This is a genomic window from Salinigranum halophilum (assembly GCF_007004735.1).
GTDB classification, from domain to species: Archaea; Halobacteriota; Halobacteria; order Halobacteriales; family Haloferacaceae; genus Salinigranum; species Salinigranum halophilum.
In genome coordinates, this window is sequence record NZ_SSNL01000003.1 from 327,589 (window position 1) to 383,502 (window position 55,914).

56 protein-coding genes and 3 tRNA genes (2 of these 59 cut by a window edge) are annotated in these 55,914 nt (G+C 66.9%); 25 read left to right on the forward strand and 34 right to left on the reverse strand.

What is annotated here, in order from left to right; genetic code table 11:
• Positions 1–206: the end of a dihydroorotase gene (locus E6N53_RS06230; protein WP_142857774.1), read on the forward strand. 1,159 nt of this gene lie to the left of the window's left edge; 206 of the gene's 1,365 nt are visible here — the last part of the coding sequence; the start codon falls outside the window, past its left edge; its stop codon occupies positions 204–206.
• An 18-nt stretch (positions 207–224) separates the two neighbouring features.
• On the opposite strand, the gene E6N53_RS06235 is transcribed toward E6N53_RS06230, so the two are convergent.
• From E6N53_RS06235 to E6N53_RS06255, 5 genes are all read right to left on the reverse strand, one after another.
• On the reverse strand, positions 225–620 hold the full coding sequence (locus E6N53_RS06235; RefSeq protein ID WP_236642312.1) for a DUF7268 family protein: 396 nt from the start codon (positions 618–620) through the stop codon (positions 225–227).
• A gap of 12 nt (positions 621–632) precedes the next feature.
• Positions 633–1,571, reverse strand: a complete 939-nt coding sequence (locus E6N53_RS06240) for an ABC transporter permease (protein ID WP_136589646.1) — start codon at positions 1,569–1,571, stop codon at positions 633–635.
• 1 nt (position 1,572) lies between these two features.
• Entirely contained in the window at positions 1,573–2,616 is a 1,044-nt protein-coding gene (locus tag E6N53_RS06245) for an ABC transporter permease (RefSeq protein ID WP_136589645.1), read from the reverse strand.
• Between the two features lie 41 nt (positions 2,617–2,657).
• Positions 2,658–4,409 carry an ABC transporter substrate-binding protein gene (locus E6N53_RS06250; protein WP_201741087.1) on the reverse strand — a complete coding sequence of 584 codons (1,752 nt, stop codon included), beginning with the start codon at positions 4,407–4,409 and terminating at the stop codon, positions 2,658–2,660.
• A gap of 156 nt (positions 4,410–4,565) precedes the next feature.
• Positions 4,566–6,977: an ABC transporter ATP-binding protein gene (locus tag E6N53_RS06255; protein WP_142857778.1), complete on the reverse strand. Its 2,412-nt coding sequence runs from the start codon at positions 6,975–6,977 to the stop codon at positions 4,566–4,568.
• A 97-nt stretch (positions 6,978–7,074) separates the two neighbouring features.
• Between E6N53_RS06255 and E6N53_RS06260 the strand changes: the two genes are divergently transcribed.
• Positions 7,075–7,599 (forward strand): DUF7529 family protein, encoded by a 525-nt coding sequence (locus tag E6N53_RS06260; protein WP_142857780.1) that lies wholly within the window; start codon positions 7,075–7,077, stop codon positions 7,597–7,599.
• Between the two features lie 42 nt (positions 7,600–7,641).
• Here E6N53_RS06260 and E6N53_RS06265 read toward each other — a convergent pair whose 3' ends face one another.
• The gene (locus E6N53_RS06265) at positions 7,642–9,456 is read right to left on the reverse strand and encodes a formate/nitrite transporter family protein (protein WP_142857782.1); all 1,815 of its coding nucleotides are present in this window, start codon (positions 9,454–9,456) and stop codon (positions 7,642–7,644) included.
• Positions 9,457–9,571: 115 nt separating this feature from the next.
• Here E6N53_RS06265 and E6N53_RS06270 point away from each other — a divergent pair, with 115 nt between their 5' ends.
• Positions 9,572–9,937, forward strand: a complete 366-nt coding sequence (locus tag E6N53_RS06270; RefSeq protein ID WP_142857784.1) for a hypothetical protein — start codon at positions 9,572–9,574, stop codon at positions 9,935–9,937.
• Between the two features lie 55 nt (positions 9,938–9,992).
• On the opposite strand, the gene E6N53_RS06275 is transcribed toward E6N53_RS06270, so the two are convergent.
• Positions 9,993–10,769, reverse strand: coding sequence for a DUF5806 family protein (locus tag E6N53_RS06275; RefSeq protein WP_142857786.1), 777 nt, complete (start codon positions 10,767–10,769; stop codon positions 9,993–9,995).
• 158 nt (positions 10,770–10,927) lie between these two features.
• On the opposite strand from E6N53_RS06275, the gene E6N53_RS06280 reads away from it, so the two are divergent.
• Positions 10,928–12,247, forward strand: coding sequence for a M28 family metallopeptidase (locus E6N53_RS06280; RefSeq protein WP_142857788.1), 1,320 nt, complete (start codon positions 10,928–10,930; stop codon positions 12,245–12,247).
• Here E6N53_RS06280 and truA read toward each other — a convergent pair.
• The gene (gene truA, locus E6N53_RS06285; RefSeq protein WP_142857790.1) at positions 12,244–13,080 is read right to left on the reverse strand and encodes a tRNA pseudouridine(38-40) synthase TruA; all 837 of its coding nucleotides are present in this window, start codon (positions 13,078–13,080) and stop codon (positions 12,244–12,246) included. The two genes, E6N53_RS06280 and truA, sit on opposite strands and share 4 nt — an antisense overlap.
• Positions 13,081–13,346: 266 nt before the next feature.
• Between truA and E6N53_RS06290 the strand changes: the two genes are divergently transcribed.
• Positions 13,347–14,444, forward strand: coding sequence for an AI-2E family transporter (locus E6N53_RS06290; protein ID WP_142857792.1), 1,098 nt, complete (start codon positions 13,347–13,349; stop codon positions 14,442–14,444).
• 35 nt (positions 14,445–14,479) lie between these two features.
• Here E6N53_RS06290 and E6N53_RS06295 read toward each other — a convergent pair whose 3' ends face one another.
• The 8 genes from E6N53_RS06295 to E6N53_RS06330 form a co-directional block, all read right to left on the reverse strand.
• Positions 14,480–14,959, reverse strand: a complete 480-nt coding sequence (locus E6N53_RS06295; RefSeq protein WP_142857794.1) for a universal stress protein — start codon at positions 14,957–14,959, stop codon at positions 14,480–14,482.
• Positions 14,960–15,044: 85 nt separating this feature from the next.
• On the reverse strand, positions 15,045–16,343 hold the full coding sequence (gene hisS / locus E6N53_RS06300) for a histidine--tRNA ligase (protein WP_142857796.1): 1,299 nt from the start codon (positions 16,341–16,343) through the stop codon (positions 15,045–15,047).
• 61 nt (positions 16,344–16,404) lie between these two features.
• A complete protein-coding gene (locus tag E6N53_RS06305) occupies positions 16,405–17,607 on the reverse strand; it encodes a PQQ-binding-like beta-propeller repeat protein (protein ID WP_142857798.1) in 1,203 nt (400 codons plus the stop codon).
• 56 nt (positions 17,608–17,663) lie between these two features.
• Positions 17,664–18,563: a DMT family transporter gene (locus E6N53_RS06310; protein ID WP_142857800.1), complete on the reverse strand. Its 900-nt coding sequence runs from the start codon at positions 18,561–18,563 to the stop codon at positions 17,664–17,666.
• A gap of 61 nt (positions 18,564–18,624) precedes the next feature.
• Complete coding sequence (locus tag E6N53_RS06315) at positions 18,625–19,218, reverse strand: DUF7411 family protein (RefSeq protein WP_136589632.1); 594 nt, start codon at positions 19,216–19,218, stop codon at positions 18,625–18,627.
• Positions 19,218–19,586, reverse strand: a complete 369-nt coding sequence (locus tag E6N53_RS06320; RefSeq protein WP_136589631.1) for a DNA-binding protein — start codon at positions 19,584–19,586, stop codon at positions 19,218–19,220. Before E6N53_RS06320 ends, E6N53_RS06315 begins: the two co-directional genes overlap by 1 nt.
• An 86-nt stretch (positions 19,587–19,672) precedes the next feature.
• Complete coding sequence (locus tag E6N53_RS06325; RefSeq protein WP_136589630.1) at positions 19,673–20,128, reverse strand: 30S ribosomal protein S19e; 456 nt, start codon at positions 20,126–20,128, stop codon at positions 19,673–19,675.
• Between the two features lie 80 nt (positions 20,129–20,208).
• The gene (locus E6N53_RS06330; RefSeq protein WP_136589629.1) at positions 20,209–21,234 is read right to left on the reverse strand and encodes a lysylphosphatidylglycerol synthase transmembrane domain-containing protein; all 1,026 of its coding nucleotides are present in this window, start codon (positions 21,232–21,234) and stop codon (positions 20,209–20,211) included.
• Positions 21,235–21,353: 119 nt separating this feature from the next.
• Between E6N53_RS06330 and thiL the strand changes: the two genes are divergently transcribed.
• Positions 21,354–22,250, forward strand: a complete 897-nt coding sequence (gene thiL / locus E6N53_RS06335) for a thiamine-phosphate kinase (RefSeq protein WP_142857802.1) — start codon at positions 21,354–21,356, stop codon at positions 22,248–22,250.
• Between the two features lie 98 nt (positions 22,251–22,348).
• On the opposite strand, the gene E6N53_RS06340 is transcribed toward thiL, so the two are convergent.
• The 3 genes from E6N53_RS06340 to E6N53_RS06350 all read right to left on the reverse strand — a co-directional run bounded on the left by E6N53_RS06340 (position 22,349) and on the right by E6N53_RS06350 (position 24,978).
• Positions 22,349–23,482: a site-2 protease family protein gene (locus tag E6N53_RS06340; RefSeq protein WP_142857804.1), complete on the reverse strand. Its 1,134-nt coding sequence runs from the start codon at positions 23,480–23,482 to the stop codon at positions 22,349–22,351.
• Between the two features lie 131 nt (positions 23,483–23,613).
• A complete protein-coding gene (locus E6N53_RS06345) occupies positions 23,614–23,874 on the reverse strand; it encodes a DUF7123 family protein (protein ID WP_142857806.1) in 261 nt (86 codons plus the stop codon).
• Positions 23,875–24,189: 315 nt separating this feature from the next.
• Positions 24,190–24,978, reverse strand: a complete 789-nt coding sequence (locus tag E6N53_RS06350; RefSeq protein WP_142857808.1) for a molybdopterin synthase — start codon at positions 24,976–24,978, stop codon at positions 24,190–24,192.
• A gap of 136 nt (positions 24,979–25,114) precedes the next feature.
• Between E6N53_RS06350 and pyrH the strand changes: the two genes are divergently transcribed.
• Positions 25,115–25,834, forward strand: coding sequence for a UMP kinase (gene pyrH / locus E6N53_RS06355; protein ID WP_142857810.1), 720 nt, complete (start codon positions 25,115–25,117; stop codon positions 25,832–25,834).
• Complete coding sequence (lysS, locus tag E6N53_RS06360) at positions 25,831–27,486, forward strand: lysine--tRNA ligase (RefSeq protein ID WP_142857812.1); 1,656 nt, start codon at positions 25,831–25,833, stop codon at positions 27,484–27,486. The genes pyrH and lysS overlap by 4 nt, the downstream gene beginning before the upstream one ends.
• An 18-nt stretch (positions 27,487–27,504) precedes the next feature.
• Here lysS and E6N53_RS06365 read toward each other — a convergent pair whose 3' ends face one another.
• Positions 27,505–28,044, reverse strand: a complete 540-nt coding sequence (locus E6N53_RS06365; protein WP_136589622.1) for an LURP-one-related family protein — start codon at positions 28,042–28,044, stop codon at positions 27,505–27,507.
• Positions 28,045–28,246: 202 nt separating this feature from the next.
• Between E6N53_RS06365 and E6N53_RS06370 the strand changes: the two genes are divergently transcribed.
• Both E6N53_RS06370 and E6N53_RS06375 read left to right on the forward strand, forming a co-directional pair.
• On the forward strand, positions 28,247–28,507 hold the full coding sequence (locus tag E6N53_RS06370; RefSeq protein WP_136589621.1) for a hypothetical protein: 261 nt from the start codon (positions 28,247–28,249) through the stop codon (positions 28,505–28,507).
• Positions 28,508–28,623: 116 nt separating this feature from the next.
• The gene (locus tag E6N53_RS06375; protein WP_142857814.1) at positions 28,624–30,411 is read left to right on the forward strand and encodes a site-2 protease family protein; all 1,788 of its coding nucleotides are present in this window, start codon (positions 28,624–28,626) and stop codon (positions 30,409–30,411) included.
• Between the two features lie 6 nt (positions 30,412–30,417).
• On the opposite strand, the gene E6N53_RS06380 is transcribed toward E6N53_RS06375, so the two are convergent.
• Positions 30,418–30,798 (reverse strand): cupin domain-containing protein, encoded by a 381-nt coding sequence (locus E6N53_RS06380; RefSeq protein WP_236642313.1) that lies wholly within the window; start codon positions 30,796–30,798, stop codon positions 30,418–30,420.
• Between the two features lie 180 nt (positions 30,799–30,978).
• On the opposite strand from E6N53_RS06380, the gene E6N53_RS06385 reads away from it, so the two are divergent.
• Entirely contained in the window at positions 30,979–32,529 is a 1,551-nt protein-coding gene (locus E6N53_RS06385) for a heme-binding protein (protein ID WP_142857816.1), read from the forward strand.
• Between the two features lie 94 nt (positions 32,530–32,623).
• Complete coding sequence (locus E6N53_RS06390; protein WP_142857818.1) at positions 32,624–34,546, forward strand: GAF domain-containing sensor histidine kinase; 1,923 nt, start codon at positions 32,624–32,626, stop codon at positions 34,544–34,546.
• On the opposite strand, the gene E6N53_RS06395 is transcribed toward E6N53_RS06390, so the two are convergent.
• Genes E6N53_RS06395 through E6N53_RS06405 form a run of 3 tightly spaced genes read right to left on the reverse strand, consistent with a single transcriptional unit; the run spans position 34,538 to position 36,117 of the window.
• Positions 34,538–34,753: a hypothetical protein gene (locus E6N53_RS06395; protein ID WP_136589617.1), complete on the reverse strand. Its 216-nt coding sequence runs from the start codon at positions 34,751–34,753 to the stop codon at positions 34,538–34,540. The two genes, E6N53_RS06390 and E6N53_RS06395, sit on opposite strands and share 9 nt — an antisense overlap.
• Positions 34,754–34,755: 2 nt before the next feature.
• Entirely contained in the window at positions 34,756–35,808 is a 1,053-nt protein-coding gene (locus E6N53_RS06400; protein WP_142857820.1) for an aldo/keto reductase, read from the reverse strand.
• Positions 35,809–35,868: 60 nt separating this feature from the next.
• Positions 35,869–36,117 carry a hypothetical protein gene (locus tag E6N53_RS06405; protein ID WP_142857823.1) on the reverse strand — a complete coding sequence of 83 codons (249 nt, stop codon included), beginning with the start codon at positions 36,115–36,117 and terminating at the stop codon, positions 35,869–35,871.
• Between the two features lie 134 nt (positions 36,118–36,251).
• Between E6N53_RS06405 and E6N53_RS06410 the strand changes: the two genes are divergently transcribed.
• A complete protein-coding gene (locus E6N53_RS06410) occupies positions 36,252–38,450 on the forward strand; it encodes a glycoside hydrolase family 32 protein (RefSeq protein WP_142857825.1) in 2,199 nt (732 codons plus the stop codon).
• 93 nt (positions 38,451–38,543) lie between these two features.
• Here E6N53_RS06410 and E6N53_RS06415 read toward each other — a convergent pair whose 3' ends face one another.
• Positions 38,544–39,854 (reverse strand): glycoside hydrolase family 68 protein, encoded by a 1,311-nt coding sequence (locus tag E6N53_RS06415; protein WP_142857827.1) that lies wholly within the window; start codon positions 39,852–39,854, stop codon positions 38,544–38,546.
• 122 nt (positions 39,855–39,976) lie between these two features.
• On the opposite strand from E6N53_RS06415, the gene E6N53_RS06420 reads away from it, so the two are divergent.
• The 8 genes from E6N53_RS06420 (at position 39,977) to E6N53_RS06455 (ending at position 44,296) form a co-directional block, all read left to right on the forward strand.
• Positions 39,977–40,909, forward strand: coding sequence for an acyltransferase (locus E6N53_RS06420; protein WP_136589612.1), 933 nt, complete (start codon positions 39,977–39,979; stop codon positions 40,907–40,909).
• Between the two features lie 152 nt (positions 40,910–41,061).
• Positions 41,062–41,484 (forward strand): DUF7577 domain-containing protein, encoded by a 423-nt coding sequence (locus E6N53_RS06425; protein WP_136589611.1) that lies wholly within the window; start codon positions 41,062–41,064, stop codon positions 41,482–41,484.
• 2 nt (positions 41,485–41,486) lie between these two features.
• Positions 41,487–42,221: an Nmad3 family putative nucleotide modification protein gene (locus E6N53_RS06430; protein ID WP_142857829.1), complete on the forward strand. Its 735-nt coding sequence runs from the start codon at positions 41,487–41,489 to the stop codon at positions 42,219–42,221.
• Between the two features lie 69 nt (positions 42,222–42,290).
• Positions 42,291–42,938, forward strand: coding sequence for a hypothetical protein (locus E6N53_RS06435; protein ID WP_142857831.1), 648 nt, complete (start codon positions 42,291–42,293; stop codon positions 42,936–42,938).
• A 140-nt stretch (positions 42,939–43,078) separates the two neighbouring features.
• Entirely contained in the window at positions 43,079–43,528 is a 450-nt protein-coding gene (locus tag E6N53_RS06440; protein ID WP_136589608.1) for a hypothetical protein, read from the forward strand.
• 70 nt (positions 43,529–43,598) lie between these two features.
• Positions 43,599–43,949 (forward strand): DUF8152 family protein, encoded by a 351-nt coding sequence (locus tag E6N53_RS06445; protein ID WP_201741088.1) that lies wholly within the window; start codon positions 43,599–43,601, stop codon positions 43,947–43,949.
• Entirely contained in the window at positions 43,946–44,161 is a 216-nt protein-coding gene (locus E6N53_RS06450) for a hypothetical protein (RefSeq protein ID WP_142857833.1), read from the forward strand. The genes E6N53_RS06445 and E6N53_RS06450 overlap by 4 nt, the downstream gene beginning before the upstream one ends.
• Positions 44,162–44,212: 51 nt before the next feature.
• Positions 44,213–44,296, forward strand: a tRNA-Ser gene (locus tag E6N53_RS06455).
• A 380-nt stretch (positions 44,297–44,676) separates the two neighbouring features.
• Here E6N53_RS06455 and E6N53_RS06460 read toward each other — a convergent pair.
• Both E6N53_RS06460 and E6N53_RS06465 read right to left on the reverse strand, forming a co-directional pair.
• Positions 44,677–44,748 (reverse strand) — tRNA-Thr (locus tag E6N53_RS06460).
• A gap of 70 nt (positions 44,749–44,818) precedes the next feature.
• Positions 44,819–45,511, reverse strand: a complete 693-nt coding sequence (locus E6N53_RS06465; protein WP_142857835.1) for a DUF7114 family protein — start codon at positions 45,509–45,511, stop codon at positions 44,819–44,821.
• Between the two features lie 60 nt (positions 45,512–45,571).
• On the opposite strand from E6N53_RS06465, the gene E6N53_RS06470 reads away from it, so the two are divergent.
• Entirely contained in the window at positions 45,572–46,267 is a 696-nt protein-coding gene (locus E6N53_RS06470) for an enoyl-CoA hydratase/isomerase family protein (RefSeq protein WP_142857837.1), read from the forward strand.
• A gap of 390 nt (positions 46,268–46,657) precedes the next feature.
• On the opposite strand, the gene E6N53_RS06475 is transcribed toward E6N53_RS06470, so the two are convergent.
• Entirely contained in the window at positions 46,658–47,488 is an 831-nt protein-coding gene (locus E6N53_RS06475) for an NAD+ synthase (RefSeq protein WP_142857839.1), read from the reverse strand.
• 226 nt (positions 47,489–47,714) lie between these two features.
• On the opposite strand from E6N53_RS06475, the gene E6N53_RS06480 reads away from it, so the two are divergent.
• A tRNA-Gly gene (locus E6N53_RS06480) sits at positions 47,715–47,785 on the forward strand.
• Positions 47,786–48,352: 567 nt separating this feature from the next.
• On the opposite strand, the gene E6N53_RS20650 is transcribed toward E6N53_RS06480, so the two are convergent.
• The 6 genes from E6N53_RS20650 to E6N53_RS06505 form a co-directional block, all read right to left on the reverse strand.
• Positions 48,353–48,517: a hypothetical protein gene (locus E6N53_RS20650; protein WP_161596516.1), complete on the reverse strand. Its 165-nt coding sequence runs from the start codon at positions 48,515–48,517 to the stop codon at positions 48,353–48,355.
• Positions 48,504–48,710 carry a hypothetical protein gene (locus E6N53_RS06485; RefSeq protein WP_142857841.1) on the reverse strand — a complete coding sequence of 69 codons (207 nt, stop codon included), beginning with the start codon at positions 48,708–48,710 and terminating at the stop codon, positions 48,504–48,506. Before E6N53_RS06485 ends, E6N53_RS20650 begins: the two co-directional genes overlap by 14 nt.
• Positions 48,711–49,472: 762 nt before the next feature.
• The gene (locus E6N53_RS06490) at positions 49,473–49,880 is read right to left on the reverse strand and encodes a hypothetical protein (protein ID WP_142857844.1); all 408 of its coding nucleotides are present in this window, start codon (positions 49,878–49,880) and stop codon (positions 49,473–49,475) included.
• A 647-nt stretch (positions 49,881–50,527) separates the two neighbouring features.
• Positions 50,528–51,193: a recombinase family protein gene (locus E6N53_RS06495; RefSeq protein ID WP_142857846.1), complete on the reverse strand. Its 666-nt coding sequence runs from the start codon at positions 51,191–51,193 to the stop codon at positions 50,528–50,530.
• On the reverse strand, positions 51,186–51,467 hold the full coding sequence (locus E6N53_RS06500) for a hypothetical protein (protein ID WP_142857848.1): 282 nt from the start codon (positions 51,465–51,467) through the stop codon (positions 51,186–51,188). The genes E6N53_RS06495 and E6N53_RS06500 overlap by 8 nt, the downstream gene beginning before the upstream one ends.
• Positions 51,467–51,670, reverse strand: coding sequence for a hypothetical protein (locus E6N53_RS06505; protein WP_142857850.1), 204 nt, complete (start codon positions 51,668–51,670; stop codon positions 51,467–51,469). The genes E6N53_RS06500 and E6N53_RS06505 overlap by 1 nt, the downstream gene beginning before the upstream one ends.
• A gap of 631 nt (positions 51,671–52,301) precedes the next feature.
• Between E6N53_RS06505 and E6N53_RS06510 the strand changes: the two genes are divergently transcribed.
• Both E6N53_RS06510 and E6N53_RS06515 read left to right on the forward strand, forming a co-directional pair.
• The gene (locus tag E6N53_RS06510; protein ID WP_142857852.1) at positions 52,302–52,829 is read left to right on the forward strand and encodes a hypothetical protein; all 528 of its coding nucleotides are present in this window, start codon (positions 52,302–52,304) and stop codon (positions 52,827–52,829) included.
• A gap of 99 nt (positions 52,830–52,928) precedes the next feature.
• Positions 52,929–55,914 carry the 5' portion of an Eco57I restriction-modification methylase domain-containing protein gene (locus tag E6N53_RS06515; RefSeq protein ID WP_142857853.1) on the forward strand. Its footprint extends 1,148 nt past the window's final position, so only the first 2,986 of its 4,134 coding nucleotides appear in the window; its start codon is at positions 52,929–52,931; its stop codon lies off the right edge, out of view.

A 55,914-nucleotide genomic window follows, 5' to 3' on the forward strand; every position in this document is an offset into this window, starting at 1 on the left:
CCGACGCCGACCTCGTCCTCGTCGACCCCGACCGTCCGCGTGAGATACGCGGCGACGACCTCCACTCGAAGTGTGGGTGGACGCCGTTCGAGGGGTGGCAGGGCGTCTTCCCCGACCTGACGCTCGTCCGGGGGCACGTCGTCTACGAACGCGAGGACGGTGCCGACCGGTTCGGTGCCGCGGTGGGCGAGAACGTCCGCCGGTAAGAGGGACGACCCGCGCGCTCAGGCGTATCCGAGCGCCGTTCCGACGACCACCGCCGCGAGCATCACGCCCGCGCCGAACGCGCCGATTCGCGCCATCGCTCTCCGTGAATCGGTCTCGGTCCAGCCGCTGGCAGCGTCGAGGTGTGCCTGCATCGCTTCGAGGCTGGGGCCGGCGACCACGGACCCGGCCCAGCCGAGGAGGCCGAAGCCGAACGCGACGGTGCCGAGGAGAAAGCCCGTGTCCGCGGCGACGGCGACGCCCTCGACGAACGCGCCGCCCCCGACGCCGACAGCGCCGACGCCCCCACCGGCGAGCAGTGCGCTTCCGACGAGACGAACCCGCGCCCCGAGTGATGGCGTCGGCTCCCGGTGTGAGTCGTCACCGACCGACGACGCGGAGGGGGACGAAGCCATCGGGACGCTCCGTCAGTCGACCGCTTCGCGCATCCGTGGGTCGAGCGCGTCGCGCATTCCGTCGCCGAGCAGGTTGAATCCGAGCACCGTGATGGCGAGGAACAGCCCCGGGAAGAACGACATCCACCACTTCCCGGTGAGGAGGCCGTTCTCCACCCCGCGCGAGAGCATCAGCCCCCACGAGGGCGCGCCGGCCTGTGCGCCGAAGCCCAGGAACGAGAGCGCCGCGAGGTCGATGATGGCGAGACCGAAGTTCAGCGTCGACTGGACGGTGATGGGCGCGATGCAGTTCGGCAGCACGTGTCGGACCAGCACCCGGGGGTCCTTCGCGCCGAGTGCGACCGTCGCGTCGATGTACTCGTCCTCCATGACCTTGAGCGCGGCCCCCCGGACGACGCGGGCGAACCGGGGCGTGTAGACGAGTGTCAGCGCGAGCACGGCCTTCCACAGTCCCGCCCCGAAGATGGCCACGAGCGCCAGTGCGAGGAGGAGCGAGGGGAACGCGAGCAGCATGTCCATCGTCCGCATGATGACGTTGTCCGTCACGTCGCCGTAGTACGCGGCGATGATGCCGAGGCCGACCCCGAGCGCCGTCGACGCGCCGACGGTGATGGTCCCGAACTTCATCGCGAGCCACGCGCCGTACATCGTCCGCTGGAAGATGTCGCGGGCGGCGACGTCGGTCCCGAAGAGGTACTGGTTCCACGCGGCGGGGCCAGCCCACCCCGGCGGGTGGCGGTCGGGGATGCCCGTGCCGAGTTGGGAGGTGCCGAGCGCGTTCACGTCGAGGGTCACCCGGGCGACCACGGCGACGAGCAGCATCCCGAAGATGAGGCTGAGGCCGACGACGGCCAGTCGGTTCGACAGCAGGTTCGAGACGAACGGCGACGCCAGCAACCGGTCGAGGAAGCCGCGCGTGTCGTCCGTGGGTTGTGAGGTTTCGGTTGCCATGCTATTGGTCGATTCGCGGGTCGAGGTAGCTGTACGTGAGGTCGACGCCGAAGTTCACGAGCGTGAACAACAGCGCGAACGTGAGGACCGTTCCCTGCACCAGGGGGTAGTCGGAGGCCCCGATGGCGCTGACGAGCATGGTCCCGATGCCGCCGATGCCGAAGATGGTCTCCGTGAGCACCGCGCCACCGAGGAGGGTGCCGAACTGGATGCCGATGACGGTCACGACCGGGATCAAGGCGTTCTGGAAGCCGTGTTTCATCACGGTAATCTTCGCGCCCTGGCCCTTCGCGCGGGCCGTCCGCATGTAGTCCTGTCTGACCACCTCCAGCATCGACGAGCGCATCATCCGCGAGATGAGCGCCATCGAGTAGACGCCGAGGACCGCCACCGGCAACAGGAGGTGTCTGACGGCGGAGACGAACGCGTCGACGTTCCCCAGCAGGATGGTGTCGATGGTGACCATCCCTGTGAGCGGGAGTTCGGTGCCGAACAGCGTCCACGAGTCGGCGAGGAAGATGGTCGAGCCGATGCGACCGCTCGTCGGCAGGATGCCCAGGTAGGTCGAAAACAGCAGGATGAGAAGCGGGCCCGACCAGAAGATGGGGACCGAGATGCCGGTCAGTGCGCCGATACGAGTGAGGTGGTCGGTCAGCGAGTCCTGCTTCACGGCGGAGAGCACACCCAGCGGGATGCCGAACAGTGCGCCGGCGATCTGCCCGTAAATCGCGAGTTCGATGGTGACCGGCAGGCGGTCTGTGAGCACGTCGCGGACGGGCGTCCCCTGTGAAATCTTGTACGACTGGCCGAAGTCGAACGTCGCGGCGTCGCCGAGGAACCGGACGTACTGAATCCACAGCGGGTCGTTGAGCCCGAGTTCGGCACGGACCTGCATCACCTGTTCCGCCGAGGCCCGCTGGCCGACGATGACCCGCGCGGGGTCGCCCGGTGCGAGCTGTAAGATGGCGAACACGAGAGACGCCACGCCGAACAGCACCGGCACCAAGAGCAGCAGGCGTTTGATGAGAAACCGTTTGGAGACCATACGACGAGTGGTGTGGAAGGGGCCCTGTTAAGCGTTCTTGTCTACTGGAGTCGGACCGTGTTCAGGAACGGGCCGCCGACGGAGCTGACCACGTAGCTGTCCTCGACGACGGCCTGGTTGACGCCGCGGAGCGTCTGTGCGTAGTCGATGAACACCCACGGGGCCTCGTCGTGTGCGATCTGGTTCGCCTCGACGTAGAGCTGTTCGCGGGTGGCCTCGTCGTAGCTGCGCTGGGCCTCTCGGACGCGGGACATGAACTCGGCGTTGGCCCACGCGGAGACGTTCAGCACGTTGTACCCCTCGGTGTCGAAGCTGACCCAGTCTTGCCCCTCGGGCACGGCGTCCATGGGGACCTGCGGGTCGAGCAGGACGTACAGGAAGTTGTCGGGGTCGGCGTTGTCGGTGTACCAGCCGAGGAAACACGCGTCGTGTCTGCCCTGGTCGGTGTAGCTGAGGTACGACGAGAACGTCGAGAACTGGTTGATGTTGACGCTGAGGCCGATCTCCTCGAGGTCGGATTTGACCTGGTTCGCCGTCTCGACCGGGCTGGGGTTGTAACCGCGGGGGTTCGAGAACGTCGCCAGTTCGAACTCGAAGCCGTCGCCGTAGCCGGCCTCCTCGAGGAGGCTCTGTGCCTCCTCCTTGTCGGTCGGGTACGGGTCGAGGTCTTCGTTGTAGCCGAGGACGTCCGGGGGGAGCGGCTGGTCGGCCTGCGTCGCGAAGCCCTGGTAGATGCTGTTGACGATGGCCTCCGTGTTGATCGCGTAGGAGATTGCCTGGCGGACCTGCCTGTTGCGGAACTCCTCTTTCCGCTCTTGGTTCATCGCCATGTAGCCGACGTTGATGCCGTTCTTCGACGCGAGCCGCGCCGAACCGGCGCTGTCGACCTGCTGAGAGGACTGCGAGTCGAGGTTGTCCGTGATGTGGGAGTTGCCGTTGATGACGTCCTGGACGCGCGTGGAGTTCTGACCGATGGTCTTGAACACGACCTGCTCGACGTTCGGGCCGTCGCCCCAGTAGTCGCCGTTACCCGAGAGGAGCACGCGCTGGTTCCCGTTGTCGAGTTGCTCGAAGGCGAACGCGCCGGTCCCCTGCGGGTTCGTCCCGAGCGCGACCTGGTCGTCGAGTGACTCGATCTGCTGTTGTGAGAGGATGGCCGCCGCGAACATCGCCAGGTTCCGCAGGAAGGGGGCGTACTGCTGGGTGAGTTCGATCTCCACCTCGTAATCGCCCGTCACGTTGACGCTGTCGACCCAGTTGCCGAAGGTGAAGGGGCCGTAGCCCGACCGGTTCGAGTCGCCGAGGTAGTACTCGTATTCGGAGTCGGTGAACCGCCGGATGGTCGCGCGGACGTCCTCGCCGGTGAACTCGGCACCGTTGTGGAACGTCACGCCCTCTCGGAGCGTCAGCGTCGCCGTCGTCTCCTCGAGGGAGTACTCCGTCGCCAGCCCCTGACGGAGCTGTCCGCCGCTGCCGGGCGTGAAGCCGACGAGCTGGTCGAACACCTGGTTCGTGACCTTCGCGACCTCACCGCTCGTGGTCTGCTGTGGGTCGTAGTTCTCGGGGTGGTCGCCGCGAGCGTACACGAGCGTCCCGCTCATGCTGCTGCCACTCCCGGACTCGGTGTCCTCGCTGCCGCCGTCGCCGCCGGAACCGCTGTCGGTTCCGGTGCTGTCGCCGCCGGTGCCGCCCTCGCCACCGTCGCCACCGCCGGAACAGCCCGCGAGCGTCGCGGCGAGCCCGGCACTGCCGGCAGTCTTGAGGAAAGTACGTCGATCTACATTGCGGGGCATAGACACAACTCCCGGGAGTCCACAGTAAAGTCTTGTGCTTACGGGTACAGCGTACTCCCGACTGATACGGAGCCGGACACGGGACCGCCGGCTCGACCCCGGCTCGACGTCGTCATCGCCGTCGTCGCCACGCCGCTTCCCGCCGCTTCCGCCCCGCTACAGGTGGCAGGCCGAGGGGTGTTTCTCGTCCGCCAGCGTCGGTGACTCCCGCTCGCAGACGCTCTCGAAGCGGTCGCGGAGCCGGTCCTCGGCGGTGTCGAAGTCGCCCGTGACGACTGCCTCGAGCGCGCTGTCGACGACCTCGCGGTTCGCGCCGGTGAGCCCGCCGTCCACGAACCGCTCGCGGAGGGTGTCGACGACGCGACCCTCCGCGCCGTTCGACGCTGCGACCTCTTCCCGCACGGCGTCGACGTCGATGGCCTCGTCGGCGACGCGCTCGCGGAGCGTCATGACGTCGCGATAGACCCCCTGGTCGATGTCGATATCCTCGGGCGGGATGACCTGTGGGCATCTGGTGCGGAAGTGACAGCCGGAGGGTGGGTCGATGGGCGAGGGGACGTCGCCCTCGAGGATGACCCGGTCCGTCTCGGCCGTGGGGTCCGGGACGGGAATCGCCGAGAGGAGCGCCTTCGTGTACGGGTGTCGCGGCTCAGCGAACAGTTCGTCCGTCGGTGCCGTCTCGACCACCTCGCCGAGGTACATCACGGCGATGCGGTCGCAGATGTGGCGGACGACGCTCAGGTCGTGGGCGATGAACAGGAACGTGAGGCCGAACTCCTCCTGGAGGTCCTCGAGGAGGTTGAGAATCTGTGCCTGCACGCTCACGTCCAGCGCCGAGACGGGTTCGTCACAGACGATGAAGTCGGGGTCGACCGCGAGCGCACGGGCGATGCCGACGCGCTGACGCTGTCCCCCTGACATCTCGTGGGGGTAGCGGTCGCGCTGGTCGGGGTCGAGACCGACCGCCTCCAGCAGTTCGGTCACCCGACGCTTCCGCTGGTTCCGCCGCGAGCCCTCCGCGGGCGCGTCCTCCGGAAGGTCGTGGATGGCGAGCGGTTCGGCGACGATCTGTTCGACGCTCATCCGGGGGTCGAGCGACGACATCGGGTCCTGGAATATCATCTGGAGGTCCCGCCGTCGCTCGCGGAGCTGCGCTTTCGAGAGCGTGGTCAGGTCCTCGCCCGCGAACAGCACTCGGCCCTCGGTGGCGTCCAGCAGTCGGAGGATGGTCCGGCCCGTCGTCGACTTGCCACAGCCGGACTCGCCCACCAGCCCCAGCGTCTCGCCCTCGTAGACGGTGAGGTCGACGCCGTCGACCGCCTTGACGCTCTCGCCGTCGAGACCGAGCCACTCGTCGAGGAGGCCCTCCGCCCGCGAGAAGTGCTTCTTCAGCCCTTCGACCTCGAGCATGGGCTCGCCCACCTGTCGGGTCCGCCCGGAGCTGAGGTCGCTCCCAGCGCCGTACTCGCTCTCGTCGAACGCGTCCAGCACGCACTTCGCCCGGTGGTCGACGTCGTCCCCGCCGTGTTGGAGATACGGGATGTCGCCCTCACGACACTCCGCCGTCGCCCACGGGCAGCGCGGCGCGAAGTGACATCCGGAAGGCATGTCGATGAGGTCTGGCACGTTCCCCTCGATGGGCGTGAGCCGGTCGCGGTCCTCGGTCGGGATGGACTCCAAAAGGGCGTAGGTGTACGGGTGTGACGGGTTGGCGAATATCTCCTCGACGGGGCCCTCCTCGACGATTTCGCCGGCGTACATCACGGCCACCCTGTCGCACGTCTCGGCGACGACGCCGAGGTCGTGGGTGATGAAGAGGACCGACATCCCCAGTTCGTCCTGGAGGTCGTTGATGAGGTCGAGGATCTGCGCCTGGATGGTGACGTCGAGCGCCGTCGTCGGCTCGTCGGCGACCAGGATGTTCGGGCGGCACGCGAGCGCGATGGCGATGAGGACCCGCTGGCGCATCCCACCGGAGAACTCGTGGGGGTACTCGTCGACCCGCGACGTCGGCTCCGGGATGCCGACCTCCGAGAGGACGTCGACGGTGCGGTCGACGACCTCCTGGTCGATGTCGGAGCCGAGTTTGGGGAGTATCTCGCGGACGGCATTGAGCCAGGTGTCCTTCTTGCGGCCGCCGTACTGGTGGAGTCGGAGGGACTCCGCGACCTGCTCGCCGACGGTGAGCGCCGGGTTCAGCGAGGTCATCGGGTCCTGGAAGATCATGCTCATCTCGCCACCCCGGACGGCACGGAGCGCCTCCTCGGGGGCGGCTGTGAGGTCGATGCGGTCGCCGTCGACGAAGCCGGGGTTCGTGTACCGCGTCCGGAACGTCTCGGCCAGCGACGACGACCGCAGCGTCACCTCACCCCCGACGACGCGACCGGGGTCGTCGACGAGGCCCATCGCGGACAGGGCGGTCACGCTCTTCCCGCTCCCGGACTCGCCGACGAGGCCGACGGTCTCGCCCTCGTCGATATCCAGGGAGACGCCGTCGACCGCTTTGACCTGGCCCCGCTCCGTCGAGAACTGCGTCCTGAGGTCGGACAGTGAGAGTACGGGGGACATACCTCTCATGTCCAGACCTCCACCCGAAATAGCTTTTGACTCTCGCTCACCGACAGAAACGAACGCCCTTTTGCCGCGGACGCTCGAACCGCCACGCATGGACGACCCTGGCCCGACAGACGTGGGCGGCGGCGAGGACCACCCGCTCGCCGGCGTCGTCGACCGCTGGGAGGCGGTCATCGACGACATGGAAGCGACGGCGACCGAGTACCGAGACGCGGGGTGGACTGTCGTCGAACTCCACCCCGGCGACGTCACGCCGCTGCCGCCCGTGCGGGGCGGCGACGCGCTCGACGACGACCGGGTCGGCCTCGACATCCTCGTCCCCGACGACGAGTTCGAGGCGGTCGAGGCGGAGGCCGAAGCGGTGTCGTTCGACAGCTACGAGGTCTACCGCGCACAGGCCGGGAGCATCGTCTTCGCCGTCACTGCCATCGAGGCCACCGCGGCGGAACTGGCGGTCCTCGTCCCCCTGTACTACCGCGCGGCGGACGCGGGAGAGATGGCCGCCCGCGCCACGGAACGCGGACGGCTCGACCTCTTCGTCCGGCCGCTCGCCGACGACCGGCGGGTCGTGTTCTCGCAGGAAGAGCCCGCGTTGTTGTTGCCGGCGACGGAGTGAGGTGACGGGGCGGCCGCTGCCGCCCGCAGCAGGCCGGACTCGCTACCCGAACAGGCGACGCAGAATACCGTAGCCGGTCGACCGCTCCGCGATGAGGACCGAACAGTCGACCTCCTCGACCACGCCGAGGTGGAGCGACCCGGTGACGAGCCGTGTGAACAGCCCGCGTTCCGTCGCCCCGATGACGAGCAGACTCTGGTCTCGCGCCTCGCGGGCGATGGCGGCCTCGACGTCCCCCGAGTCGTCGACGACCAGGTCGGCGTCGCCGAGTCCTCGCTCGGCCGCCCACTCGGCCAGGAACGTCTCGCCCGCTTCGCGCTCGTCGGCACCGTCGACGACGTGCAGGAGTGTCACCGCGGAGCCGACCGTCTGCTGGAGGCTCGCGACCACCTCGGCGCTCAGGTCGGCGTGTGGGCTTCGCGCGACGGGGAGCAGGACCCGTGACTCGTCGAGCGCCCGCTCCCGCAGGACGAGGAAGTCCGAGGGGAGCCGACTGGTCAGTTCGGTCAGGGGACGCTCCGTTCGGATGGCGCTCCACGGCTGGTTCTCGCCCCACCCGATGACCGTGAGGTCGGCGTCCTTCCGCCGGGCGATGTCGAACAGTTCGTCGAAGGAGCGGTGAGAGACGACAGTCGACGTCTCACAGCCCACGTCGTAGTCCCCGACGTGGTCGCGGACGCCCTGGAGGAGTTCGTTCGACTCGTCGACGATTCGACGCCGCTGGGTCCTGTCGTAGGCGCTCGCCCGTCGTTTGGGGACCTGAACGACGTGAACCACGTGGACGGTGGCGTCCTCGCGGGCGCTGGCAATCTGACAGGCCAGGTCGATGAGCGGCGACTCGGTCCGCGGGTTCGAGATGGGGACGAGCACTCGGTAGTCGCTCGACCGCTGGACCTCTGCCGAGGTGTCCACGAGCGGGACGTACGAGCGGCCGGCGAACCCGCCGAGCACCCACTCACGGAGCGACAGCTGCCGGGTCGACCCCTCGAACCGGGCCGATTCGAGCCGTGACTCCGTCGTCTGGAAGTAGTTGACGACGGTCACCAGTACGACCCCACCGACGGTGTTACCGAGAAGGACGGGGAGGACGAACTCCCTGAGCCCGACGAGAAGCGAGAGGTCGTTCTGGAAGACGAGATAGAGCATCTCGGTGAACGAGACGACGACGTGGAACAGCCCGCCGATAGGGATGGCGAGGAAGGCCAGGTAGACCACGACGATGCGCGACATGGTGTCTCTGGCGGCGTACCCAACCCAGACGACGCCGGCCACGATGAGCCCGGCGAAGGCGGCCTTCACGAAGAGGGTCCCCGGACTCGTCTCGATGCCTTTCTGGGCGAGGCTCAGCGCCGCTTCCGACCCCTCCGGTGAGAGGACGCCGCCGTAGGCGAGCGCCGCCGCGCCCAGCCCGCCGCCGGTGAAGTTCCCCGCGAGGACGACCAGCCAGTTTCGGAGCAGCGCGGGGATGCTCGCGAGCCGCTCCAGGGTCAGTGCCACCGGCGGGAGCGTGTTCTCGGTGTAGAGCTGGTAGCCGCCGATGATGATGTAGATGAAGCCGAGCGGATACAGCATCGCGCTCACGATCGTGTCCCCGCCGGTCGTCGCGGTCAGCGACGCGTACAGCAGGAAGGTGATGGTGATGGCGAAGCCGGCCGCGAGGGCGCTGAAGAACAGCTCGCGGCTGCCGGAGGTGATCTCTTCGTCCGCCGCCGCGACGATACGCTGGAATATCTCGTCGGACGTGAACCGGTCTCTGACCACGGAGCCCACGGCCGGCGCACCGCTCCGCGACTGTTCGACCGCCTCGCGGACGGTCTCGACGCCGTTCGCACCGTTCGAATCGTCCTGTGGGGGCAAGGATGTGTCTGTTCTGCATCGACCGAATAAAACACTTGGATTCCGGTCGACCCTCCGCCGCCGACTGCCATCCTCGACAGGTGCTTATTTCAGTCGCCTGAGCGTGACAGCTAGCATGGCTCGGACGAACCTCCGTGAGCGGCTCCCGCTGATACTCGTCGGGCTGCTGATCGTCCTCATGCCCGCGCTCGTGCTGGTCGCCACGCTCGAGGTGTTGTTCCTGTTCGGCGACGTCGACCTCGCGGACCTCTCCCTGCTCGAACTCGCCGAACTGTATCTCGTCGAGGTCGTCTTGCTGACGCTGTTCGCCGCCATCGTCTACCGGCTGACGCTCCGAACCGCGACCAGTCGGCTCCCCGACGCGCTCGACCGGCTCGACGACGAGACCGACGACCGCGAGGCACGCGACGGTGACGACGCGACTGGTGCTGGGGACGACGGCACAGAGCGTGCGGCGACCCGCGGCGACGACTCCGCGTAGCCGGGTTCGCTCGGCGGCCGTCGCGGACGGCTTCCGTGCGCTTCGTCGGGGCGGACTACTCGGGGACCGACTCCGCGAGGTCCTCCGCGCGGAGCTCCGAACTCGCCTCGCGCACCTCGCGCATGACGCTGGAGATGCGCTCTTCGGCCTCTAGCTCCTCGGCGACGGCGAGGTCGACTCCCTCGACCTCCAGGAGGAACTTCGCGATTTCGGACACCTCGTACATCAGTTCGTCGAGTTCCTCGGCGGTGAAGAAGCCGCACATCGCGCCGTACAGGAACGTCGCCCCCGACTTTCGGACCTTGTCGCGGAAGGCGTGTCGCGCCTGGTTGACCGCCTGCGGACTGTAGGTGTCTGTCATGAACGGGACCAGTTCGGGCAGGTTGTTCCCGATTTTCGTCATCTCGACCCCCGTCTCGGTGCGGAAGTCCGCACAGAGCCGTGCGATGGCCCACTCGCGGGCGGTGATGTACGTCCGCTCCCGGAGGAAGTCGTTGACGCGGTCGTACTGCGCACCGTCGACCTTCTTGAACCGCTCGTACTTGCGGACGTCGGCGGGCGGGCGCTCGTCCCCGTCGGCATCGCCGCCGTCTCCCGTGTTCGCGTCCCGCTCGGCGTCTCCCGCCGCGGCCTGCTGTGGGTCTTCTCCGTTCGTGTCCGCCGCGGCGACCCCCTCGTCCGTCTCGGCTCCCCCGGTCGCCGGACGTCCCCCGGCGGTCGCCGCTTCGTGGCCGTCTGCCGTGTCGTTCGCGTCGCTCTCGTCGGTGCCGACCGTCTCGGCTCCGTCGTCGCCCGTCCGCGACCGTGGTCCGTCGGCGGGGTCGTCGTTCATACCCCGCCGTACCCGTGGCCGGGCGAAAAGCGTGTCGGGGGCGTCAGACGCTCGTCCGCCGCGAAGCGGACACGTTCGTTGGCCAGTGGGAGGGACTCAGCACCCGACGCGGTCTTCCCGCCCGAGAGGATTATCACCCCGGCCTCCCAGTGCCGACCATGACGCCGAACCTCCCCGACCGGGTGGCCGCGGCCCTCGGCCGCGCCTGGGTCGACGACGAGGCCTGGGCCGTCGTGACCGAACTCAGCCGTCTCGACTCGCGACTGGGCGGGTCGGCGGGAGAGCGTGCGGCCGCGTCGGTCGTCGCCCGCGCCTTCGAGCGCAGCGGCGTCCACGACGTCTCGCTCGACTCGTTCCCGACGCAGACGTGGACCCGCGGCGAGAGCCGACTCGAACGTCTCGACTCCGGCCGGGCGTTCGACTGTCTCGCTCTCCCGTACTCCCCCACGGGTGACGTCGAGGCGGACCTCGTCGACGTCGGCCACGGGACCCCCCGTGAAATCAGGGCGGCCGGCGTCTCCGGTCGGGTCGCTGTCGCCTCGACCACCACCCCCGAGGGCGGGCGCTTCATCCACCGCATGGAGAAGTACGGCTGTGCCGTCGACGAGGGGGCGGTGGGGTTCGTCTTCGCCAACCACGTCCCGGGGCAACTCCCGCCGACGGGGAGCCTCCGGTTCGACCGTGAGGCCGAGATTCCCGCTGTCGGCGTCTCCCAAGAGACGGGCGCGTGGCTGACCGACCCGGTCGAGGCGGCCTCCGCCCGCGTTCGGCTCGCCGTCGAGGCGACGACCGAAGCCGGCGAGAGCCAGAACGTCGTCGGGACGCTCGGGCCGGCGAGCGAGGACGAACTCCTCCTGCTCGCCCACTACGACGCCCACGACGTCGGCGAGGGGGCGCTCGACAACGCCTGTGGGGTCGCCGTCGTCGTCGCCGCCTGCCGAATCCTCGCCGAGATGGACCTCTCACGACGCGTGCGCGTCGCGGCTGTCGGCTGTGAGGAGACGGGGCTCGTCGGCTCCGAACACCTCGCGTCGACACTCGACCCCGCGGCCGTCGTCAACGTCGACGGTGCCGGGCGGTTCCGCGACCTCGTGGCCATGACGCACACGTCGGACGCGACGCAGGCAGTCGCCGAGACGGTGAGCGACCGGTCGGGCCACCCCAGCCGCGTGAAGCCCCGACCACACCCGTTCAGCGACCAGTGGCCGTTCGTCCGCCGCGGCGTTCCGGCGCTCCAACTCCACTCCGACAGCGGCGAGCGCGGGCGTGGCTGGGGACACACGGCGGCGGACACCCGCGACAAGGTCGACCCACGGGTCCTCCGCGACCACGCGATGCTGACGGCGCTGCTCGTGCACGAACTCGCCGGGCGCGACCCGCCGCGGCTGGACGTCGACACGCTCCAGCGCCGCTTCCGTACCGCCGATTTCGAACCGGGGATGCGCGCGGCCGGGCTGTGGCCCGACGAGTGGGACTAGTCCGCCGAGCGCAGGCCGTCGCGAATCCGGCCGGCGACGCGTGCCCGTATCCGCCCGTCGAGCGCTCGCTCTTCGAACAGCGTTCGCGAGCGTTCGGCGGCCTCGCGGTCGACGGTGAACGCGAGGTCCGCGTACGCCACGTCGGTCAGGACGAGCACTTCGGCCGCGGCCGGGGGGACTCCCTCTTCACCCGGGACCGTCCCCGGGACGAGGATGCGCTCGACGGCCGACAGCGGCGCGCCCTCTCCGACGGCGTGGACGAGCGAGACGACCCGCCGAACCTGCTGGCGGACGAAGCCCGACGACGAGAGCGTGAAGACGAGGAAGTCGCCGTCACGGGTGAGCGACCCCTCGAGCGTCCGGACCGTCCCCTCCTCGTCCGGCGTCAGGTTGTGGAAGTCGTGCTCGCCGCAGAGGCGTGCGAGTGCGGCCGCGGCCCGGCCGTCGTCGACGGCGGGCGCGTACAGGTCGTACGTGTACTCGCGTCTGACGGCGTCGTGCGTCGCGTGGAAGTCCTCGGGCGCGTCGGCGCGTGCCCACGCTCGCACGTCGGCGGGGAGTCGGCTGTTCAGCGCCGCGGGCGAGCACCACTCCGGGCACCGGAAGCCGACGGTCTGCGCCAGCGCCGACACGCCCGCGTCGGTCCGACCGGCGGCCGCATATCCCGGCGGGAGCGCTCCCTCGTCGGCCAGCCCGAGCGCCCGAACCGCGTCGAGGAGGGCGTCCTCGACGGTCGGAACCGTCGGCTGCCGCTGGAACCCGTAGTAGGGACGACCGTCGTAGGCGACGCGGAACGCACGTCGTCGCTCGCCCCGCTCGGTGGCCCCGCTCATCGCCGACGTCTCTCCTGCGGTGCGGTGTCCGCTCCGTCCTCGGCCATCGGTGCCTGGTGGCTGTTCACTCAGCCGGCACTTCAAACCGCATCTCCGGCCTCGACCGCGTCACCGGACGGCGAGGTGGTGTGTCGACCCGTCCCGGTCGTCAGCGGCCGGGTCGACACTCTCCGGCGTGTCACGGTCGAGTCACGCCCGACGACGGGCTTCTCATCTCTTGTACTCACGTCCGCAGATTTATCCCCTGCACAGGTCTGTGGGCGCGTATGGACGAGAAACGACTCGTCGTCGCCCTGTTCGGTCTCCTCGTCGCCGTCGTCGTCGGCGCCCTCGCCTTCCAGTTCATCGCACCGCTGACCGTGTCGGTGTTCCTCTACTACTCGACGCGGCGGTTCTACACGTCGCTTCGTCGGCTCCGCGTTCCCGCCCGCGTCCGCGCCGTCGTCGTCATGTCGGCGCTCGCGGTCCCGCTGCTCCTCGTCGTGAGTTACGCCACGGTTCTGCTCGCCGTCGAGGCTCGGCAGTTCGTCATGGAGTACGCGCTGCTCGACGTCGCCGCGACGCACGTCGACTGGTTCGGAGAGATGGAGTCTCTCCCCGACCTGACGGTCTCGGGCCTCTACGAGGCGTACCAGGCCGGACAGCTCTCGCCGATGGTCGACTTCCTCGGAAACCACGCGGCCCTGCTGACCACGGTCATCTCGAACTTCTTCCTCAACCTCTTCATCACCATCATCGTCACCTACTACCTCCTCCTGGACGGCTACCGTATCCGCGAGTGGCTGCTGCGGTTCGACGACGATGCCATCATCCGCGAGTATCTCGAAGCCGTCGACCGCGAACTCGAGGCGGTGCTGTTCGGGAACCTGCTGAACGTGCTCGCCATCTCGCTCATCGCCATCGCCGCGTTCTCGGGGTACAACGCCGTCGCCCCCGCGGGCGCGGAGGTCCCGTATCCGGCGTTGGCCGGCGTGTTGACCGGGGCTGCGAGCCTGATTCCCGTCGTCGGCATGAAGGTGGTGTACCTCCCGTTGACGGGCATCACCGCGCTCCCGCTCGTCCTCGGCGGGGACTCGTCGCTCCTGGTGTACGTCCTCGGCTTCCTCGTCGTCGCGGTGGTCGTGGTCGACACCATCCCCGACCTGGTGCTCCGTCCCATCCTGAGCGGGAAGAACACACACGTCGGACTCCTCATGCTCGCGTACACGCTCGGCCCGGTCGTGCTCGGCTTCTACGGGCTCTTCTTCGCACCGATCGTGCTGGTCGTCGGGTTGACGTTCGCCCACACGGCGCTGCCACGACTCCTCGGCGCGGCGGAACCCGACGGGCTCTCGCCGAACCAGATGCGCCTCGACGACTTCTGAACGACGGCGCTCGTGTGTCGCTTCGGGGCCCGTCGTCAGGCGGCGTCGTCTTCGCTCTCGCTCTCGCCCTCGTCGGCGTCGATGTCGGCGTCCTCGCTCCGAACCGTGAGGACGGGGACGTCGCTGGTCCTGACGACGCGCTCGGTGACGCTCCCCAGGAGGAACCGCGAGACACCGTGGCGGCCGTGGGTCCCCATCACGATGAGGTCGACGCCGTGTTCCGTGGCGTACTCGAGGATGACCTCGTGGGGGTGCCCGTGGGCCACCGCCGTCTCGCAGTCGACGCCGGCTTCCGCGGCCATGGTCGCGACCTCCGAGACGAGCGTCTCGCCCTCCGTCTCGAACCCCTCGACGACCACGTCGGAGTCGATGCGGGCCGCACGGAGCGCCTCGTCGTCGACGACGTAGACGACGTGGAGGGTCGCGTCGTACGCGGACGCGAGACCGACCGCGTGGTCCCGGGCGGCCTCGCTCGGGCCGCTCCCGTCCGTCGGAAGGAGTATGGTGTCGTACATGTGAGCGAAGACGCCGGGAGGGATGTTAAACGCCCCGGCGGTTCTCTCACCGTGAGGTGAACGCCGCCTCGGAGGCCCGGCCGAGTCAGGCGAAGTCGTCGTACGTCGGCGCGTCGCGTTCGCCGGGGAACTCGTCGACGGGCGCGGTCGTCTGCTCGCCCGACTCCATCTCCTTCAGCGTCACCTCGTCGTTCTCGAGGTCCTGCTCGCCGACGATGACGACCGTCCGCGCGTTGATGCCGTCGGCGTACGACAGCTGCGACCCGAACCCTCTGTCGGAGAGGTCGGTCTCGACGACGTGGCCGCGCGAACGGAGGTCACGCGCGATGCGGGCGGCGACTTCTCGCGTGTCGCCGACGGTGAGGACGTAGTAGTCCGTCGAGAGCTCCTCGGCGGGCCACACGCCGGCACGCTCACAGAGCAACTGCAGGGTCGCGTCGCCGAGCGCCACCCCGACGGCGGGCGTCGGCTGGCCGCCGAACGACTCGATGAGGTCGTCGTAGCGGCCGCCGCCGAAGACGGCACGGGACACCTCGCCGGTGGTGTCGAAACACTCGAAGACGACGCCGGTGTAGTAGTCCAGCCCCCGCGCCGTCTCCAGCGAGAGGGTGCAGTGTTCGCGCACGCCGAAGTCCTCCGTCGCGGCGAGGACGGCCCGGAGGTTCTCGACCGCCGCTTCGACCCGCTCGGTCCCGGCGAAGTCGACGAGGGCGTCGAGGTCGCCGCTCGAGAGGAGGTCGTCGAACTCGCGGGCCTGGTCGTACGAGAGGCCGGCGTCGTGCAGGAGGTCGTAGTACTCGTTCCGTTCGACCTTCGCGGACTTGTCGACCGCCCGGATGGCGTCGCGGACGTCGACGCCTTCTCCCATCGACTCGAGGAGGCCACCGAGGATGTCGCGGTGGGAGACGCGGAACTCGAACTCGCCCGCCGAGAGACCGAGGTTCGTGAGCGCGTCGGCCGCGAACGCGAGCACCTCGGCGTCGGCGTCCGGCTCGGACGAGCCGAAGACGTCGACGTTCGTCTGATAGAACTCGCGGAACCGGCCCTGCTGGACCTGCTCGTAGCGCCAGAAGGGGCGCGTCGACACCCACTTGATGGGTTTCGACAGCTCCTGACCCCTCGCGACGACCATCCGGGCGACGGTCGGCGTGAGCTCGGGCGTCAGCGCGACGTCCCGTCCGCCCTTGTCCTCGAAGGTGTACAGCTCGTCGACGATCTCCTCGCCGCTCTTGTCGACGTACATCTGCACGCGCTCCAGCGCCGGCGTCCCCACCTCGCGGAAGCCGTAGCGCGCCGCGGTGTCCTCGACGGCGTCGAGCACCTCCCGCCGGGCGGTCATCTCCTCGGGGTAGAAGTCACGAAACCCCTTCAGTCGGTCGTACATGCGCGTCGGTTCTTCGCTCGCGCGCTTGAAGCTGTTGAAGCCGGTCTTCCCCGCTCCCGTGTCACGCCCCGTCGGTATCGACAGCCCGGACCCACCACTCGCTGGAGACGAACAGCGTCCCCCGCGAGCGGACGGCCCCGGTCACGAGGTGGTGGTCGGGCACCCAGCCACACTGGTTCTCGTACTGCGGGTCGACTACCCTGACGCGCCCCGCTCTCCGCCCGTCGTCGGTCAGCCGATGCAGGTGACCGGACTGGTCGACGACGGACACGCCCGACCCGTCGATTTCCCCGGCCGCCACGCCGCCGACGCGGACGCCGGCGTCGTACGTCCAGCGGGCCGGCCACGTCGTCAGGTCAGAGAGGGGCGTCACCGGCAGCGCGACCACCCGCCCCGACTCACCGCCGACGTAGAGGGTGTCATCGCCACACGTGACGGTGCTCACCTCCCGGACGACCTCCTTCGTCCGCCGCATCGTCCCGTCCGGAACGTCGACGTGCACGGCGGTCCCGTCGTCGGTGACGAGTGTCAGAGATTCGGCGCTGGTGACTACCGGCCGGTAGCTGAGCCCGCCTGAGAGACTGAACTCCCAGCGCACGTCGCCGGTCTCCGGGTCGAACCCGCGGAGGATGCCGTCTTCGGACCCGGCGACGACGGTGTCTGCGACCCGGACCGGGCCTGCGGACACGGGGGTCGTCACCTCGGTCGCCCACTGCTCTATCCCCTCTCGCGCGTCCAGCGCGACCAGCCGGTGGGTGAACTCATCGGGGTCTCCCGGGTCCGCGTTCGGACTCTCCGAGTGCGAGATTCCCACGTACACGCGTCCGTCGGCGACCAGCGGCCGACCCCACGCCCCGCCGCCGTACTCCTCGACGCCGCCGGCGTCGTAGGTCCACTCGACCCGTCCGGTCTGCAGATCGAGTGATAACACCGTGTCACGGCCCGTCCCGACGTAGACAGCGCCGCCGCCGACGGTGGGGTGTCCGAACCCGCCGCCCTCGACGACTGTCGCCCACCGGGCCTGGCCGCCGCCGGGTGTCAGCAGGCCGATGCGGAACCGTGACGCTCCGGTGACGGTGTGGCCCTCGGCGACGAGGACGCCCTCGTCCGTCGGAACGACGGGGGCCCAGTGGTGTCCGCGGAACGTCCAGTACGGGTCGAACACGGGCCGGCAGTGGGGCCGTTCCGCGACGTACCACCCGGCGCCGAGCACGCCGGTGAGCGCGCCGGTGCGGAGGAGCGTTCTGCGGGACCACTCGGGCATCGTCTCGACCCCGTCACAGGAGCGACATCAGTCTTGTGACCGCGGACCGAAGCGTTCTACACCGCGATGAGGCCGACGCCGCAGACCGCGAGTCCGGCGGCGACCAGCCTGGTGGCGAAGGCCCGCTCGCGGAGGACGATTCCGCCCAGCACCACCGCGACGATGGCCTGGGTGTTGATGATGGGCGAGGCGATGCTCGCGGGCGCCTGCTGGAAGGCGAGCGAGGTGACGTGTTCGCCGACCGCCACGCCCGCCCCCGCGACGGCGAACTTGAGCAGGTCGCCCCGGACGGGGGTCCACTCGCGAAACGCGAGCGGGAGCACGACCACGAGCACTCCGAGGAGGACGGTGGGGACCCACAGTTCGGGCTGGATGCGCAGCTCCTGCAACGCGAGCCGTTTACCGACGTCGCTGACGGCGTAACACACGGCACTCACGAGGGCGAGTTGGGCGGGCCGAGCCGTCGCGGCCTTGCGGAGCGGGTCCAGCAGGCTCCCGCGCCGGTAGTTGGCGACGTACACCGCGAGCGTGGCGACGACGACGCCGACGACCTGCAGCGGGGTCAGCCGCTGGCTCAACACCAGCACCTCGATGGGCAGGACGAAGACGGGGACGACTTTGTTGATGGGGGCGACGTACGACACCTCGCCCACGTCGAGCGCGCGGAGGAACAACAAGAAGGCGGCCGCCGTCGTCAGGACCGTGCCGACGACGATGCCGACCTCGACCGCGCCGAACGACGACGCCACCGGCAGTCCAGCCGCTCGGACCCGCGGCACCGCGACCGGCAGGTACCACGCGACGGCGGCGGCGTTGACGACGACGGTCAAAACCGTCCCAGGGTAGTCCGAGAAGTACCGCTTCAGGACGAAGATGTACGTCCCCCAGACGAACGCGGCGGCGAGGGCGTAGCCGACGCCGGGCGAGAGCGAGAGGGAGTGGGGACCGAGGACCATCGAACGGTGCCTCACCCGGGAACGAAAAAGCCGTTCGGATTCGCGCCGTCGTGTGCCCTCGCTACTCCCGCAGGCCACGGACGCGCGTCTGGGTGTGTTCGGGGAACACCGCGCCGACGGCACCGGGACCGTGTCGCTCGGCGAGGAGCACGCGCAGTTCCGACTCGTAGTCCGCCTTCTTCACCTCGTCGCTCGGCCCGGACTCGACCTCGAGGCGGCGCTCGACGAGGCGGTCGATGGCCCGACGACCGAAGCCCGACAGGGGCGAGAGGTAGTCGACGTCGTGGCGGTCCTCGAGCGACTGCGCCTGTGCCCGCGAGACCGTCGGCACGCGGTCGTCCCGGCGGGTCCCGTCGGCGATGGCGGTCACGTCGAGTTCCGCAACCCGTTCGAGCGCGTGCGCGTGAACCTGCTGGATGCCGTGTCGCGGGAAGCCGTCGCTGTGCATCCGGTCGACCGCCTCCCCCGCGACCGCCCTGTCGAGTTCGACGCGCTCGAAGCCGTACCCGAGCGTCTCCGCGGCGTCTCGGGCGTGACACCAGTCGTCGGTCACGCCGAACCAGCCGGTCACGAGCGTCACGTCGTAGAACGAATCGAGCAGTAGCGCCGCCAGCGTCGAGTCTTTTCCCCCGCTGTACAACAGCGCCAGGTCCATCACCGGCGGCGGATGTTGAAGCTCTTGGAGTCGGGCTGCATCTCCTTCAGGAGGCTCTTCATCTGCTCTTCGTCGATGCGGTTCTGGAGGCGGCCGCTCTGGGCGAGCGCCACCAGCTGTCGTTCGACCTGCTCGGCGAAGTCGGGTTTGGACATCTGCACCGCGTTGAGTCGCTGGCGGGCCCCGTCGGTGAGGTGTTTCTGGAGCATCGCCTTCTTCTGGGCTTCCGCACGCTCCTGTGCAGCCTGCTGTGCCTCCTCGTTGGCGGCACCGCCCGCTCCCCCCTGCTGCTGCTGTTGCTCTCGGAGTTCCTGCATCTTCTTCTCGCGGAGCTCTTCGAGCCTGTCGTCGTCCGGAGTGCCACTCATACGCACGTCTTCGCGGTTACGACAAAAAACGGTTACGGACCCTCACGAGAGGGATTCCGTCGGTGGGTCGGCGACACCAGACCGTCTCAGGCGTAGCGCTCGAGTTCGGGGCGGTCGAGCGATTCGAGGACCTCGCCCGCGATGGAGTCGAGGAAGCTCTGTCCCTCGGGGGTGATGCGGCGTCCCTCGCCCTTGACCGTCGTCACCAGCTCCTCCTCTTCGAGCTGCTGGAGGATGGTGCGGATGATCTTCTTCGAGCCGTTCGACTTGCCGGCCTTCGCGACCTTGTAGCGGGTGGAGCCACGCTTCTTCCCGCCGTACTCCGTCGAGAGTCGGTCGATGCCCTTCGGGCCGTCCATGGCCAGCTTTCGCAGGAGCGACGCGGCACGCACGTACCAGAAGTCGTCCTGCTGTGGGGGCAGTTCCCGGCCCGAGCCGGTCTTCGTGAAGTTCGCCCAGGCGGGCTGCTCGATTCGCTCTTCGAGCGCGTCGGCGACCGCCTCGATGAGGTCGTCCGCCGGGACGTCATAGAGGGTTACCATGCGCGGTACTTCCCGAGGATGGCGTTTAAACCCATCGTATCACACCGACTGCGTGCGGGCTTCTCACACGTGCTCCGTCCTCAGAAGCGGCTCCCGACGCCCGTCGTCCCGAGGACCGTTCCACCGAGCACGACCGGCGTCCAGTAGACGAACCCGCGGAAGAGGATGACCCCGGCCGTCGCGATTTTGAATCCGACGGCGGGCGAGGCCGCGGCGATGAGGACGGCGAGTGTCCACTCGATGCCCCCGGCCCCACCGGGGAGCGGCGTCACGCCCGCGATCGCGCCGATGGGCACGACGAACAGCGCGATGGAGAGGGCGATGGGCTCCCCGATGGCGACGAAGGCGAACCAGAGTGCGACCATCTGGAGCCCCCACCCGAGCGAGGAGAGCGCGAGTGCCACGGCCAACTTCCGGGGGTTGGCGGCGACCCGCTCGATGGCGCGGAAGAAGCCCGTGATGCGGCGTTCGAGCCCCTCGGCCGTCGGTACGGGAACGCGCGGGACGACGCGGGCGATGGCGCGGATGAACGGGACGAGCGCCTCGACCACGCGGTGTTCGAGGCTGTACCGGCGGGTCCAGCCCACGTAGACGAGCGACGGGACGACGATGGCGAGCAGGCCGACGGCACCGATGGCGACCTCGACCCGGCGGCCGAGGGTCACCTCCGTCGCGTAGTAACCCGCCCCGATGAGCGCGATGGTGATGGAGGGGACGAAGTTGAGCGTGTCGACGCTCGCGATGGCGGCCAGTCCCGTCTCGTACTCGGCGTCCGTCGAGCGGTTGATGAGGAGGGCCGTCACCGGCTCCCCCCCGGCCTGTCCGAACGGTGTGATGTTGTTCGAGAACATCGCGCCGCTGAACACGAGGAACGACCGCGTCCGCGAGAGCTCCACGCCGAGGACGCCGAGCACCGTCCGGAGCGCGCCAGACCACGCGGCGAGCCACCCGAGCGTCGCGAGGAGCACGAGGCCGACGTAGCGGAGGTCGGCGCTCGTCACCTGTGCGACGAGGTCGTCGACGCCCGCGGTGTAGAACAGCACGGCGAAGATGGCGAGGGTCGCCGCGAATCCGACGAGTGTCGCGCGGAGGTTCTCGCGGGCCATATCGGCGGGTGGCAGAGCGAGTGCATTAACCCACCGGAACGGGATTTTCTCCGCGCACTGCGGCGGGACGCGTCGGAAGAAGGGAACCTTTTCACCGGCGGCCGACGACCGAATCGAGCATGGACGAGCGGACCGCCCTCCGGGTACTCGCCGACGCGCTTCCCGCCGCCGGGGACGACGCCGCCGTGGTCGACGACCTCGTCGTCACCACGGATATGCTCCACGAGACGACGGACTTCCCCGCGGGGACGACGCGCTACACCGCCGGCTGGCGCGCCGTCGGCGCGTCCCTCTCGGACGTGGCAGCGATGGGCGTGCCGGCGCTCGCGGCCGTCGCCGCTTACGCCGCACCGCGATTCGACGAGGCCGAACTGGCCGACTTCCTCCGCGGTGCGCGCGACGTCTCCGCGCTCGTCGGTGCCGAGTACGTCGGCGGCGACCTCGACCACCACGAGGAGTTCACCCTCGCCACGACGGCTATCGGTCGTCAGGGCGACCACGCCCCCGTCCGCCGCTCGGGCGCGACACCGGGGGACGTCGTCTGCGTGACCGGCACGCTGGGTCGGACCGCCGCGGCCATCCACGCGTTCGAGGCTGGCGACGTCGACTCCGGGAACGACCTCTTCCAGTTCACGCCGCGGGTCCGCGCGGGTGAACGTCTCGCCGCGCACGCGACCGCGATGATGGACTCCAGCGACGGCCTCGCTCGGTCGCTCCACCAGCTCGCAGAGGCCTCCGACTGCGGGTTCGCCGTCGAGGCGGACCGCGTTCCGCTCGCGACCGAGCTGACGTCGCTGGTAGACCCCTCGTCGGCGTGGGACCGTGGTGTCCACTTCGGCGAGGACTTCGAACTCGTCTGTACCCTCCCCGCGTCGGCCGTCGCCGACGCAACCGCGGCGCTGGCCGACTGCGACACCACCCTCTCGCAGGTCGGCCGCGTCGTCGACGCCGACTCGGGCATTACCGTCGACGGCGAACCGCTTTCGGACCGCGGATACACTCACGGTAGCGAGTAGGGCAAACCGAACGGCTGCGCGCGGTTAACGAGCGATTATCCCCGTCGGCCGGGCCGATTCAGTGTCGAGTCACGCGGCGGGTCATCGCGCCCCGCGGGTCAGACGCCGATTATCTGAATCGGAACGAGGAGGAAACAGAGCGCGCCGAGCGCGAACGTGACGACGCCGACGAGCTGTCGACGGCGGTCGAGTGGGGTCTCGTCGATCGGGTCCGCCGGTCCGTTGTAGGCGATGAAGGTCGCGAACAGCCCCCAGAACGCCCAGAGCCCGACGGACTCGTTGAGGCCGAGGCCGCGTCCGTAGTGGAGGTATCCGGCGAGTCCGAACAGTGCGAGCGGCACCACGGCGGCGACGGTCTCCTGTCGCTCGCCGAGCATCGCGCGGAGCATGTGGCCCCCGTCTAACTGCCCCACGGGCAGGAGGTTGAGGACGGTGAAGAACATCCCGACCCAGCCACCGATGATGACCGGGTGGACGGTCTTCGCCGGGTCGGTGTAGCTCGTGGGTTGGCCGATAGCGGTGGCGATGAGGTCCAGGAGCGGGGGGTTGTTGAACACGATGACCTCGCCGCTCTGTTCGAGCACCCTCGGCGGGACGGTCAGGGGGTTCAGCGAGAGGCCGACGGCCGTGACGACGACCGTCGCGGCGAGGCCGGCGAGCGGGCCGGCGACGCCGATGTCGAACAGCGTCCGGCGGTCGGGCATCTGCCCGCGCATCCGGATGATAGCCCCCAGGGTCCCGAACGGGAAGATGAACGGGATGAGATACGGCAAGGAGACGTCGACGCCGTGGTAGCGGCCGAGGACGTAGTGGCCGAGTTCGTGTGCCGAGAGCACGCCGAGGACGGCGACGGTGAAGGGCCACGCCTGCAGTACGGCGAGGGGGTTCTGCTGAATCTGCGCCAGCGGCACGTAGTACCAGGTGACGCTCCCGACGAACAGCGTCGAGAGCACCGTGGCGACGAACAGCCCGAGGTTCTTCCACGGGACGCCCTCCGGCCCGTTCGAGACCGGTTCGGCGACGACCACGTCCTCGTGCCCGGAACGCGTCGTCGTGAGGTGGGCCTCGTACCCCGCTTCGCGGAAGGCGGGCCACACCTCCTCGATGAGGGCCTCCTGCGGGACGAGCGCCTCGCCATAAAAGAGGAGCCGCTCCCCGTCGCGGTACGTCTCGCGGAGGTGAAAGACGGACTGGAGGGCCTCTCGTGGCGCGTCCGACTCGACCGAATCCATCACTCGCGGTAGGGGGGACGGAGCTATAAATCCTGTCCGACACCGGTGTGACTGTTCGGTCGAAAAACAACCGCAAAAGCGGGGGACCGCGGGGATTCGTCAGGGGTTCGGGGAACTCGGGGTCGCTCGTCTCAGGCCGTGAGCGCCTCGCGGCGCTCGATGCGCCACGTGGTCGCGGACGTGTACGACCACTTCTCGATCTCGAGCTCCGACGCGGAGTCACGGAGCTTGACCATCAGGGCGCCGATTTCCTTGGGCGACAGCCCGACGTCGTCCGCGATGAACTTGCTCTTGAAGTACATCTCGCCGTCCTGTGCCTTCTCGACGAGGTACTGCTTCAGGCGTTCTTCTTTCGAGCTGCCGTCGGTGGAGGGGGATACGGTTGCGCTCATTGTGTTGACCTCGCTTCTCCGATGGCCCTGGGACAGTATATAAACGGAGGAACGTTCGGAGCAGTTCGGATGGTTTCAGTCCGTTCGGACGTTTCACGGACGATTCAGAACGGTTCGAGAAATCTTTAGACCTTTCACAACGGTTTCTGAGGATTTCAATCGCAAACTATTTTTGTGAATGTAAAACGCGCCGAAACCGGCGAACTGAGCCGGCTGTTGGTGCTTTCTCGGCAACATTTGCTCTCTCGGCGGGGCGATGAGCGGTCGCACGCGCCCCCGGTGAGCGCGTCACTGTCGGCGACGAGGGGTGGTGACCTACCGCGTGTGCCGCCAGAAGGTATCCTCCACCGTCACCTCCTTCTTGAACAGCGGCACCTCGTCTTTGAGTCGGTTGATGCCGTCCTCGACGGTTCGGAATCCCTCCTCGCGGTGGCCGGCGAGGACGACGACGAAGACGATGTCGTCGCCGTCGGGGATGAGCCCCGTCCGGTGGTGCATCTCCACGTCGAGGACACCCTCGCGTTCTTCGAGTTCGCGGCAGATGGTCGCCATCCGTTCCTCGGCGACCCCTTCGTACTTCTCGAACTCCAGCGCCGTCGTCCGGGGGTCGTCCGCGCCGTCCTTCGCACGGACACGCCCGGTGAACGTGGCAATGGCGCCAGCCCGGTCGGCACGTGGCGACGATTTGACCCGGTCGACCAGCGTCTCGAGGGTCACGTGCGGTTCGACGTCCGCGAGCGCGTCGAGGACCGTCTCGACGGCCGCCGTTTCGGCGTCAGGGGCTTCGTAGAGCACGTTACGATGCTCGTCCGTGTCCGCCTCGTCGCCCAGGACGACGGTCGGGAGAGCCGCGTCCGCACCGACGCCGAGGCAGACGGCGTACGTGTACCGTGGTGCGATGTCGTCGATGACCGCATCGAGCGACCGACCGGTTCCCCGCGCCGCCCACGACCCGTCAGCACCGACCCGGTACGTATCGCTCACCCCGCCGCCGTCACCGACTGTCCCGCTCGCTTCGACCGTCACGACCGGCCCGTCGAGACGAGGGAGGAGTCGCGCCCGCAGGTCGTCCGACCCGGGGCCGACGATGGCAAATACTCGCATACTCTCCCCGCAGAGACGGACCGGCTTTAGGGTGTCGCCTCTCGGAGTTCTCCGCCAGGCACGCGAGTGGTGAACACACCGCCGAGCCCCACCGACTTGATAACCCTTAAGCCCCGCTCTCGGCAATCCCGAGCCAATGAGAGTCGTGATTTCTATCGGTGGGAGCGTCCTCGCGCCACAGCTCGACCCCCAGCGGGTCGAGCGACACGCCGCGGTCATCGAATCCCTCGCGACCGAGGGGTGCGAACTCGGCGTCGTCGTCGGCGGTGGCGGTGTCGCGCGCGACTACATCAGAGCTGCACGCGACCTCGGGGCGAACGAGGTCCAACTCGACCAACTCGGCATCGACGTGACCCGCATCAACGCCCGACTCCTCATCGCGGCGCTCGGGCCACGCGTCGACCCGAAGCCGGCACACACCTACGAGGACGCCGGCGATTCGATTCGACGGGGTGACGTCTCCGTCATGGGTGGCGTCTCTCCCGGACAGACCACCGACGCGGTGGCCGCGGCGCTCGCGGAGTACGTCAACGCCGACCTGCTCATCTACGCCACGAGCGTCGACGGCGTCTACAGCACCGACCCGAACAAGGAGTCGACCGCGGAGAAGTACGAGAGCCTCTCCGCGAGCGAACTGGTCGACGTCATCGGCGACATCGAGATGAACGCCGGCGCGTCCGCCCCCGTCGACCTCCTCGCCGCCAAACTCATCGAACGCTCGAAGATGCGGACGATCGTTCTTGACGGCACCGACCCCGACCGAATCGAGGCCGCGGCGCTCCGCGGTGACCACTCGGGCACCGACATCGTCCCCGAGGGGACGAACGAGGACCCGAGCTACTGGGCCCAGCGATGAGCGACGCCGACACTGACGCGGGGGCCCCCGACGGTGGGGGCGAGACCGACCACCACGCGTTCTGGGCGGACGACGTGGCCGACGAGGTCGAAGCGCGGGACCCGACCGAACCCATCGTGGTCAAGGGTGGCGTCTCGCCCTCCGGCATCCCCCACCTCGGGCACTTCAACGAGATCATGCGCGGCTACTACGTCGCCGCGGTACTCCGCGAACGCGGCCACGAGGTCCGACAGGTGTTCACCTCGGACGACCGCGACGCCCTCCGGAAGGTCCCGCGCACGCTCGCCGACGCCGACTGGAACCTCGTCGGGTTGGGCGAGGTCGACGCCGGGGCGCTCGGACGCAACCTCGGCGTCCCGTACACCGACATCCCCGACCCCTTCGACGAGTGTGACCACCACTCCTACGGCGAGCACTTCACGGCCCTCCTGGCCGAGAGCGCCGACCGCATTGGCGTCCCGGTCGAGATGCTGTCGAACACCGCCATGTACGAGGCGGGCGAGTTCGACGACGTCGTCCATCACGTCCTCTCGGATGCCGACCACGCACGCGAGGTGCTGAGCGCGTACCAGGACGGCGTCGACGACTCGTACGTCCCGTTCATGGCCCAGTGTTCGGCGTGTCACAAACTCACGACCGACGTCCGCGCGGTCGACCTCGACGCCCGTACTGTCGACTACGTCTGCTCCGGGCTGGAGGCCGGCGGCCAACAGATCGAGGGCTGTGGGCACGAGGGGACGGCCACGTTCCGCGAGGGGAAACTCCCCTGGCGGTTCGAGTGGCCGGCGCAGTGGCAGGTGCTCGGCGTCGACTTCGAGCCGTTCGGCAAGGACCACGCCGAGGGTTCGTGGCCCTCCGGAAGGGACATCGCCGAGAACGTCCTCGGTATCGAGCCGCCGGTCCCGATGACGTACGAGTGGTTCACGCTGAACGGCGAGCCGCTCTCGTCGTCGTCGGGGAACGTCGTCACCGTCGACGAGGTGCTCGAACTGCTCGAGCCCGAGGTGCTCCGCTACTTCTTCGTCCGTAACCCGAAGAAGGCGAAGGACTTCGACGTCTCCCGACTAGACCAGCTCGTCGACGAGTTCGACCGCTTCGAGCGCGTCTACTTCGGTGAGGTCGACGACGACACCATCGACGCGTTCGCCGAGCGGGCCTACCCGTTCGTCGTCGACGACGTCCGGGCGGAGCGGGTTCGCATCCCCTACACGTTCGCTGCCGTCCTCGGGATGACGGACGACCCCGAACTCCGCGAGCAGATGGCACGCAACGAGGGTCACCTCACCGACGACACCCCCGAGTGGGCGGTCGACGCGGCGCTGGCCCGCGTCGAGAAGGCCCGCGCGTGGGCCGAGCGGATGGACAACGAGTACAACTACCGGCTGCAGGCCGACCTGCCCGAGACGGATTTCGAGGCCGGGATGGCCGACGCACTCGACGCCCTCGCAGACTTCGTCGAAGCGGGGCACGCCGGCGAGGAGATACAGGGGCAGATGTACGAACTCCCCGAGGCGTACGGCGTCGAGACGGGCGACTTCTTCAACGCCGGTTACCGGCTCTTCTTCGACGCCGACTCCGGCCCCCGGCTGGGCGAGTTCCTCGGCGAACTCGACCAGGAGTTCGTGGTCCGGCGGCTCCGCCGCGACGGATAGCTCCCGAGCGCGTGTCGCTCAGTTCCCCTCGATGGCGTCGACGACCACCGTCCCGACGACGGCGAGCCGCGGGTCGAGGTCGCCGGTGAGGTCGATGGTGTAGCGGTCGCGGAACGAGAACTGCTCGTCGACGCTCCCGAGTGAGGTGCCGTCGGGGGCGACGATGTCGTACGAGAAGGGGATGAGCGTCGTCACCAGCCTCCTGAGCGCGGCCATCAGGTGGTTGTCCTCGCGGAGGACGGCGACGCGGGTCCCGTTCGCGTCCACGAGCGTGTACTCGTGTTTGAAGAACGAGGCCACCTCGCGCTGTAGGCTCCCGACGCGTTCCCCGGTTCGAGAGTCGACGATGTCGTACGCGGCGGCGATGTCGAGAACGCTGTCGGCCCGTACCCGAAAGGCCTCCTCGCCGTCGGGCGTGGTGAAACGGAAGTCCTCTTTCAGTTTGAGCTTCTTCTTCTTGGCGGTGAGAATCGGTGCGTCGGAGTCGCCCTCGTAGACGTTGTACCGCGTCCTGATTCCGAGCTTCTGTCGGACCTCGTAGTGGGTGGCGTCGAACATCTGATACACGTCGTGGGTGTCGGCACGCTATATGAATCTCCGCCTTCGCGAGCGTCGGGCGTGGTGAGGACGGGGGCTTCCCGCCGGACCGGGTGACGGGGGTCCACGCGAAACGGGACGGACCGCCCACGCTGTCGAACAGCCAGCGTCGGCCGAGGGGACACGCTCAAGAGGGTTGCCGCCCTTCGACCAGAAGAACAGTATGGGTTTCCTCGATATCACACGTGGACGCGAGGCGGACGACGAGCAGACAGACAGCGACGCCGACCTCGACGCGGAGACGGACACCGAGGAGGCCGCCGGCAGCCGACGGTGGCTGGTCGTCCTCGGCCTCGTCGCCGTCGTGGCGGTCGCGTACCTCGTCGCTCGGAAGCGGACCGGTCGGGAGGCCGAGTTCACCGAGATCGAACTCGAGTCGACGGCCGAGTCAGAGTCCGAATCGGAGTCCGCCTCGACGGAGTGAGGTGACCGTCGAACCCCGTCTACACGCCGCGTGCGGCCGTCTCTGTCGGGAGCGTTAGCACCGCGGGACGGCCACAATCCGAACGTCTTTCAGCGTCGCTCCCTTCTCCTCCCCTGATGAACACGCTGGTCTGGGTGCTCGTCGGCGTCTTCGCGTACTCGTTCGTCGCGTTCTTCTTGAAGTCACGCGGCATCCTTCCCTCCTCCGTTCGCGTTCAGGGACCGCTCACCACCCTCCACACGAAGCGTGGGCGGGACTTCCTCGACTGGCTGGCCCGCCCCAAGCGGTTCTGGCGAGCGTGGAGCAACATCGGCGTCGGTATCACGCTCGTCGTGATGGTCGGCACCTTCGCCCTCCTCCTCTTTCAGGGCCTCAGTATCCTCCAGAACCCGCCTGCGCCCACGCAGGTGAACCAGCCGCAGAACTTCCTCGTCATCCCCGGCGTCAACGACTTCCTGCCTCTCTCGGTCGCCCCGGAAATCGTCTTCGGCCTGCTCGTGGGACTGGTCGTCCACGAGGGTGGCCACGGCCTCCTCTGTCGCGTCGAGAACATCGATATCGAGTCGATGGGACTGGTCTTCCTCACGCTCATCCCCGTCGGGGCCTTCGTCGAACCCGAAGAGGAGAGCCAGCGCGCGGCCGACCGCGGTGGGCGGACCCGAATGTTCGCCGCCGGCGTGACCAACAACTTCGCCATCACGATCGTCGCGTTCGCCCTCCTCTTCGGACCCGTCGTCGGTGCCATCGGCGTCGCCCCGGGGATGGCCGTCCAGGGCACCTACGACGGGTCGCCCGCAGGCGACGCCGGCATCGGGAGCGGCGACCGCATCCTCGCCGTGGCGGGGCAGAACGTCTCCTCCGAGGGCGAACTCGACGCGGCCCTGTCGGCGACGGACGCCCGCACCGTCGAGACGACGGTCGACAGCGGCGACGGGACGACGACCGTCCCCGTCGACCGTCGCCTCGTCGTCGTCGGGACCGTCGGCGGCAACCCGGCGAACCTGACCGTCGCGAGCGACGACGAACCAATCACCGTCTCCGCCGTCAACGGGACGCCGGTGTTCACGCGGGCGGGGCTTCAGGCCGCCACCGAGGGGTCGACGACGGCCCGCCTGTCGACCAGCCGCGGTGACGTGACGATTCCCGTCGGGGCCTACATCACACGAGTCGCCGAGGACGGCCCGCTCGGCCAGGAAGCACCGACGAACGGGTCGCTCATCATCACTGACTTCGACGGCGAGCGCGTCACCTCCTCGGCGGACCTCAACGCCCTTCTCGACGAGACCGACCCCGGACAGGAGGTCGAGATACGGGCTCGGGTGGACGGGGCGGACGAGACGTACCTCGTCACGCTCGGTGAGAACCCCCGCGACGGGAACGGCTTCCTCGGCGTGAACATCTTCCCCGGCACGTCGGGGCTGGTCCTCACCGACTTCGGGGCACAGTCGTACCCCGCGGGGACCTACCTGACGCTCCTCGGCGGTGAGGGCGGGAGCGCCCCCGTGAACGTCGTCGACTCGCCGCTCGGCCTCGTCTACGTCGCTCTCATCCTCCCGCTCGCCTCGGTCATCCTCGGCATCCCCAACTTCCCGGGATTCACCCCCGCGGTGACGAACTTCTACGTCGTTCAGGGGCCGCTGTCGGCCCTCGGCGACGGCGTGTTCATCCTCGCGAACCTCCTCTTCTGGACGGCGTGGATCAACCTCCAGCTTGGGCTGTTCAACTGCATCCCGGGGTATCCACTCGACGGGGGTCGTATCCTCCGCACCGGGACCGAGGCCATCGTCTCACGGCTCCCGGTCGAGAGCCCGCACGCGCTCGTCCGCACCGTGACGACGAGCGTCGGCCTCGTGATGCTCGCGTCGCTCGTGCTGCTCATCTTCGGGCCGACGCTGCTGACCTGACCCGGGTCAGTCGCCGTCGAGGACGACTCCGTCGTCTTTGACGTTCGGCGCGCCGACGATGAACAACTCGCCGTCTTCGAGCGCCGTCAGCTGCCTGGCCGTCTCCGGTTCGACCACGAGCACGTCGCGCGGGCCGAGTTCGAACGTCTCCTCCTCGTCCCCACCGCCGCCGGTTCGAACCCTGAACCGACCGGCGAGGACGAGATACAACTCCTCCTGTTCGCGCTGGCGGTGGTACGGCGTCGACTCACCGGCGGGAAGCGCCCAGACGGCCGGGCGCATCTCCTCGGGACGGAGTTCGTAGCCGACCGGCAGGACGGACGCGTCCGTCCCCGGCCTGTCGACCGGGACGGCCTCGAGGTCGTCGAGTGAACAGTGTGTGGGCACACCTCCCACTCTCTCGGTGGGCGGATGAATCTATGGCTCCGCACGGTCCGACCCGACCACGTACGCGACGCTGGTCGCCGCTTCGGTCGGGGTCGGGGCCGCGGTGGGTGCCCGCCGTCCGTCGGGTGTGTGGCGCGGGAACACGCAAACCCCATACCGCTGCCCTCCTAACCGCAGCGTATGCCAGAAGCTCCACCGACAGACGAGGGCTGGTTCGTGCTTCACGACTTCAGAACCGTCGACTGGGACGCCTGGCGCGACGCCCCCGACAGGGAGCGGAGTCGCGCCGTCGAGGAGGGCGTCAGCTACCTCTCCGCACACGAGTCCGTCGCGGACGCGGACGAGGGAGCGACGGCCGTCTTCAGCGTCCTCGGCCACAAGGCGGACCTGCTCGTCTTGCACCTCCGCCCCTCGCTGGACCACCTCTCCCGCGCCGAACGCCAGTTCGAGACGACGGCGCTCGCCGGCTTCACCGACCAGGCCACCTCGTACGTCTCCGTCACCGAGGTGTCGGGGTACGTCTCGGACGCGTACTTCACCGGGAACGAGGAGGACGTCGACGAGGGACTGCGCCGGTACATCGAGGGGAAGATGAAGCCCGACCTCCCCGACGACGAGTACGTCTCCTTCTACCCGATGTCGAAGCGCCGGTCGGGCGAGGACAACTGGTACATGCTCCCCTTCGAGGAGCGCCGCGACCTGATGTCCACCCACGGCGACACCGGCCGGGAGTACGCCGGGCGTATCAAACAGATCATCTCCTCCTCGGTGGGATTCGAGGAGTACGAGTGGGGCGTCACGCTCTTCGGAGCGGACCCGACGGACATCAAGGACATCGTCTACGAGATGCGCTTCGACGAGGTGTCGGCCAGATACGGCGAGTTCGGCCAGTTCTACGTGGGCCGCCGGTTCCCGCCGGAGGACCTCGGCGCGTACCTCGCGGGCGAGTCAGTGCCGACGGCCGAGGGGAGCGACGACGGACATCCCCACGCCCACGCGGCCGCCGGTGACCACCCCCACGGCTCCGACCACCCCCACGGCGACAGCGACCACGGACACGGGGACGAGCACCACGGTCACGGACATGGCCACGACCACGGTGACGACGAATCGAGCGACGACGCTCACGACGCCGACGACGCCGACGGCGCAGACATCCGCGGCGAACTCGACGACCTGAACATCTACGCCGGCAAGCCACACGGCGAAGACGTCTACGCGACCGTTCTCTACTCCGAGGCCGACCCCGACGACCTGTTCGAGGAGGTCGACGGCCTGCGGAAGAACTTCGACCACTACGGCACGCACGTCAAGACCGCGGTCTACGAGGCCGACTCGGTCGACAAGACCGCCGTGGTGAGCATCTGGGAGACCGGCTCCGCGGCGGAGACGGCCGCGGGCTTCCTCTCCGAACTGCCCGGTGTCGTCTCCCGCGCCGGTGAGGAGAGCGGCTTCGGGACGATGGGGATGTTCTACACCGTCAAGCCCGACTACCAGGAGGAGTTCGTCGAGAAGTTCGGCGTCGTCGAGGGGCTCCTCGACGAGATGGCGGGCCACCACGAGACCGCGCTGATGGTCAACCGCGAGGACGAGAACGACATGTTCATCTCCAGCCAGTGGCGCTCGAAGGAGGACGCGATGGGCTTCTTCCGCTCCGACGACTTCCGCGAGACGGTCCAGTGGGGTCGCGACGTCCTCGCCGACCGCCCGCGACACGTCTTCCTCGCCTGAGCGACCGCACCGTCTCGCTGGAGGCGTCGTGACGTCCCCGTGATATCTGCCGCCCGACGCCGGGTTTTTGTTCATCGCTGCCAAGATTCCAATAATGCCGGACTACCGTGCGCTCGCCGAGCAGGACGTCGTCGGCCGGTGTGTCGTCCGCGACGGCGCGCTCGTCTACGCCAACGCGCGACTCGCTGCGCTCGCCGGCGTCGACGCGGCGGCCCTCGTCGGCCGCGACCCGTCCGAGGTGTTCGCCTTCGACACGGTGGGCGGCGGTGACGACGACGATGACGACATCCCCGACGTTCGCGCCCTCCTCGACGGCCAGCGTCCGGTTCCCGACGGGGGGCTCAGCGGACGGGTGCGCATCCGCCGGCCGGACCGGTCACCGGTCGAGGCGATGGTCCGCGTCACCGACATCGAGTACGAGGGGGCACCGGCGACGCTGGCGGTCGTCGTCCCGCCCGCGCCGGCCCGGACCGACACCGGGTCCGTCCTGGAGCGGGCGACGGCGGACCTGGTTCGGGCGGCCGACCGCCGCGACGTGTGCGCTGTCGCCATCGACACCGCGACCGAGGTGCTCGGCTTCGAGGCCGTGAGCGTCTACACGCTCTCGACCGTCGACACCCTCACTGCCGTGGCGTCGACCGAATCCGACGTGACGCTCCCGGAGACCGTCCCCACCGACGGGCCGGTCTGGGGGGCGTTCCTCACCGGCGACACCCACGTCGTGTCGGGCGACGCCTGTGGCCTCGACCCGTCGATGGACCTCATCGTCGTCCCGCTGGGCGATACCGAACTCCTCGTCGCCGTCTCCGAGCGCGAGCACCGCTTCGACACGGCCGTCGAGCTCATGGACCTCCTGGCGACGAACGTCGAGGCGGCGCTCGACCGGGTTCACCGCGAGCAGCGGCTCGAACGGCTTCACGAGGCGACGCGGGACCTGATGGTGGCCGAGACGGAGTCCGAGATCGCCGAGGTCGCCATCGGCACCGCCCGCGACGTCCTCCACCACGACATGTGCGGCGTCCACCTGTACGACGCCGACGCCGATGCGCTCGTCCCCGTGGCCGTCAGCGAGCGGACGCGCGAGTTCCTCGGGACGGACGGAGCGATTCCGACGTTAGAACCCGGCGAGAGCCTCGCGTTCGACGCCTTCGAGGCCGGCGAGACGCGCGTGTACGACCACGTCCACGAGGCATCCGGGGTGATGGACCCGACGACGAACCTCCGGAGCGAGCTCATCGTCCCGCTCGGCGAGCGCGGCGTCTTCCTCGCGGCGTCGACGCTCCCCGACTACTTCGACGAGACCGACGTCTCGCTGGCGAAGGTGCTCTGTGCGAACGTCGAGGCGGCGCTCGAACGGGCCGAGCGCGAGGCGGCCTTCCGCGAGCAGCGAGCGGAACTCGAAGAGCGCAACGGCCGACTCGACGAGTTCGCCTCCGTGGTCTCACACGACCTCCGCAACCCGCTGAACGTCGCCCAGGGGCGGCTCGAACTCGCCCGCGAGGAGTGCAACAGCGAGCACCTCGCCGCCGTGGCCGAGAGCCACGACCGGATGGCGGAACTCATCGACGACCTGCTCACTCTCGCCCGGCAGGGGCGCGGCCTCGGCGACACCGAACCCGTGGACCTCGAGACGCTCGCGCGGACCTGCTGGCAGGCGTTCGACACGGGTGACCTCGTCGTCGTCGACGGCCTGACGGTCGAAGCCGACCGGAGCCGACTGCGCGAACTCCTCGAGAACCTGCTTCGGAACGCCGTCGAACACGCCGGCCCCGACCCGACCGTGCGCATCGGTGCACTCGGCTCGCCCGAGGACCCGACGGGCTTCTACGTCGCCGACGACGGCCCTGGTATCCCGCCCGACGACCGCGAACAGGTGTTCGAACACGGCTACTCGACGGACGAGGAGGGAACGGGCTTCGGATTGGCTATCGTTCGGTCGGTCGCCGATGCCCACGGCTGGGAGGTGCGGGTGACCGACGGCGAAGACGGCGGCGCGCGGTTCGAGTGCTTACTCTAACTCGACCTGGTCGACGAGTTCGTCCAGCGGGACCGCGTCGTCGCCACCCGAGCGCGCGTAGACGAGCACACCCACCAGTCCGGTCAGCAGGGTCACCGCCACCCACTTGCCGACACAGCGACCCTGTCGGCGCGCGTCGATGGCGACGAGCGTCGCGAGGACGGCGTGGACCGCGAGCGTGGCCTTCAGCAGTTTCTTCTTCGACATGGTCAGTCACCCGCCGCCTGCTTGTCGACGCCTTCGAGGTCCGCCCCACCCACCGAGGAGCGCAGCGAGTCCATCCCGTCGAAACGGTCGACGCCGAAGTTCGTCCGGTACAGTTCCTCGACCCGCTCGAACTCCTCGTCGGAGAGCGGCGGCGTCTCGGGTGCGTGCGCCCACGCCGTCACGTCCGCTTCGGTGCGGAACGTGGGCGTCACCGCCGCGACCTCGTCGTGCGCGAGGAGCCACTGGATGGACGCCTGCGCCATCGTCCGCTCACCGTCCCGCTCGAGGAACCGGAGCGACTCGAGTTTCTCCCACCCGGTCTCGTACCACTCGGAGGGGCGGTGCGCGCGGTGGTCGCCCTTCCCCAGTTCGGTGTCGGGCGTCACCTGCTCGTTCAACAGGCCCGACGAGTGTGGGACGCGCGCGACGACCGATGTGTCGGCGTCGTGTTCGCGGATGGTCTCGATGAAGTGTCGTCCGGGTGTCTGCTCGAAGACGTTGAACACCGTCTGGACCGCGTCGAAGTCCAGTTCCACCGCTCTGTCGCCCTCGGCGAGCCACCCGATGGAGGGGCCGAGCGCCCAGCCGAGCGCCTCTACGGTACCTTCTTCGCGGAGCTCTTCGAGGGTCTCTACCACCTCGGGTGTCACCTCGTCGACGTTCGCGTTGTGGAGCTGGAGGAAGTCGACGTAGTCGGTGTCGAGCCGCTCGAGCGAGCGGTCGACGGCGGTCCGGATCCACTCGGGAGTCACCTTCTTCGGGAGTTCGCCGTGGCCCGCCTGCGGGTTGTTGTAGAAGTCGTAGCCGATCTTCGTCGAGAGCGTCACCTCGTCGCGTCTGTCCGCGAGGGCCTGGCCGATGAGGCGCTCGGAGTCACCGTGGCCGTACACGTCGCCCGTGTCGATGTAGGTGATGCCGTTGTCGATGGCGTGGTGGACCAACTCGACCGCCTGTTCCTCCGTGCGGTCGCCCCACCAGTCCGTCCCAACGACCCACGCGCCGAAGCCGACCTCGGACACCTCGACGCCCGAGTCACCGAGTTCGCGATGCTTCATATCCATCCGTCGGGGTTGCGGCGACTTATACTGTCTGCTGTCTCTCGCCGAGTGGCGACGCTACTCCAGTCGCGTCCCGTCGCGCGGGCAGTAGTCGTACGCGTCGTTCGTCGTCTCGAATCCACAGGCCGGACACGCGCGGACTCCCTCTCTGTCTCCCGTCCTCCCGCCCGTTCCCCGCAACAGGAACGGGACGAACGGGACGAAGAGGAAAAACGCGAGCGTGTCGAACTGCCACCAGACGAGTGCGCCCAGGAGGAGGCTGGCGAAGAGGCCGGCGAGCGCCGTGACCGTTCTCGAACTGACCACGGCTATCCTGGGGACGGTGACGCAGAAAAACCCTCGAAAGAGCGAGCACCGACCCTCCCGTCGGCCTTCCCACTGTGTGGCTCCAACCTGCACCGAAGCAAGCGTTTTTCCACCCACCCGACGGAGTCGGCGGTATGAATCTGTCCGGGCTTCGCGTCGCGACCCTCTCGCTGGGGGAGCGCACGCCGGAGCAGGTGGCGGCGTACGACTCGCTCGAGGGTACCCCCGTCGACCACATCGACCTCACGACCGTCGCTGCCGGCGACGCGCGGCTCTCCGACTACGACGTCTGCTGGTGGCACCGCGACCGCCCGCTCGAGTGGGCCGACGACGGCGACTCGACACTCGCCGCCTGCGCCGACCCGCTCGCAGACGCACTCGACGGTGGGGTCGGACTCCTCCTGACGCTGCACGCGCTGTCGGCCGTCGCGCCGCTGGGCATCGACCCGGTCGCCCCCGACGCGACGGGTCACGAGACCGCCCCGGCGCAGGTTGGCTACCTCGCGAAGGCCGTCCACCGCGACCACCCCGCGTTCGAGACGTTCCACTCGCTCCGAATCCACACCCGCGCGGCCGACGCCGACACCGCGTTCGCCCGCTACGAGCGCGTCCTCCCCGAACGAGGGACCGTTCTCGCCGCCGGGCTGCGGGGCGAGGACCTCCTCGTCGACCAGAAGCCGCTCGTCGAGTGGCAGGACGGACCGGGGCGAGTCATCGGGGCCGGCGTCGGCCTCTCGTTCGCCCACGCCCGCGACTTCGAGTGTGCGGCCGCGCAGGAACGACTCGTCGAGAACCTCCTCGTCTCGCTCGGAAGCGGGCGCTGTCCCGACTTCACCGACCGCCCCGCGACGACCGAGGGCTTCCAGCGCCTCCGCGCGGCGCTCGCGGACGACCACCACCGCCCCGACTACCACTTCGCGCCGCCGGCGAACTGGCTGAACGACCCGAACGGGCTCATCCACCACGACGGGACCTACCACCTCTACTACCAGTACAACCCCGGCGGCCCCAATCACGGCACCATCCACTGGGGCCATGCCACCAGCGAGGACCTCGTCCACTGGGAGGACCAGCCGGTCGCGCTGGCACCCGACCCCGACGGCCCCGACCGCGACGGCTGCTGGTCGGGGTGTGCCATCGACGACGACGGGACGCCCACGCTCCTGTACACGGGGGGCCGCGACCGGAGACAGCTCCCGTGTCTGGCGACGGCCGCGGCCGACGACCTCACCGCGTGGCGGAAACACGACGGCAACCCCGTCATCGAGACGGTCCCCGACGACCTCGAAATCCTGGGAACCGAACACTGGGAGGCGGAGTTCCGCGACCACTGCGTCTGGCGGGAGGGAGAGACGTGGTACCACCTCATCGGCTCCGGCGTGACCGACGTCGGCGGGACCGCGCTCCTCTACCGGGGCGACAGCCTCGACGACTGGGAGTACGTCGGCCCGCTCCTCACCGGCGACTGGGAGGGTGCTGGCACGGTGTGGGAGTGTCCCGAACTCCTCGACTTCGGCGAGAAACAGCTCCTGCACGTCTCGAACTACGCGGAGGTCCAGTACTTCGTCGGCGAGGCGGACCTCTCGACGCCACGCTTCGAGGTCGAGTCGCAGGCGCGACTCGACTACGGCGACTTCTACGCGCCCCAGAGCATGACCGACGACACGGGGCGACAGCTGATGTGGGCGTGGGTGCCCGAGGCACGCGGCGTCGACCCACAGTGGCAGGCCGGCTGGTCGGGGCTCATGACGCTCCCTCGCGTCGTCGACCTCGACGACGAGGGAACCCTCAGACAGCGACCCGCCCCCGAACTCGAGTCGCTCCGCGGCGAACCGGTCTCCGAGACGCGTGAACTCCACTCGGGTGACCGGCGGACCCTCCCCCTCTCGGGCAACGCGTACGAACTCGACCTCACCCTCGAACGGGACGCCGGGGCGACGTTCGAACTCGTCCTGTTCGAGTCGCCGGCGCGTACCGAGCGCACCGTGGTTCGGTGGGTCGGCGACGAACTCGTCGTCGACCGCTCGCGGAGCAGCCACGGGCACGGCGCAGAGGAGGGCGAACAGCGCCTCCCACTCGCCCCCACCGAGGGCGAACCCATCGACGGACACGCACACGTCGCCGACGGCGGACACCCCGGCCGTGACGAGCTCTCGCTGCGTGCCTTCGTCGACGGCTCCGTCGTCGAGCTGTTCGCGAACGACTCGCGGTGTCTCACCTCACGGGTCTACCCGACCCGGCAGGACGCCGAGGGTGTCTCGTTCGTCGCGCACGGGGGGACCGTCTCGATCGACGTCGACGCGTGGGCACTCGACGCCGCGTTCCCGCGGTGAGTCGGGGCTGTCGCGCTCGCCCGCCGTCGCGTCGGGGCTGTCGCGCTTGCCCATCGTCGCGTCGGTCGGTCCGTGCTGGTCCCGCGGCCGCCCTCAGCGCCCGTAGCCGTCGCGGCCGTCTCGTTCGCCTCGGAGCCGTGCGAGCCGCTCGGTTTCCGTCTCGGGCAGCGGCTCGTCCTTCGTCGGCAGGTGGCCGTGGGCGAGCGTCCCGCGGATCCACGTCTCCAGACCGTCGACGCCGAGTCTGAGCGTCGGCGCGAGCGTCCCGCCGAAGCGGCGGAACTGCTCCGCTGCCGGGAGAAGGCCGACGTCGTCGAGGCTCGGCCGGTCGTAGTCGTAGTAGTTGAAAAAGGAGGTGACGAGTATCTCGCCGCGGTGGCCGTACGCGAGCCACGAGTACGCCTGGAACGGCGCGTTGGCGGGGTTGGTCGCGACGAGCCCCGTCCCGTTCAGCGGCTCGTACTCTCCGAAGAGGGCGTCGGCGGCGAAGCCGTACAGCGCGTCGTAGCCGTCGAGCCCGGGCGCGAACGTGTGCTTGTGGCTGGCGATGAAGAGGTAGTAGGTGCCGTCCCGGTAGACGACGTGCGGCCGTTCGAGCTCCTGGTTGACGCAGACGCCGTCGACGAGCGGCGGGAGGAGTTCGCACGCGGTCGGGTCGTCACGGTCGGCCCGGGCGATACCGACAGAGCCGTTGAACGCCTGTTGTTCGGCGTCGCCGCCGCAGGCGTCGGTCCCCTCGGGAACGGGCGTGTTCCCCTCGAAGAGGATGTACGCCTCGCCCGTCTCGGGGTCCTCGAAGTACCACGGGTCGCGGAAGGTGTAGATCATCCCCCGCGACTGCTCCTCGCGCTCGTACCACTCACCGTCGGGGCGGGCGAGCGAGTCGTGCTCCCACGGCCCGTCGAAGTGGACGCCGTCGTCGACGCGAATCGAGCCGCCGTGGGCGACTGCGAGGTGCTGTGTGTACGACAGGTCCGACTCGTCTCTGTGTCCGGCCGCGGTGTAGTACAGCGACACGGCCCCCGTCTCGGGGTCGTAGATGGCCGACCCGGCCCACTGGCGCGACCCCAGTGGGTCGGAGTCGCCGAAGAGTGTCCCGCCGGGCGTCCACGTCCTCCCGTCCGCGGAGTAGTAAAAACGGTGGGTCGCGACGTCGTGACGCTTCCCCGGGAGGAGGTCGTTCGGTGCCGAGAGGGCGACGATGACGCGGTAGCCGCCGACGTCGGCGATTTCGCCGTCGGGAGTACGCAACAGCCACGTGTCCCAGATGTGGTTGTCCGGGTCCGTCGGCTCGTCGGGTGGGTAGATGACCGGTGCGGTGTTCTCGGCCGTCCGCTCGAGACCGCTGGCGTGTTCGCGGGTCCAGGTCGAGGGTCGTCGGTCCCCTCCGGCGTCGTTGTTCATCGAAGCATCGTCGACGACGCGGACAAAAATAGGCCACTACTTCGGACGCGGGTCGCCGAACCGGTTCGACGGGGTGTTCGCACATCCAAATCCATTTGATGACTGACGGCCAAGCGATGTCAATGACAAAGCGCCACGTGTCTCTCCCCCCCGAAGCCGAAGAGGGAGTCGACGCTTTCATCACCGAAGTCGACCAGCGACTCTCGTCCGACGAGGACGTCTGCGGCGTGGTTCAGGACGTCCTCGTCGACCTCTTCGGTGACCGCGAGGCGTACGAGCGGTGGCAGTCGGGCAAGCCGGTGTCGGCGGCGACTCGGGTCCGACTCCAGGGGTACGACCCGTGTAACGCGACCATCGAGTCGGAGTACTACGCCGAGAAGGACGAGACGGCGTTCAAGAAGTCCAAGTACCTCCAGTGGCTCTGGCGCCAGTTCGACGCCACCCCGATGGCCGACAACGTCGAGTTCGCGCTCCGGTTCCGGCAGATGCTCGCCGAACACCTCTTCGAGCGCGTCGGCGACAACTGCCGCTTCTTCAAGGGCATCTCCTTCACCTACGGGCACAACATCACGGTCGGTGACAACACCGTCATCCACGACGACGTCCACCTCGACGACCGCGGGAAGCTGACCATCGGCGACCGTGTCTCCCTCTCCGACAGCGCCCACCTCTACAGCCACGACCACGACATCGTCGACCAGACGGCCGTCGAGAACTATCACACCATCGTCGACGACGACGCGCGGGTCACCTACGATGCGATGGTCACTGCCGGCTCTCGCGTCGGCAAGAACAGCGTCGTCGGTGCCAAGGCGATCGTCCGCGGCGACGTCCCGGACCACCACATCGCCGTCGGCTCGCCGGCCAAGAGCGTGAAGGTCAAACCGGGCTGGGAGGACGTCGCCGAACCGCTGGAGGCGGGCGGCGAGAACCGGAAGGAAGAGCGCCGAATCGAGTACGAACTCCCCGCGGACCTCGAGGTCTTCGACGAGTTCGGACGTGACTTCACGCCGCCATCGACGTCGACGTCGTCGTCGCGGACCAACTCGCAGTGAGAGCCCTCCGCTCGTCGCCGGTAGGTCCGGCCCGGTCACCGCGCGCTCGGTGTCGTCGGCCGGGCGAACGAGCGGCCGCGTCGCGTTCCCTCCGCCATCTCACTGCCCAGTCGTCCGAAGAATCAAATGGCTTGATACCGTATACCACACTGATGGACGTCTGGGGATGGATTGCCGTCTACGCGGTCGGGCTGACGCTCCTCCAGCTACTCGTCTACCGCTACCTGCTCAACAGTGGCGGGTCGCTGACGCGGCGCGTGGGGACGCCGTTCGGCGACCGTGAGGGGGAGCGCGATTCCTCCTCCCCGTGGGTGGAGGGGTCGTCCGGCCCGGCGGGCGATTCGGGCTCGTCGCCCCCCTCGAGTCACGGCGACGGTACCGCCGGTCGCGACACCCCGTCCCCGCGGGGAATCGACGCCTGGCCACAGGAGTCCGCCGGTGTCCGCCGCGCGTCCGAGACCCGGCCCACGTCCGAGGCGGCACCGACCGACGGGCGACCCTGCCGACACTGCGGTGCCGTGAACGAGACGGACACGACCTTCTCCCGCTGTTGGAACTGCGCGCGCGAGCTGTGAGCGTGCGTGACAGTCGCGGCCCCCGCGCCATCGCGCTCAACGTCGGCGCGAATAGCAACCTCCCGGGCGTCCGTGGACCCATCTACCCCGACGGTCGCTTCGAGTACCTCCCGATTCCCGAGCGCCAGCCGACGAGCGAGGCGGTCCCGACGTACGCCGACCTCGACGCACACCTCTCGTTCGAGATTCCGGAGCGGTTCCACGACCTCCCGGTGCATCTCGACCCCGCCTTCGCCGAGTATCCGTTCTGCTCGTCGTACACCTACGGCGACGAACACGGCGTGAAAGCCGGGCCGCTGTCGCGACTCGAACCCGGTGACGTCCTCTACTTCTACGCGACGCTCGACCGCCACGGTGACGGTGAGACGGCGGCCGACTGGGTAGTCCCGGACTGGGGGGCGTACCTCATCGGCGAGTTCCGGGTCGACCGGGTGGTGACGGGCGAGGCGTACGAGTCGCTCGGTCCCGAAGCGCGCGAGCGCTTTGCGACCAACGCCCACGTCCGTCGCGACCCCTTCGACGCGAAGGTGCTCGTCGCGGGCGACGACGACTCGACGCTCTACGACCGCGCGGTTCCGCTGTCGGAACCCACCGGCGGCACGGACGCGAACGAACTCGTGACCGACCTCTCGAACGACTCCGGCCGGGGGCCGTGGTGGCGCCGTCGACTGTGGTTCGACGCCGACGCGACCGATCTGCTCCGTGCGCACGTCGAAAGCCACCACATGGACCGGTGAACTCACGCCCGTGAGACTGTCAGGCGTCCGTGCGCGAAGCGTTAAGCTATCGGCGTGCCTGTCTCTCGCATGGTACCAGCGACGAGCGATACGCCCGGAGACGACCGCCGCCGACCGGTCGAAGACGACGAGTTCAGCGTCGAACGCCGGACGATTCAGGGTCACGAGGCGCTCGTCACCCGGTATCCCGACCGCGTCTCCGTCGAGTGGCGGCCGACCCATCCCGTCTACTTCGGAATCCACGTCGGCGACCGGCTGAAAGACGCCGACGCCGACGTCTCTTCGCCACGCATCGACGAGTGGACCGTCACGGTGGTCACACCCGAACTGCTCGTCGGCGAGCACGTGAAGACCGGCGAGCGTCGCGAGTTCGACCGGGCACGAGTCGAGCAGGGGCTCGTCGTCGGTAACTACGCGACGAACCTCTCGGGCTTCGAGCGGGTCGTCGTCCACCCCGTCGGGAGCTGGGAGACCTACGACCCCGACGCCGATACCGACGTGGTCTACCGCGGGAGCCCCTACGTGACGGTGGTCGCGTACGGCAACAACGGTGAGACGTACGGCGTGCGGTATCGCTACACCGAAGCCGGGAACCCCGAGCCGGTGACCCTGTGGGAGGAGGACGTCTCCGTCGGGCGACTCGACGACGACCTCCGCGACGCACTCACCGCGGCCGTCGAGACGGCACTGACGGCCGAGGGGTACACGGTCGCGTGAGCACCGGCTCGCCTCCGCTCGCCCGCGTGCTGCTGGTGTCCGGCCCGTTCTCGTCGTGTGTCCTCCGGGGCGTTCGGAAGTCACAACGAGCCTGAATTTGTCTGACGTAGACTTATCTCGGCGCACTCTGAGGTGAGCGTATGCACGAGCGAGTGAGCCGTCGCCGCTTGCTCGCGGGGCTGGGGACTGCGGGCGTCGCCGCGCTCGCGGGCTGTTCGACTGCCGCCGGGTCGTCGACCTCGCGTCTCGCGTACGTCCGAGTGGCGAACTGGCACGGCCAAGCGCACACGGTCCACGTTCTCGTCGAACGGGACGGCGACCTCGTCCACTGGTCGTCACACGAACTCGCGGCCCGTGCCGGCGACATCACGACACAACCCATCGAGCAGACGTGGGCCGACGAACAGGCCGAGTTCGTCGTCCGCGTCCGCGTCGACGACCAGCGACAGTGGAAGGTGTTCGACCTCGCGGGGCGCGAGGGCGACTGTTACGGCGTCGAAGCCCGCGTGAACGAACAGGGCGGTATCGGGGTCTGGTACGAACAGTCACCCCGACAGTGTCGCACGTCGACGCCGCAGTCGACCGACTGACGTGCCGCTTCTCACCGACCGAATCCACCCCACCGACAGCTTCCTGTGTGCAGTGAGCGTAGCGTGAACCATGACCGGACGACGCACCGATTCGTCGCGCGACCTGAGTGACGTCGAGCGACCGCTCGACGACCTCGTCGCCGACCTCGCGTCGACACTCCGAGCGACGGAAGAACTCCCCGTGGCACCGTCGGCGAGCACCTGGCTCGGGGAGGCACAGGCGGTCGCCGAGGACCTCGCCCGTGGCGGGCTGGACGACGCAGTGGTCCGCGAGCGCGTCGGCCACGTCCACCGACTGCTGACGAGCGCGGGTGACCCCGACAACGACGCGGCCGCGGCCCACGTCGACGACGCCGTGACGCTCGCGGAGACGATTCTCGCCCACCTCGACGCCGACGGGGACGACGAGGCACCCGAGTGACCGGGGGGCCGGCGGCCGGTGTCGGCGTCGCCCTCGGGGCTCTCCTCGCCGTCGCCGGGCTCGTGGCTATCGCGATGGGGCTCGTGGTCGCGGCCCTCGCGTTCGGTGGCCGTGGGCTCTCGTCGCTCGGTCCCGGTGTCGCCGTCGCCGCCGTCCTCGTCGGGGTCACGCTGCTCGCGATGGGTGGAACGCTGACGTTCGGGTTGCAGTGAGCGGGCGAACCGACAGCCATTAGATACTCCCTCGACAAGGCTCGGGCACAGGGTGGGATGGCGGAGTGGACTAACGCGCCTGCCTTGAAAGCAGGTGGCCCTACGGCCTCCTGGGTTCAAATCCCAGTCCCACCGCATTCTGACGCGAACCAGCGTGCGCAGAGCCCCGTCTCTGCGTACCCGTGAGCATCTGTTGCCGGGGATGGCTGGATTCGAACCCTCCGAGGTGTGCGCAGCCGCGTGGACCTGACCGAGTACGTCTCAGTCAGGTCGAACGTCGCTCCCCGTTCCCCGGTCTCCGGGCAGATCACAGAACGGACCTCACTCTCCGCTCTCGTACGGTTCGTCGACGGGCACTGTAGTCCGGGTGTCCCCGACCAGCGGCCGACGTGACGGCCGGCGAACGCTGTTCGACGCGCCGACCGAACGGGAGGACGTCGAGACTAACAGAGTCGGAAGCTCCGATTCAGCGCGCTCGGACGTGACTGCCGCTCGGTGAGTGAGTTCGCGAGAAGAGCCTAGGCCGGGATTTGAACCCGGGCTCTCGTCCTTACCAAGGACGCGCTTTACCGCTAAGCTACCCAGGCGCATTACCGCGTAAGCCGGATTCGTCTTTAGGCGTTTCGATACGTCGGCGCCGTGTCTCGGTGTCGCACTCTACGGGTCGGTCGCCGACGACGGGACGCGGTCGCACCCGTCCTCCGGCGCCACGAGTGCGGCGAGTCTGTCGACGGTGGTCTCGTCGAGCACGGCCGCCGCCGGGGGGAGTCGGCCGTCGCCGTCGACCCGTCGCGCGAGCCCCTCCGCGTGGTCGACGAGCGCGGGCGAGGCCTCGGCGTCGACGGCTGTCGCGCCGGCGATGCACGCGAGGACGAACACCGACTCCTCGAGCGTGCGGTCGAGCGCTGCGGTGTCGGCGCCGGCCTGTCGCCGGCGCGTCTGGTTCCGGCCGAACACCCGGACCGTCTCGACGGCGTGGTCGGCGGCGTCGGTGCGGGCGAGCAGGTAGAAGCCGCGCGAGACCAGGACGGATGCGGCGAGCATGTCGAGGTCGGCGTCGATGTCTCCCTCCTCGTCGGCGGTCTTCCACGGTTCGTCGTGCGCGAGCGTGCGCGTCAGGCGAAGGCCCTCGTAGATGAGTTGCACTCCAGCGACCCGTTCCGAGAGGGCGTCAGTCTCGACGTCGACTCCGACCCGTCGGCCGAGCGCCCGGGCGCAGAGCAGCGAGAACACGGCCGGAGCCATCGACGCGTCGTCCAGTCTGTCGTAGAGTGCGTCGCGGAGACGTGGCGGTTCGATATCGGCCAGTGCCTCACGCGCGGCATCGCGGGCCCGCGCGGCATCGTCCATCGTGGCGAACTAGCGACGGCAGAGCCAAAGACCTTTGGAAAGTGGGCGACACCGGAGGACATGATTCGAACGACGACCGAAGACGACGTCCGAATCGTCACGCTCGACCGCCCCGCCCGTCGGAACGCGCTTCGCCCTCCCGACCTCGACGCGCTCGAGTCGGCTGTCGTCGACGCCGACGAACCGGTCGTCTACCTCCACGGCGCCGGCTCGAGTTTCTGTGCGGGGGCGGACTTCGACGCCGTCGCTGCACTCGACGACCCCGAAGCGTTCGCCCGCCAGGGTCAGCGCGTCGCGCGCGTCCTTGAGGAGAGCGATTCGGTCGTCGTCGCCGGTATCGACGGGCCGGCCCGCGGCGGAGGCGTCGAACTCGCACTCGCCTGTGACCTCCGAGTGGCGACCCCCGAGGCCACTCTCGGCGAACCCGGCGTCCGCTTCGGCCTGTTCGGTGCGTGGGGTGGGACCGTCCGACTCCCTCGCATCGTCGGAGAGGGGGCAGCCCTCGACTTCTCGCTCTCCGGACGCGTTGTCGACGCCGACGAAGCCCTCCGAATGGGACTCGTCTCCCGCGTCGTCGCCGACCCTCGCGTCGTCGCGACCGACCTCGCCGATGGGGCACACGACGCACTCGCCGTCGTCAAGCGTCGGGTCCGTGCCCGGGAGGACCGGTCGACACAGGAGCGAGCCGAGGCCGCGGCGTTCGCGAGGCTCCACCGCGCACACGCCGACGACATCGCCGCGTCGCGAGCGGAGTGACACGCCGAGCCGCCGTTAGCCGCTGCGCCGACTGACTCGGTCTGCACGACTGCCCGCACTGCTCGGCGGGTCGCCAGCAGGGGACGGTGTCGCGGCCACATCGCCTCCCACGGGCCTCGGGGCGGTCCACACCCGCGGGACGATGGGGCTGGTCGTCCTCGGTGACGGCGTCGAACTCTCGCAGGACTGGTAGTAGCCGCAGGCGAACGCCTTCCACTCCGAGGGGCCGACCTCTCGGGACGCCGACCCGCCGTACGCGGTCTCTGTCACGGTGAACGGCGGAACCGGTCGACCCCGCGACGGACGTCCCTCGGGGTCCGTCAGGGACCCAGAACGCCGGGACGCAGGGTGGCAGCGTCCGAACCGTCGTCGAGGAGGCGTGACCGCCGTTCAAAAACGCGGTTCGGGAGCGGGGGGCATCTGCCGCTTGTGCGCGCTCCGTTCGTAGAGGTCGACGACGCGGTCGACCTGCGTCGGTTCGACGTCGAGTTCGCGGACCGTCGCCGCCTTCGACAGCGGCCCGTCGACGTGGAGCGCGAGGATGGCGTCGAGCGTGTCGTAGCCGAGACCCATCTCCTCCTCGTCGGTCTGCCCGAGCCACATCTCGGCCGACGGCGTCTTCATCACGAGGTCGCTCGGCATTCCGAGCGCCGCAGCGAGTTGGCGAACCTGCTGTTTGTAGAGGTTCCCGATGGGGTTGCAGTCGACTGCCTGGTCGCCGTACTTCGTGAAGTACCCCGTCAGCGCCTCGCTTCTGTTTCCGGTTCCCAGGACGAGCTTCTCCTCGTGGTTGGCGACGAAGTAGTTCAACACCCCGCGGAGGCGAACCCGGACGTTGCCGGTTGCCATCCGGTCTTCGGTCGCGTCGGGGTACGCCTCGAAGACGGCGTCGGCGATGGGGTTGATATCGACGACGTCGTACTCGACTCCCAGCATCTCGGCGACGCGCTCGGCGTCGCTCATGTTCTCGTCCGTGTTCACCTCGCTCGGCATCACGAGGCCGTGCACCGCGTCGGCCCCGAGCGCCTCGACGGCGATGGCGGCCGTCGCCGTCGAGTCGATGCCGCCCGAGAGGCCGATGACGGCCCCGTCGGCCCCGGCGTCCTCGACGACGCCCCGGATGAACGAGACGATGTGGTCGCGTGTCGCTTCGAGTTCCGCGTCGGAGAGTCGCAGGTCGAGCGGTGCGCTGTCGTGGAGAACCGACGTGTCCTGACTCATCGTCCGCCGATAACGGTGCGGGTGACTAATAGCCACGTCCTTTCCACACACGGTGGACGAACGTTCGGTTCTGTCCCGCCGGCCCCGTGTCCGTCTGAAGCGCTATTTTCAAGTACGGTGGTCCGATATGGAGAGGTGCACACGTGGTGTGAGCGCCGTTGGTCCAGTGGTAGGACATTGGCTTCCCAACATACGCGACATGTAGGCAGATTACCCGCGGCAACATGCGCCGGTGGTCCAATGGTAGGACTCGGGCTTCCCAAGCCCGCGGTCCGGGTTCGATTCCCGGCCGGCGCACTTTTTCACCTGGTCTCTTGCTTAGCGAGATCTCATTTTGCAAAATGAGTGGACAAACTTTACGCTACGGGTAATGAACAAGCAAACTGGTGTTCATTGCCGGTGACTGATTCGAATCCAAAGACCTGTGCTGTCTGTACTGACAACCGTGCCACGTTCGAGGAGGGTCTTCCAGTCAACTGGGAGGAACATCTCCGTGAAACACGAGACTGGATACCTGTGGGCACGCCTCGTACTCCGCTCTGTTCTGAATGTAAGCCTCAATACGATATTCTCAAAAGCGGCGGCTATGGACCTATATCAGCAGATGACGAAGAGGTTGCTGCGCTCTTGGAACAGATTTCGACGGAACATATTATCGAGCACTTCTCATTCCCGTCGCGTGAGTGAGTCTCGCAGTTCTCTCCCTGGGAACGGAGGATTCCCCATCTGTTAAAATATGGGAAGTTCGGTCTTATACGTCGAGCTTGAGGATCGCCTTGGCCACCGGAGCCGCTGGTAGGTCGGATTCTGCGAGTGCTTGGAGCTCTCGACGATTGATTTTGACCTTGCGCTTTACGTCATCTTTCATCTGTTACCACCCAGTCCAGCGTCGACAGCGGTGTGACCGTACAGGTGCCACGCGAAGTAGTGGTAGTCCTCGCCCCGCTTCGCCCCACAGAGAGGGCACTCCACCGTGACGAGGTATCGACCCGTGCTTGCTTGTCGATGGCCGATGTCACGAATCGCCATAGGTCTCCTCGACGTATTTCACTTGGTGCGGCGGGTACCGTCTCAATTCCTCGCTGTCTTCGTCGACGATGGCGGCCACCCACCCGTTCTTACACACCCACAGGCGGTAGAACGTGAGCGTGGTACCGTCTTTGGTGACGAGGCGCGGCGTGTCCTCGTTGACCTCTTTTCGGGTGGTTCGCTGGTGGCTCACTGGTGAATCACCTTGTAGGAGACGAACCGCCCAGTCGTATCCGACTGCATCCGGAGATATCCGCGCCTACAGAGCGGCGCGAGGAGGTAGCGACGGACGGAACGCTTGTCCATCGAAAATTGCTGAGAAAGCTTCCCCACTAGCACACGGCTATCCATCCATCCGCTCTCTGGGGCCGCCCGCCTGATAGCACGGTACGCCTGTGCCAGTTCATCGTCGTTGGGAAGTTCGACCTCGTAGTCGTCGTCACTCGGGAGATGTGCCCGAATTGCTTCCCGAATAAACTCCGACTGACTACCCGGCTGTGCCTCGACTGCCTCTTTGAGCGACGGGGATACTCGCGCAGATAAGACAGGCCGCTCATCTTCCAGCGAAAACGTCACACAAACCTCCGAGTTGTGTTACAGCTGAAAGCAAGGGGTCGAAATCCTCTCGCAGTCTTGCGATTAACCTTCATCCCAACTGGAACCGCCTCCGCGCAGTCTTGCGATTTTCCGAATCGGAAGAAAATCACGGTGCGGCGTCGGGGCTCGAAGGGTGCGTTTCGACTGAAAGGTATAGTGTCTACACACCCCCTCCCCTCCTCCGAGGGTGGGTGGGGGTGTCTGTGATTTCGACTACACTGGGGGACACAACCAAACGAACGATTGACCGAACAAAGGTGTATGCCGACCCGTTCCTGTACCCAGCCGACCAAAGCAAAGCATTGGCGGGTTCGACATACGTCTCGGCGTTGACCAGGCCGTCGTAAGAAGGTGTCCCTCATGGCTTCGCCTCCGGTGGGTGCGTCGCCCCACACACCGGACAGACCGGCGCAGCGTCGAGACCGTCAGCGGCGTGGTGAACCGTAACCGTACCGTGGCGCTCGGCCATCCTGATTCCCCACAGATGGGCACACTCGTCGTCGTGGAACTGCCAGCCTTTGCACGAGCATCGACCAAACCGCGCTAACTCGCCTTGCCAATCGTCGACGAAGTACTCGACGACGTGTTCGTGTCGCTCATCAACGGAGCAGTCGGTAATCGCCACCGTATAGTGGTACTCCCCGATAGGTCGGATGACGACACCGTTGTTCTCGACACGCTGGTACGACGCCGACGGTTCCTCGGGAACGTCGTAACGGAGTCTCTCGGCGTCTGTGTCGAAGGCGTCGATCCAAGAGCTACTCATATGCTACCGTTGCCTCCCCCTCGCAGTACGGGCATGTCAAAGTCTCACGCCCACCATACGGAGATGCCTTGAAATAGTCGCCACAGTCGCTCTCGCACGCAAACCACACGAGGTGAGAATGGCGGTAGATATCGATTGCTCTCCGTATCGCACCGCTCCGTGTTTCGTCGAGTTGATCGAGCCAGTCCTGTTCTTTGTCAGTCAGATAGACTGTTGGATTCGGCATTGGTATATCCGCGACATGGCAACCTCTGTCGGAGTCGTCCGACGTCCGCTGGTTAGGCGGTGGTACAGGGTTATTGTCGCATACGGTTCCAGCATGGCATGACACTTGTATGTTAGGGGATATTTCCTAGAATTCTGGGTGTCGAAATATGCCACATTTTGGGTCTCAATTTCCCCAAATGGGCGTCTCGATACCGATTATGAGCTGTATGGACCAAGACTTAATGTAGCACCCTGATAAGAAACGCATGCAACGCGTGAAACGGCGAGTAACGCGTTGGCCAGCCGAGGATGGTACCCTCGACTTGGCAAACCCTCTGGTACAGGGTTGGGGCCTTCCGGCCCCTTGCTTCGGGCGTGCAAGCCGTCAGCAACTGTTTGTCTTATGGCATCGTATAAGAATCCCCGTTAAAAGGAGGAACCTACACTTTGTAGAGTCCCTCGCGTTCGAGTGCCCGGTTTATCGACCGTCTCGACGTGTTTAGTCGGGCTGCCGCCTTTCGTTTCGACAGCTCACCGGATTCGACCGCTTCGAGAACAGCCACCACGTTGAGATAGTCGTCACCTTCGACGAGAATCCCGTCGTCCTTCTCGAAGCCGAGTGGTGCGGGACCGTGGGCGTAGTCGTCGTTGGCTGCTCGGCGGGCGGCGATGCCCTCCTTCGTGTTCATCTGCTTGACTCGTGCTTCCCACTCGGCGAACGCACCCAGCATTTGCATCTGGAGTCGACTCATCGGGCTGTCTTTCTCGTCGCCGAACGAGAGGCCGTCGCGGACGAAGTGTATCGACGTGTCGTGAGCGGTGACGCGCTCGACTGTCGAGAGCAGGTCCTGTTGCGAGCGGGCCATGCGGCTGATCTCGTGGCAGACGACGGCGACCACCTCGTCGGCCTCGACAGCTTCCATCAGTCGGCGGTAGCCGTCGCGCTTGGTGTTCGTGCCGGTACTCTTGTCGCGGTACGTGGTGATCTCCGAGAGGTCGGCCCCCAGTTCGTTCTGCGCGTACTCGCTGGTGCTGGTCAACTGGCGGTCGAGAGACTGGTCGGCAGTCGACACCCGGACGTAACACGCGATGCACGCCTCACTCATGATCGGTGTGCTCCTCGTAGAAGTGGTCAAGCAGCGCGGCGACGAGTTCGCTTTGACGCTCACGGACGAGTTCGGTCCCACAGGTGTTGCACTCGTGCGCGTGGCGGTCACGCGAGGAACCGTCGATGGGTTCGGGGATTCGACCCAGGCTGTCGGCGAGGAACTGGACAGTAGCGACGTCGGCCTCGACGGCGTGGGGGCCACAGAGATCGCCATCGGCGAGTTGGTACAGCGCAGCCCGTCCGCACTCCTCGCGCTCGCACTCGACTTCCATCAGACGCCCTCCGGCGCTTCGTGTCGAGTGATACGCCGGGCGACAGAGTGGGCTGGTCCCATCTCGGCGGCCTCGATGAACGCCTCGGCTATGTCGGTCGTCGTGTGAACGACGGTGCTCGTCGCCTCGTCAACGACGTAGTACGTCGGACTGTCTCGCTCGGAGTCCGCATGGTTAGTGCGGGTGGTACAGGGTGGAGTCATCGTCCGTATTCGCGCAGGGGGATAGCCTATATAAAGAAAACACAACTCGCACACCCTGTGCGAGAACGAACGTTACTGCACAGGGAACAATGATTGGGACGTCTTGTTATCAACAAAGCGGCTTTACTGGACCATTTCTGTGGACTTACTGGACCGGCTGCTATGTGGTCTCGAAAACACTTATTGTGGGGAAATAGTTACTTTGGGTTGTACATGCCTATTTGTCCTCGATGTAAGAACGATGCAGCGATGAGCACGCTTAAGAAATCGAAGACTGGGAAAGTCTGCGACGAATGTGGACGGGAGTTTTAATTCCATGCCTCTGTGTCCGCAGTGCAAAGAGGGAGCAATGATGACCACTGAGGCCCTCGCAGATGGAGAAAAGAGAGAAACCAAAATCTGTGATGAATGTGGAAACAAATTCTAACCATGCCACTTTGCCCAGAATGTAAGGGAGGCGTTGAGATTCATACCACCGTTGACAGTGACAAGGTGCGAACTTGCGATGAGTGCGGGAAACGGTTCTAATACACATGCCACTTTGCCCGAGATGTAAGTCCGACACGGAGACACACATGACAGTAAATATTGAGGAACCATCTATTTGCGATGAGTGTGGTAAGAAATTCTGATGACAGGCCCCGATGGGAATAACGAACAGAACGATCCTAATGCCGACGTAGACCTTTCCCAACTGGCACTTGATGAGATACGACTTCGGTATCAAGAGGAGTCCGACCGGAGGACGGCAGTGGAGGCCAAGATTGGAACGGTCCTAACAGTTGACGCAATCATCGTTTCAATTATCGGTATATTTTCAAATCTCACACTCCTGCTTTTGGGAGCGATGGGTGTTGCTATCTTCTCTGTAATTAATGGAATTTTAGCCCTCAGACTGAGAGATTACCATACCCCAGGGAAAGATGAAGACGATTACTTACAGTACATCGATAATCCACCAGAACAGATTCGGCGTGAACTAGTCAAGTCTTACCTCACATCTATCGTAGGAAATGAGGAGACAGATGACCCAGAGTTATTTTTCAAAGGAAACCGGACCAAGAACGACGAGAAGTACAAGAAGTTGAATCAGTGTCTGAGACTAACAGGACTTTCTCTATTTTTAGTTCTGCTTCACTCTATTCTATCGATCTGCTAATTAGAAATTGCAAGAAAGAGCGGATCTTCGACTCATTTATCTCATTTATCATAATGACCCACAACTTCTTGAAGACGGCAAATAGGAATACGATAACAGATGAGTCAGGCGACGCTCGGGCCGACGCCCTACAACAATTCGAATCTTTTCTCCGGCTATTACCTCGAAGAACGAGTTGACGATCTCGACACCTGGGACTGCGACGAAGAGGCAGAAGTGGCGTTCGAGGAACTCCAACGAATCTGGGAACTGGAATTCGAACTCGTAGAGTCGTACAAGGAAGACGAGTTGCTCAGTTCGTGGATCGATGAGGTCCTCGACGTTCTCGGTTTCGGTACCCTGGCGGAAACGACTTTACCCGAGAAGGGTGGCTACAATGACCGTCTGCTCTTCGAGTCCGACGAGGTTCGCCGCGATGCGAGTCTCCGAAAGCGTGACGGGGAAGTCGAGGCGATGTACGGGCTTGCCTCTGCGGTACTCGAAGCGAAGCAGTGGGGTGCTGATTTCACTAAACGATTCGCCGAGACGCGGTCGTACCGTGACGCATCCCACCAGATCAAATACTATCTTGAGCACACCCCGGAGCGACTCCAGTGGGGGATACTGACGGACGGAAAGAAGTGGCGACTGTACGGGACGAAAGACTACGCGACCGAGACGTACTACGAGGTCGACCTCCCCGAACTGCTCATGTCGGGGGACGTTGAGAAATTCAAATATTTCTACCTCTTCTTCCGGCCCGAAGCCTTCCGTGAAGTCTCTGGCACTTCCTTCCTCGAAACCGTCTGGAACGAATCCGAGACGGCCGCACAGGAACTCGGGGAGGACCTTCAGGACAACGTCTTCACTGCCCTTCGGGTGCTCGGTGAGGGGTTCATCGAAACCAACGATCTCTCTATCGACCCCGACGACGCCGAAGCCCGTGAGGAACTGAAAGAGCAGTCGCTCGTCCTCCTCTACCGGCTGATGTTCGTGTTGTACGGCGAATCTCGCAATCTCATCAGCCCCGACGAACCGGCCAAACAGCGAGAGTTCGAGGAGAATTTCAGCCTCGACGAACTTCGGTACGAGATTCACGACAACATCAGTTCGGGAGGGTCGTTCGAGGAGTACAGCGAGTACTCCACCTCGATGTGGGGGCGACTGCAGGACCTCTTCCGACTCGTCGACTCGGGCGAAGAGTCGCTGGGAGTTCCCCCATACAACGGCGGCCTGTTCGACGGCGACTCACACTCGTTCCTCGAACGGAACGAGGTGTCCGACCGGTACATCGCCGAGGTGGTGTACCGACTCGGAACGACGCGAGCGGACGACGGTGATGGGTTCGTGCTTGCGGACTACGCCGACCTCGACACTCGGCACCTGGGGACGATCTATGAGGGACTCCTCGAACACGAGTTCCGAATCGCACCCGAACAGTACGCCGCTGTCGCCGAGGACGGTAGACAGGTGTGGAAGCCCGCGACAGAGGTGAGTGTCGCCGAGGCTGTCGAGACAGTCGAGCGAGGAGAGTTGTACGTCGTCAACGACGATGGCGAGCGGAAGGCCACGGGTGCGTACTACACACCCGACTACGTGGTGGCGTACATCGTCGAGGAGACAATCGACCCCCTGCTGGCCGATATCAAGGAAGAGCTACAGGCGGATGGCCTGGAGCCGAGTGACCGCGAGTACTTCGCTCGATTCTGGCAGTCCGTGCTGGACCTCACGGTACTCGATCCTGCGATGGGCTCGGGCCACTTCCTCACGAAGGCGACCGGCTATCTGACCGAGCGGGTGATGGAGGTCGTCCGCGAACAGGAGATCCAGAGCTACGACGAGCAGGACCTGCGGCGACAGATCGCCAAAGAGTGCATCTACGGCGTCGACGTGAACGGAATGGCCGTCGAACTGGCGAAGCTCTCGATGTGGCTGGAGACGCTTGCGGCCGACAAACCGCTCGCGTTCCTCGACCACCACCTCAAGGCCGGTAACTCGCTCGTTGGTTCGGACATCACGGAGGTCCTCTCTGACGATGCCGACGAGGAGGGTGGACAACTCACTCTCATGCAGGCTGCTGCGCGAGTTCGTCGTCGGACTCTCGAACACGTGATGGAACTGATGCAGGATCTCCTCGCCATCGATAACGAGCGACTGGAAGACATCAAGTCGATGGAGGAGCTGTACGACGAGATCCGTGACGACCCGTTGTATGGGCGGCTCTTCGAGTTAGCGAACGTTCACACGGCGGAGCGGTTTGGGTTGGACGTGCCTGAGGGTGTGTACGAGGAAATGGCTGGCGCGATTGAGGACGGTGATGAGTGGGCCGAAATTCGTGAACGGGACTGGTTCGCCTCGGCGCAGGCAACGGCTGGTGAGGAGGATTTCTTCCATTGGGAGCTTGAGTACCCGGAGGTGTTCTTCGGGAGCGAGGGTAAGAGACGTGAAGACGCCGGATTTGATGCAGTCATTGGAAACCCCCCTTACGTACGTATCTATGGAGACACACTCCCCGAGGACTACGTCGAATATCTTAGAGAGGTTTACGAAACCGCTCACATGAAATTTGATTTGTATGTCGTATTCACCCAACTAGGGATTGAGTTAGCCCAAGATGGTGGCACATTCTCGTATATCATCCCGGACAAATTCACTAGCACCCCGTATGGAGAGCCTCTGCGGAATTTGATTTTGGAAGAGACAGAGATTCTGTCGATTTTGGACCTTCGAGAGCGAGAGGTATTCGATGGAGTGACTGTCTCCAACCTCATCCCCGTGTTGCGACGCAGCAGTGCAGCCAGAGATTCGGTGGAGATTCGCAACCTAGACGGCATTGACACTATCGAAACAACCCAACTGAGTCTTGAAGCGATTGTCGGTGATGAAGACAATTCGTTCCGTCTCGGCCGCTCTGTAGAGGATTTCAAACTCACCGAGAGTATCCGAGACCAGTCGATTCGGTTTGATTCTATTTTTTATACAAACTGGGGACTCAGAACCGGAACGAAAGAAAAAACGGAGCGATTCGTCGTCGAGGAATCTTCGGATCCTAGAGCAAAGCCGATGATTCGTGGGAAGGATATCATTGAGCGATACCAACTACGAT

Coding starts and splice junctions, on each gene's coding strand:
- E6N53_RS06235 (WP_236642312.1), bottom strand. CDS start 620: ATGGCTTCGTCCCCCTCCGCGTCGTCGGTCGGTGACGACTCACACCGG.
- E6N53_RS06240 (WP_136589646.1), bottom strand. CDS start 1,571: ATGGCAACCGAAACCTCACAACCCACGGACGACACGCGCGGCTTCCTC.
- E6N53_RS06245 (WP_136589645.1), bottom strand. CDS start 2,616: ATGGTCTCCAAACGGTTTCTCATCAAACGCCTGCTGCTCTTGGTGCCG.
- E6N53_RS06250 (WP_201741087.1), bottom strand. CDS start 4,409: ATGCCCCGCAATGTAGATCGACGTACTTTCCTCAAGACTGCCGGCAGT.
- E6N53_RS06255 (WP_142857778.1), bottom strand. CDS start 6,977: ATGTCCCCCGTACTCTCACTGTCCGACCTCAGGACGCAGTTCTCGACG.
- E6N53_RS06260 (WP_142857780.1), top strand. CDS start 7,075: ATGGACGACCCTGGCCCGACAGACGTGGGCGGCGGCGAGGACCACCCG.
- E6N53_RS06270 (WP_142857784.1), top strand. CDS start 9,572: ATGGCTCGGACGAACCTCCGTGAGCGGCTCCCGCTGATACTCGTCGGG.
- E6N53_RS06275 (WP_142857786.1), bottom strand. CDS start 10,769: ATGAACGACGACCCCGCCGACGGACCACGGTCGCGGACGGGCGACGAC.
- E6N53_RS06280 (WP_142857788.1), top strand. CDS start 10,928: ATGACGCCGAACCTCCCCGACCGGGTGGCCGCGGCCCTCGGCCGCGCC.
- truA (WP_142857790.1), bottom strand. CDS start 13,080: ATGAGCGGGGCCACCGAGCGGGGCGAGCGACGACGTGCGTTCCGCGTC.
- E6N53_RS06290 (WP_142857792.1), top strand. CDS start 13,347: ATGGACGAGAAACGACTCGTCGTCGCCCTGTTCGGTCTCCTCGTCGCC.
- E6N53_RS06295 (WP_142857794.1), bottom strand. CDS start 14,959: ATGTACGACACCATACTCCTTCCGACGGACGGGAGCGGCCCGAGCGAG.
- hisS (WP_142857796.1), bottom strand. CDS start 16,343: ATGTACGACCGACTGAAGGGGTTTCGTGACTTCTACCCCGAGGAGATG.
- E6N53_RS06305 (WP_142857798.1), bottom strand. CDS start 17,607: ATGCCCGAGTGGTCCCGCAGAACGCTCCTCCGCACCGGCGCGCTCACC.
- E6N53_RS06310 (WP_142857800.1), bottom strand. CDS start 18,563: ATGGTCCTCGGTCCCCACTCCCTCTCGCTCTCGCCCGGCGTCGGCTAC.
- E6N53_RS06315 (WP_136589632.1), bottom strand. CDS start 19,218: ATGGACCTGGCGCTGTTGTACAGCGGGGGAAAAGACTCGACGCTGGCG.
- E6N53_RS06320 (WP_136589631.1), bottom strand. CDS start 19,586: ATGAGTGGCACTCCGGACGACGACAGGCTCGAAGAGCTCCGCGAGAAG.
- E6N53_RS06325 (WP_136589630.1), bottom strand. CDS start 20,128: ATGGTAACCCTCTATGACGTCCCGGCGGACGACCTCATCGAGGCGGTC.
- E6N53_RS06330 (WP_136589629.1), bottom strand. CDS start 21,234: ATGGCCCGCGAGAACCTCCGCGCGACACTCGTCGGATTCGCGGCGACC.
- thiL (WP_142857802.1), top strand. CDS start 21,354: ATGGACGAGCGGACCGCCCTCCGGGTACTCGCCGACGCGCTTCCCGCC.
- E6N53_RS06340 (WP_142857804.1), bottom strand. CDS start 23,482: ATGGATTCGGTCGAGTCGGACGCGCCACGAGAGGCCCTCCAGTCCGTC.
- E6N53_RS06345 (WP_142857806.1), bottom strand. CDS start 23,874: ATGAGCGCAACCGTATCCCCCTCCACCGACGGCAGCTCGAAAGAAGAA.
- E6N53_RS06350 (WP_142857808.1), bottom strand. CDS start 24,978: ATGCGAGTATTTGCCATCGTCGGCCCCGGGTCGGACGACCTGCGGGCG.
- pyrH (WP_142857810.1), top strand. CDS start 25,115: ATGAGAGTCGTGATTTCTATCGGTGGGAGCGTCCTCGCGCCACAGCTC.
- lysS (WP_142857812.1), top strand. CDS start 25,831: ATGAGCGACGCCGACACTGACGCGGGGGCCCCCGACGGTGGGGGCGAG.
- E6N53_RS06365 (WP_136589622.1), bottom strand. CDS start 28,044: ATGTTCGACGCCACCCACTACGAGGTCCGACAGAAGCTCGGAATCAGG.
- E6N53_RS06370 (WP_136589621.1), top strand. CDS start 28,247: ATGGGTTTCCTCGATATCACACGTGGACGCGAGGCGGACGACGAGCAG.
- E6N53_RS06375 (WP_142857814.1), top strand. CDS start 28,624: ATGAACACGCTGGTCTGGGTGCTCGTCGGCGTCTTCGCGTACTCGTTC.
- E6N53_RS06385 (WP_142857816.1), top strand. CDS start 30,979: ATGCCAGAAGCTCCACCGACAGACGAGGGCTGGTTCGTGCTTCACGAC.
- E6N53_RS06390 (WP_142857818.1), top strand. CDS start 32,624: ATGCCGGACTACCGTGCGCTCGCCGAGCAGGACGTCGTCGGCCGGTGT.
- E6N53_RS06395 (WP_136589617.1), bottom strand. CDS start 34,753: ATGTCGAAGAAGAAACTGCTGAAGGCCACGCTCGCGGTCCACGCCGTC.
- E6N53_RS06400 (WP_142857820.1), bottom strand. CDS start 35,808: ATGAAGCATCGCGAACTCGGTGACTCGGGCGTCGAGGTGTCCGAGGTC.
- E6N53_RS06410 (WP_142857825.1), top strand. CDS start 36,252: ATGAATCTGTCCGGGCTTCGCGTCGCGACCCTCTCGCTGGGGGAGCGC.
- E6N53_RS06415 (WP_142857827.1), bottom strand. CDS start 39,854: ATGAACAACGACGCCGGAGGGGACCGACGACCCTCGACCTGGACCCGC.
- E6N53_RS06420 (WP_136589612.1), top strand. CDS start 39,977: ATGACAAAGCGCCACGTGTCTCTCCCCCCCGAAGCCGAAGAGGGAGTC.
- E6N53_RS06425 (WP_136589611.1), top strand. CDS start 41,062: ATGGACGTCTGGGGATGGATTGCCGTCTACGCGGTCGGGCTGACGCTC.
- E6N53_RS06435 (WP_142857831.1), top strand. CDS start 42,291: ATGGTACCAGCGACGAGCGATACGCCCGGAGACGACCGCCGCCGACCG.
- E6N53_RS06440 (WP_136589608.1), top strand. CDS start 43,079: ATGCACGAGCGAGTGAGCCGTCGCCGCTTGCTCGCGGGGCTGGGGACT.
- E6N53_RS06445 (WP_201741088.1), top strand. CDS start 43,599: ATGACCGGACGACGCACCGATTCGTCGCGCGACCTGAGTGACGTCGAG.
- E6N53_RS06465 (WP_142857835.1), bottom strand. CDS start 45,511: ATGGACGATGCCGCGCGGGCCCGCGATGCCGCGCGTGAGGCACTGGCC.
- E6N53_RS06470 (WP_142857837.1), top strand. CDS start 45,572: ATGATTCGAACGACGACCGAAGACGACGTCCGAATCGTCACGCTCGAC.
- E6N53_RS06475 (WP_142857839.1), bottom strand. CDS start 47,488: ATGAGTCAGGACACGTCGGTTCTCCACGACAGCGCACCGCTCGACCTG.
- E6N53_RS20650 (WP_161596516.1), bottom strand. CDS start 48,517: ATGGCGATTCGTGACATCGGCCATCGACAAGCAAGCACGGGTCGATAC.
- E6N53_RS06490 (WP_142857844.1), bottom strand. CDS start 49,880: ATGAGTAGCTCTTGGATCGACGCCTTCGACACAGACGCCGAGAGACTC.
- E6N53_RS06495 (WP_142857846.1), bottom strand. CDS start 51,193: ATGAGTGAGGCGTGCATCGCGTGTTACGTCCGGGTGTCGACTGCCGAC.
- E6N53_RS06500 (WP_142857848.1), bottom strand. CDS start 51,467: ATGGAAGTCGAGTGCGAGCGCGAGGAGTGCGGACGGGCTGCGCTGTAC.
- E6N53_RS06505 (WP_142857850.1), bottom strand. CDS start 51,670: ATGACTCCACCCTGTACCACCCGCACTAACCATGCGGACTCCGAGCGA.
- E6N53_RS06510 (WP_142857852.1), top strand. CDS start 52,302: ATGACAGGCCCCGATGGGAATAACGAACAGAACGATCCTAATGCCGAC.